Annotated in this window: 58 protein-coding genes, 3 tRNA genes and 1 pseudogene (2 of these 62 cut by a window edge); 33 read left to right on the top strand and 29 right to left on the bottom strand. The window is 41.3% G+C overall.

Annotated elements, in window-relative coordinates; all coding sequences use genetic code 11:
* Positions 1-946, bottom strand: partial view of an alpha/beta fold hydrolase gene (locus FTU98_RS03895; RefSeq protein ID WP_026438298.1) — the 5' portion only. Its footprint begins 116 nt before the window's first position; 946 of the gene's 1,062 nt are visible here — the first part of the coding sequence; its start codon is at positions 944-946; the stop codon falls past the left edge of the window.
* Positions 947-1,245: 299 nt separating this feature from the next.
* Here FTU98_RS03895 and FTU98_RS03890 point away from each other — a divergent pair, with 299 nt between their 5' ends.
* Positions 1,246-1,860 (top strand): carbonic anhydrase, encoded by a 615-nt coding sequence (locus tag FTU98_RS03890; RefSeq protein WP_004972031.1) that lies wholly within the window; start codon positions 1,246-1,248, stop codon positions 1,858-1,860.
* A gap of 39 nt (positions 1,861-1,899) precedes the next feature.
* Here the strand turns inward: FTU98_RS03890 and FTU98_RS03885 are convergent, their stop codons facing one another.
* Positions 1,900-2,529: an arylesterase gene (locus FTU98_RS03885; RefSeq protein WP_167845861.1), complete on the bottom strand. Its 630-nt coding sequence runs from the start codon at positions 2,527-2,529 to the stop codon at positions 1,900-1,902.
* 12 nt (positions 2,530-2,541) lie between these two features.
* Here FTU98_RS03885 and FTU98_RS03880 point away from each other — a divergent pair, with 12 nt between their 5' ends.
* Positions 2,542-3,291 (top strand): ABC transporter ATP-binding protein, encoded by a 750-nt coding sequence (locus FTU98_RS03880; RefSeq protein WP_167845862.1) that lies wholly within the window; start codon positions 2,542-2,544, stop codon positions 3,289-3,291.
* A gap of 1 nt (position 3,292) precedes the next feature.
* Positions 3,293-5,782 (top strand): ABC transporter permease, encoded by a 2,490-nt coding sequence (locus FTU98_RS03875; protein ID WP_179993569.1) that lies wholly within the window; start codon positions 3,293-3,295, stop codon positions 5,780-5,782.
* A 46-nt stretch (positions 5,783-5,828) separates the two neighbouring features.
* Here the strand turns inward: FTU98_RS03875 and FTU98_RS03870 are convergent, their stop codons facing one another.
* Entirely contained in the window at positions 5,829-6,644 is an 816-nt protein-coding gene (locus tag FTU98_RS03870) for a rhomboid family intramembrane serine protease (protein ID WP_179991130.1), read from the bottom strand.
* 76 nt (positions 6,645-6,720) lie between these two features.
* Between FTU98_RS03870 and mtgA the strand changes: the two genes are divergently transcribed.
* Together mtgA and ppk1 are read left to right on the top strand one after the other, a co-directional pair.
* Positions 6,721-7,395, top strand: coding sequence for a monofunctional biosynthetic peptidoglycan transglycosylase (mtgA, locus tag FTU98_RS03865; protein WP_004972019.1), 675 nt, complete (start codon positions 6,721-6,723; stop codon positions 7,393-7,395).
* Positions 7,396-7,528: 133 nt separating this feature from the next.
* Positions 7,529-9,610 (top strand): polyphosphate kinase 1, encoded by a 2,082-nt coding sequence (gene ppk1, locus FTU98_RS03860; RefSeq protein ID WP_179988962.1) that lies wholly within the window; start codon positions 7,529-7,531, stop codon positions 9,608-9,610.
* 110 nt (positions 9,611-9,720) lie between these two features.
* Here the strand turns inward: ppk1 and FTU98_RS03855 are convergent, their stop codons facing one another.
* The 5 genes from FTU98_RS03855 to rubA all read right to left on the bottom strand — a co-directional run bounded on the left by FTU98_RS03855 (position 9,721) and on the right by rubA (position 14,048).
* The gene (locus FTU98_RS03855; RefSeq protein ID WP_096900972.1) at positions 9,721-10,356 is read right to left on the bottom strand and encodes a LuxR C-terminal-related transcriptional regulator; all 636 of its coding nucleotides are present in this window, start codon (positions 10,354-10,356) and stop codon (positions 9,721-9,723) included.
* Positions 10,357-10,718: 362 nt separating this feature from the next.
* Positions 10,719-11,624: a LysR family transcriptional regulator OxyR gene (gene oxyR / locus FTU98_RS03850; protein ID WP_096900971.1), complete on the bottom strand. Its 906-nt coding sequence runs from the start codon at positions 11,622-11,624 to the stop codon at positions 10,719-10,721.
* Between the two features lie 13 nt (positions 11,625-11,637).
* Positions 11,638-12,576 carry an alpha/beta fold hydrolase gene (locus tag FTU98_RS03845; protein WP_131261612.1) on the bottom strand — a complete coding sequence of 313 codons (939 nt, stop codon included), beginning with the start codon at positions 12,574-12,576 and terminating at the stop codon, positions 11,638-11,640.
* A gap of 56 nt (positions 12,577-12,632) precedes the next feature.
* Positions 12,633-13,811: an FAD-dependent oxidoreductase gene (locus tag FTU98_RS03840; protein ID WP_179988960.1), complete on the bottom strand. Its 1,179-nt coding sequence runs from the start codon at positions 13,809-13,811 to the stop codon at positions 12,633-12,635.
* Between the two features lie 72 nt (positions 13,812-13,883).
* The gene (gene rubA, locus FTU98_RS03835; protein WP_004972007.1) at positions 13,884-14,048 is read right to left on the bottom strand and encodes a rubredoxin RubA; all 165 of its coding nucleotides are present in this window, start codon (positions 14,046-14,048) and stop codon (positions 13,884-13,886) included.
* A 484-nt stretch (positions 14,049-14,532) separates the two neighbouring features.
* Here rubA and FTU98_RS03830 point away from each other — a divergent pair, with 484 nt between their 5' ends.
* Complete coding sequence (locus FTU98_RS03830; protein ID WP_004972003.1) at positions 14,533-15,075, top strand: adenine phosphoribosyltransferase; 543 nt, start codon at positions 14,533-14,535, stop codon at positions 15,073-15,075.
* Between the two features lie 110 nt (positions 15,076-15,185).
* Here the strand turns inward: FTU98_RS03830 and FTU98_RS03825 are convergent, their stop codons facing one another.
* Positions 15,186-15,692 carry a YqiA/YcfP family alpha/beta fold hydrolase gene (locus FTU98_RS03825; RefSeq protein WP_026438299.1) on the bottom strand — a complete coding sequence of 169 codons (507 nt, stop codon included), beginning with the start codon at positions 15,690-15,692 and terminating at the stop codon, positions 15,186-15,188.
* A gap of 316 nt (positions 15,693-16,008) precedes the next feature.
* Between FTU98_RS03825 and lysS the strand changes: the two genes are divergently transcribed.
* Positions 16,009-17,535 carry a lysine--tRNA ligase gene (gene lysS, locus FTU98_RS03820; RefSeq protein WP_096900968.1) on the top strand — a complete coding sequence of 509 codons (1,527 nt, stop codon included), beginning with the start codon at positions 16,009-16,011 and terminating at the stop codon, positions 17,533-17,535.
* Positions 17,536-17,608: 73 nt separating this feature from the next.
* Here lysS and FTU98_RS03815 read toward each other — a convergent pair whose 3' ends face one another.
* The 3 genes from FTU98_RS03815 to FTU98_RS03805 form a co-directional block, all read right to left on the bottom strand.
* Positions 17,609-17,890 (bottom strand): HigA family addiction module antitoxin, encoded by a 282-nt coding sequence (locus FTU98_RS03815; protein WP_004971994.1) that lies wholly within the window; start codon positions 17,888-17,890, stop codon positions 17,609-17,611.
* A complete protein-coding gene (locus tag FTU98_RS03810) occupies positions 17,887-18,195 on the bottom strand; it encodes a type II toxin-antitoxin system RelE/ParE family toxin (protein ID WP_180050456.1) in 309 nt (102 codons plus the stop codon). The genes FTU98_RS03815 and FTU98_RS03810 overlap by 4 nt, the downstream gene beginning before the upstream one ends.
* Before the next feature lie 125 nt (positions 18,196-18,320).
* Positions 18,321-18,851 carry a hypothetical protein gene (locus tag FTU98_RS03805; RefSeq protein WP_180050454.1) on the bottom strand — a complete coding sequence of 177 codons (531 nt, stop codon included), beginning with the start codon at positions 18,849-18,851 and terminating at the stop codon, positions 18,321-18,323.
* Positions 18,852-19,203: 352 nt separating this feature from the next.
* On the opposite strand from FTU98_RS03805, the gene cysD reads away from it, so the two are divergent.
* Positions 19,204-20,112 carry a sulfate adenylyltransferase subunit CysD gene (gene cysD, locus FTU98_RS03800; RefSeq protein WP_171501131.1) on the top strand — a complete coding sequence of 303 codons (909 nt, stop codon included), beginning with the start codon at positions 19,204-19,206 and terminating at the stop codon, positions 20,110-20,112.
* Between the two features lie 144 nt (positions 20,113-20,256).
* The gene (cysN, locus tag FTU98_RS03795; RefSeq protein ID WP_154320938.1) at positions 20,257-21,873 is read left to right on the top strand and encodes a sulfate adenylyltransferase subunit CysN; all 1,617 of its coding nucleotides are present in this window, start codon (positions 20,257-20,259) and stop codon (positions 21,871-21,873) included.
* 101 nt (positions 21,874-21,974) lie between these two features.
* On the opposite strand, the pseudogene FTU98_RS13915 reads toward cysN, so the two are convergent.
* Together FTU98_RS13915 and FTU98_RS13910 are read right to left on the bottom strand one after the other, a co-directional pair.
* Positions 21,975-22,268 (bottom strand): annotated as a pseudogene (locus tag FTU98_RS13915) (GNAT family N-acetyltransferase); the annotation flags it as partial.
* Between the two features lie 15 nt (positions 22,269-22,283).
* Positions 22,284-22,442, bottom strand: coding sequence for a hypothetical protein (locus FTU98_RS13910; protein ID WP_257220009.1), 159 nt, complete (start codon positions 22,440-22,442; stop codon positions 22,284-22,286).
* Positions 22,443-22,723: 281 nt separating this feature from the next.
* Between FTU98_RS13910 and FTU98_RS03785 the strand changes: the two genes are divergently transcribed.
* The 5 genes from FTU98_RS03785 to FTU98_RS03765 all read left to right on the top strand — a co-directional run bounded on the left by FTU98_RS03785 (position 22,724) and on the right by FTU98_RS03765 (position 25,583).
* Positions 22,724-23,209 carry a hypothetical protein gene (locus FTU98_RS03785; protein WP_154320937.1) on the top strand — a complete coding sequence of 162 codons (486 nt, stop codon included), beginning with the start codon at positions 22,724-22,726 and terminating at the stop codon, positions 23,207-23,209.
* Between the two features lie 157 nt (positions 23,210-23,366).
* Positions 23,367-23,945: a nicotinamide riboside transporter PnuC gene (pnuC, locus tag FTU98_RS03780; RefSeq protein WP_154320936.1), complete on the top strand. Its 579-nt coding sequence runs from the start codon at positions 23,367-23,369 to the stop codon at positions 23,943-23,945.
* A 12-nt stretch (positions 23,946-23,957) separates the two neighbouring features.
* Positions 23,958-24,242: a hypothetical protein gene (locus FTU98_RS03775; RefSeq protein WP_096900962.1), complete on the top strand. Its 285-nt coding sequence runs from the start codon at positions 23,958-23,960 to the stop codon at positions 24,240-24,242.
* A 165-nt stretch (positions 24,243-24,407) separates the two neighbouring features.
* Positions 24,408-24,905, top strand: coding sequence for a DUF2505 family protein (locus FTU98_RS03770; RefSeq protein WP_004971978.1), 498 nt, complete (start codon positions 24,408-24,410; stop codon positions 24,903-24,905).
* A 258-nt stretch (positions 24,906-25,163) separates the two neighbouring features.
* The gene (locus FTU98_RS03765; protein WP_004971976.1) at positions 25,164-25,583 is read left to right on the top strand and encodes a DsrE family protein; all 420 of its coding nucleotides are present in this window, start codon (positions 25,164-25,166) and stop codon (positions 25,581-25,583) included.
* Positions 25,584-25,629: 46 nt separating this feature from the next.
* Here the strand turns inward: FTU98_RS03765 and mobR are convergent, their stop codons facing one another.
* Complete coding sequence (mobR, locus tag FTU98_RS03760) at positions 25,630-27,318, bottom strand: phenol degradation transcriptional regulator MobR (protein WP_179991127.1); 1,689 nt, start codon at positions 27,316-27,318, stop codon at positions 25,630-25,632.
* A gap of 417 nt (positions 27,319-27,735) precedes the next feature.
* Between mobR and FTU98_RS03755 the strand changes: the two genes are divergently transcribed.
* The 9 genes from FTU98_RS03755 to FTU98_RS03715 all read left to right on the top strand — a co-directional run bounded on the left by FTU98_RS03755 (position 27,736) and on the right by FTU98_RS03715 (position 35,994).
* Positions 27,736-28,029, top strand: a complete 294-nt coding sequence (locus tag FTU98_RS03755) for a phenol hydroxylase subunit (RefSeq protein ID WP_004971972.1) — start codon at positions 27,736-27,738, stop codon at positions 28,027-28,029.
* Between the two features lie 19 nt (positions 28,030-28,048).
* Complete coding sequence (locus FTU98_RS03750; RefSeq protein ID WP_180050451.1) at positions 28,049-29,053, top strand: aromatic/alkene monooxygenase hydroxylase subunit beta; 1,005 nt, start codon at positions 28,049-28,051, stop codon at positions 29,051-29,053.
* A gap of 11 nt (positions 29,054-29,064) precedes the next feature.
* Positions 29,065-29,331, top strand: coding sequence for an MmoB/DmpM family protein (locus tag FTU98_RS03745; RefSeq protein ID WP_004971969.1), 267 nt, complete (start codon positions 29,065-29,067; stop codon positions 29,329-29,331).
* A gap of 92 nt (positions 29,332-29,423) precedes the next feature.
* A complete protein-coding gene (locus FTU98_RS03740) occupies positions 29,424-30,950 on the top strand; it encodes an aromatic/alkene/methane monooxygenase hydroxylase/oxygenase subunit alpha (protein ID WP_004971966.1) in 1,527 nt (508 codons plus the stop codon).
* A gap of 117 nt (positions 30,951-31,067) precedes the next feature.
* Positions 31,068-31,430, top strand: coding sequence for a phenol hydroxylase subunit P4 (locus FTU98_RS03735; RefSeq protein WP_104853300.1), 363 nt, complete (start codon positions 31,068-31,070; stop codon positions 31,428-31,430).
* Positions 31,431-31,498: 68 nt separating this feature from the next.
* Positions 31,499-32,560 (top strand): NADH:ubiquinone reductase (Na(+)-transporting) subunit F, encoded by a 1,062-nt coding sequence (locus tag FTU98_RS03730; RefSeq protein ID WP_180050448.1) that lies wholly within the window; start codon positions 31,499-31,501, stop codon positions 32,558-32,560.
* A gap of 189 nt (positions 32,561-32,749) precedes the next feature.
* A complete protein-coding gene (catA, locus tag FTU98_RS03725; protein WP_180050445.1) occupies positions 32,750-33,670 on the top strand; it encodes a catechol 1,2-dioxygenase in 921 nt (306 codons plus the stop codon).
* A gap of 155 nt (positions 33,671-33,825) precedes the next feature.
* A complete protein-coding gene (locus tag FTU98_RS03720; protein ID WP_004971953.1) occupies positions 33,826-34,698 on the top strand; it encodes a transporter in 873 nt (290 codons plus the stop codon).
* Between the two features lie 240 nt (positions 34,699-34,938).
* Positions 34,939-35,994, top strand: a complete 1,056-nt coding sequence (locus FTU98_RS03715) for an ArsO family NAD(P)H-dependent flavin-containing monooxygenase (protein WP_373424807.1) — start codon at positions 34,939-34,941, stop codon at positions 35,992-35,994.
* A 138-nt stretch (positions 35,995-36,132) separates the two neighbouring features.
* Here the strand turns inward: FTU98_RS03715 and FTU98_RS03710 are convergent, their stop codons facing one another.
* Together FTU98_RS03710 and FTU98_RS03705 are read right to left on the bottom strand one after the other, a co-directional pair.
* On the bottom strand, positions 36,133-36,825 hold the full coding sequence (locus tag FTU98_RS03710; RefSeq protein WP_004971950.1) for a pirin family protein: 693 nt from the start codon (positions 36,823-36,825) through the stop codon (positions 36,133-36,135).
* Positions 36,826-37,027: 202 nt separating this feature from the next.
* Positions 37,028-38,272 (bottom strand): L,D-transpeptidase family protein, encoded by a 1,245-nt coding sequence (locus tag FTU98_RS03705; protein ID WP_004971948.1) that lies wholly within the window; start codon positions 38,270-38,272, stop codon positions 37,028-37,030.
* 271 nt (positions 38,273-38,543) lie between these two features.
* Between FTU98_RS03705 and hemE the strand changes: the two genes are divergently transcribed.
* The 5 genes from hemE (at position 38,544) to FTU98_RS03680 (ending at position 44,720) form a co-directional block, all read left to right on the top strand.
* Positions 38,544-39,614 (top strand): uroporphyrinogen decarboxylase, encoded by a 1,071-nt coding sequence (gene hemE, locus FTU98_RS03700; RefSeq protein WP_180050442.1) that lies wholly within the window; start codon positions 38,544-38,546, stop codon positions 39,612-39,614.
* A gap of 72 nt (positions 39,615-39,686) precedes the next feature.
* Positions 39,687-40,508 carry a DUF817 family protein gene (locus FTU98_RS03695; protein WP_179991124.1) on the top strand — a complete coding sequence of 274 codons (822 nt, stop codon included), beginning with the start codon at positions 39,687-39,689 and terminating at the stop codon, positions 40,506-40,508.
* 237 nt (positions 40,509-40,745) lie between these two features.
* Positions 40,746-41,216 (top strand): DUF3015 family protein, encoded by a 471-nt coding sequence (locus FTU98_RS03690; protein ID WP_104853198.1) that lies wholly within the window; start codon positions 40,746-40,748, stop codon positions 41,214-41,216.
* A gap of 93 nt (positions 41,217-41,309) precedes the next feature.
* A complete protein-coding gene (locus FTU98_RS03685) occupies positions 41,310-43,259 on the top strand; it encodes a DUF4105 domain-containing protein (protein ID WP_180050439.1) in 1,950 nt (649 codons plus the stop codon).
* 105 nt (positions 43,260-43,364) lie between these two features.
* Positions 43,365-44,720 carry a diguanylate cyclase gene (locus FTU98_RS03680; protein WP_180050436.1) on the top strand — a complete coding sequence of 452 codons (1,356 nt, stop codon included), beginning with the start codon at positions 43,365-43,367 and terminating at the stop codon, positions 44,718-44,720.
* A gap of 98 nt (positions 44,721-44,818) precedes the next feature.
* On the opposite strand, the gene folE is transcribed toward FTU98_RS03680, so the two are convergent.
* From folE to FTU98_RS03655, 5 genes are all read right to left on the bottom strand, one after another.
* A complete protein-coding gene (folE, locus tag FTU98_RS03675) occupies positions 44,819-45,367 on the bottom strand; it encodes a GTP cyclohydrolase I FolE (RefSeq protein ID WP_171062567.1) in 549 nt (182 codons plus the stop codon).
* A 93-nt stretch (positions 45,368-45,460) separates the two neighbouring features.
* Positions 45,461-46,150, bottom strand: a complete 690-nt coding sequence (locus FTU98_RS03670) for a Smr/MutS family protein (RefSeq protein ID WP_104853200.1) — start codon at positions 46,148-46,150, stop codon at positions 45,461-45,463.
* Positions 46,151-46,166: 16 nt separating this feature from the next.
* Positions 46,167-46,973, bottom strand: coding sequence for an indole-3-glycerol phosphate synthase TrpC (trpC, locus tag FTU98_RS03665; protein ID WP_104853201.1), 807 nt, complete (start codon positions 46,971-46,973; stop codon positions 46,167-46,169).
* Positions 46,974-46,994: 21 nt separating this feature from the next.
* Positions 46,995-48,041 (bottom strand): anthranilate phosphoribosyltransferase, encoded by a 1,047-nt coding sequence (trpD, locus tag FTU98_RS03660; RefSeq protein ID WP_004971918.1) that lies wholly within the window; start codon positions 48,039-48,041, stop codon positions 46,995-46,997.
* 17 nt (positions 48,042-48,058) lie between these two features.
* Entirely contained in the window at positions 48,059-48,643 is a 585-nt protein-coding gene (locus tag FTU98_RS03655) for an aminodeoxychorismate/anthranilate synthase component II (protein ID WP_218948264.1), read from the bottom strand.
* Positions 48,644-49,517: 874 nt separating this feature from the next.
* Between FTU98_RS03655 and glnA the strand changes: the two genes are divergently transcribed.
* The 4 genes from glnA to FTU98_RS03635 all read left to right on the top strand — a co-directional run bounded on the left by glnA (position 49,518) and on the right by FTU98_RS03635 (position 52,976).
* Complete coding sequence (gene glnA / locus FTU98_RS03650) at positions 49,518-50,933, top strand: type I glutamate--ammonia ligase (RefSeq protein WP_171287402.1); 1,416 nt, start codon at positions 49,518-49,520, stop codon at positions 50,931-50,933.
* Positions 50,934-51,140: 207 nt separating this feature from the next.
* Positions 51,141-51,629, top strand: coding sequence for a chorismate lyase (locus tag FTU98_RS03645; protein ID WP_004971911.1), 489 nt, complete (start codon positions 51,141-51,143; stop codon positions 51,627-51,629).
* Positions 51,630-51,643: 14 nt separating this feature from the next.
* Entirely contained in the window at positions 51,644-52,522 is an 879-nt protein-coding gene (gene ubiA / locus FTU98_RS03640) for a 4-hydroxybenzoate octaprenyltransferase (protein WP_178318581.1), read from the top strand.
* A gap of 196 nt (positions 52,523-52,718) precedes the next feature.
* Positions 52,719-52,976, top strand: coding sequence for a hypothetical protein (locus tag FTU98_RS03635; protein WP_004971904.1), 258 nt, complete (start codon positions 52,719-52,721; stop codon positions 52,974-52,976).
* 16 nt (positions 52,977-52,992) lie between these two features.
* On the opposite strand, the gene FTU98_RS03630 is transcribed toward FTU98_RS03635, so the two are convergent.
* From FTU98_RS03630 to FTU98_RS03600, 7 genes are all read right to left on the bottom strand, one after another.
* Positions 52,993-53,436: a DUF2726 domain-containing protein gene (locus tag FTU98_RS03630; RefSeq protein ID WP_004971902.1), complete on the bottom strand. Its 444-nt coding sequence runs from the start codon at positions 53,434-53,436 to the stop codon at positions 52,993-52,995.
* A 78-nt stretch (positions 53,437-53,514) separates the two neighbouring features.
* Positions 53,515-53,590: transfer RNA gene (locus FTU98_RS03625), tRNA-Asn, on the bottom strand.
* Positions 53,591-53,707: 117 nt separating this feature from the next.
* Entirely contained in the window at positions 53,708-54,010 is a 303-nt protein-coding gene (locus tag FTU98_RS03620) for a hypothetical protein (protein WP_004971899.1), read from the bottom strand.
* Between the two features lie 217 nt (positions 54,011-54,227).
* Positions 54,228-54,303 (bottom strand) — tRNA-Asn (locus FTU98_RS03615).
* A gap of 6 nt (positions 54,304-54,309) precedes the next feature.
* A tRNA-Asn gene (locus FTU98_RS03610) sits at positions 54,310-54,385 on the bottom strand.
* Positions 54,386-54,531: 146 nt separating this feature from the next.
* Positions 54,532-55,158 carry a superoxide dismutase gene (locus FTU98_RS03605; RefSeq protein ID WP_026438302.1) on the bottom strand — a complete coding sequence of 209 codons (627 nt, stop codon included), beginning with the start codon at positions 55,156-55,158 and terminating at the stop codon, positions 54,532-54,534.
* 181 nt (positions 55,159-55,339) lie between these two features.
* Positions 55,340-56,098 (bottom strand): Nif3-like dinuclear metal center hexameric protein, encoded by a 759-nt coding sequence (locus FTU98_RS03600; protein WP_004971895.1) that lies wholly within the window; start codon positions 56,096-56,098, stop codon positions 55,340-55,342.
* 167 nt (positions 56,099-56,265) lie between these two features.
* Here FTU98_RS03600 and FTU98_RS03595 point away from each other — a divergent pair, with 167 nt between their 5' ends.
* A protein-coding gene (locus FTU98_RS03595; RefSeq protein WP_179991123.1) for a trypsin-like peptidase domain-containing protein crosses the window boundary here: on the top strand, positions 56,266-56,632 show its beginning. The gene runs 812 nt beyond the window's last position; 367 of the gene's 1,179 nt are visible here — the first part of the coding sequence; its start codon is at positions 56,266-56,268; the stop codon falls past the right edge of the window.

The raw sequence follows: 56,632 nt of genomic DNA, 5'->3' as shown, positions 1-56,632 counted from the left end.
CAACATTATTAAGAATCACAGGTGTTTCGGCGCGTTTGAGTAAAGATTGTAATTCCTTCGCCACTTCAACATTAATAATGCGATCTTGCTTACCCCATAAAATCAGGGTCGGTGCTTCAATTGATCCTGCTAAACGTGCAAATGAGTCTGGAGTATAAATACGGTTGAGTTTGACAATTTGCTCAATTGCTTTACGGGTTTGTTCTGAGCGAGAAATCAGGACTTCTTCTTGCGCATGTTGAATTTGTGAGGTCATGGCAGGCGGGCTTTGCATGATTTGTTTGGCGACGTCGGCTAAATCGCCATGTTTGCTCACAATTAAGTCATTTAAAGATAATGGATTTTTGGTGTAAGGCGTATTAGCAAGTTTATAAATGCCTGCACTATTGAGTAAAAATAAACTTTGCGTATCAAAAGGATATTGCGAGGCATACACGGTTGCAATTGAGCCGCCTAAAGAATGTCCTGCCACGTGTAAGTTTTCTTCACAGTCAATTGCTTCAATAAATTGACGCAGTTGTGAAGTTACATTCGGAACTGAATTATCAAAATTGCTTGGAGTTTTGGTGTCACCGCTATTGGGTAAATCTGGAATAATCACATGATAATGTGGGGTTAAAAATTGCGCGACACGGTTCCAATTATCACGTGTGCCTGCCAAACCATGAATCAATAAAATTGTGGGTTTGCTGTGCGAGCCACCTTCGTTATAGCTCCAGACGACATCTCCAACACGAATGCTTTTAGAGCTTAGTCCTGCTTGTTTGCGCTGTTGCTGAAAATGATTTTGTAATAGTTTAAGTTCAGTTGCGTTGCTGTTACTGGCGTTATTGTTTTTTGTGAAGGTATATGGATTGGGCGCAGCGCTTTGCACAAGGCAAGATGTACTTAGTCCCAAAGCCAATAAAGTCGTATGTAGATAACGTGATCGAATAAATTTCATCATGAAAACGTCTTCCCCTGACGAACCCAAAACAGGCTCCAATAATGATAGGCACTAGCTCTTAGGTCTAATTGCACAAGTGTATTCTGTCTATTGTAGGCGTTTAAAAATGAAAGTCATCCCTTGCTTTTTTGATCAAAGCTTTGAAATTGGTAGAAAATGTGACCTATCTCAATAAAAAGTGAAAAAATTTATAACAAAAATGAATAAAGAAAAGCGCAGCTGCATATTTTTTTGCAAGTGACATTCATAAAAACTGGCTTTAGAATATCGCAACTTCAAAGATCGGTGGTAAATCAAGAATGCTAACAGCTCAAGAAGCTTTAGAACGTCTTAAACAAGGAAACCAACGTTTTGTTTCTGGTGATACCAGACATCCGAAGCAATTGTCGCACCAACAGCGTGCAGAAATGGCAGAAGACCAAAATCCATTTGCCATTATTTTAGGATGTTCAGATTCACGTGTTCCTGCAGAAATGGTATTTGACCAAGGATTGGGTGATCTTTTTGTAATTCGTGTTGCGGGCAACGTGGTTGCGCCATCACAGGTAGGTAGTGTTGAATTTGCGGCAGAGCGTTATGACTGTGCTGTGGTTGTTGTCTTAGGACACAGTCACTGTGGTGCAATTCAAGCGACAATTGATACTTTAATGTGCCCAGACTGTCCACCATCGGCAAATTTAATGTCGATTGTGAACCGTGTTCGCCCTTCAGTTGAAACCTTAATGCAGACTGAACTGAAAAATGATTTGGCGAAATTGTCTAAGCATGCAGTACGTTCCAATGTATTTGCATCGGTAAATCAATTGCGTCATGGTTCAGCAGTTTTAGAAAACCTGATTGAACAAGGTCAGTTGAAAGTAGTCGGTGCAGAATATTCACTGGAAACAGGTGAAGTGGTTTTTTTTGATTTTTAATCCGAACCGCACAGCAATTAGATTTTCCTCAAAGGCGCTTTATAAAGCGCCTTTGATATATGGATAAGCATTATTTAGCAAAATAGGCTGAGCTTTGGCATTTGGATGAATTAAATCTTTTTGCATCAATTGCTTATTGCCCGCAATACCTTCCATAAAAAATGGCAGTAATTTGACTTTATATTGCTGACTCACCACTTTATAGTTATTTTCAAATGCTTTGCTATACGCCGAGCCGTAATTTGGCGGCATTTTCATCCCAAAAATCACCACTTTCGCTTTGGCTTTTTGGCTATGCTGAATTAAGTTCGCTAAATTTTTTTGAATCATTTGTGGTGGTTGTCCACGTAAGCCATCATTCCCGCCTAACTCAATGACTACAACGTCTGGGCGATGGGTCTGCAGCAATTTAGGCAGACGCGCCAAAGCGCCGCTGGTAGTTTCGCCACTGACACTTGCATTGACCACTTTATGCTGTTTCGGATACTGTTGTTCTAAACGTTTTTGCAATAAGTGAACCCAACCTTGTTGTGGTTGTATGCCGTAACCTGCACTCAAGCTGTCACCTACAATCATAATGGTTTTTGCAGATACCACGAATGGGCTGAAACATAGTCCAAGCAGCAACACACACGGAAAGACACGACTAGTTAGATTGCGATTTTGCATAATGGGAAACGTATGACTCAAAACACTAAAGAATCTAATATCATGCCACAAACGATTATTTCTGCCCAAAATTTGACACAAAAGATACAACTTGCACAAAAACAATTGACCATTTTTGAGAATTTAAACTTCGATATTCAGGCAGGCGAACAAGTTGCCATTACAGGTCGTTCGGGTTCGGGAAAATCGACCTTATTGGGTATTTTGGCAACGTTAGATCAAGCCGGTAGTGGAAAATTGGTGGTATGTGGTGAGTCAATTGCAGAATTAAACGAAGAACAACGTGCAGAAGTTCGTTTAAAGCATATTGGTTTTGTGTTCCAGTCATTTCAGTTATTGCCGCATTTGACGGCACTGGAAAATGTGATGTTGCCACTACGTTTGCAGGAAAAATTTAAATATGCAGAAGCTGAACAAAAAGCGCTGAATTTGCTGAAACGTGTCGGTTTAGAGCGTCAGGCACAGCAAACGCCGAAAGTGCTTTCGGGAGGCGAGCAACAACGTGTCGCCATTGCACGTGCTTTAATTCGTGAACCTAAAATTATTTTTGCCGATGAGCCGACAGGAAATTTGGATGGTGAAACTGCAACTGAAATTGAGCAATTGCTATTTGAGTTGAACCGCGAGTTGGGCACAACTTTGGTGTTAGTCACGCATGACCCGAAACTGGCGGCACAATGTCAGCGTCACTATGCCTTAATTGATGGGCAATTGGTTGAGCAATTTGCAGCTAAGCCAACTGCTGCCATAACAGGAGGATGAAATGAACGCATTATTTCATCCGCTGTTAAAGCAGAGTTTTAAAAGCAGTGGTGTATATTTACTGATTATTGCGCTGACTTTAGCGATTAGTGCGACCACGGCCTTAAAGTTTAGCAATGAACAAATTCAAAATGCGGTAGCGTTGCAAGCGGCAGAAATGTTGGCGGGTGATTTAGTCCTGAGCGACAATGAACCCATTGCACAAGACTGGCAGGATCAGGCGACTGCACATCAGTTACAACAGTCGCATGTGACTGTATTTAGTTCGATGGCACATACTCAAGCACAATTTGTGATGGTGAATGTCAAAGCGATTGAGCACAATTTTCCGTTACGTGGTGAATTGAGGGTGAGTCCTGCAGCGGACAAGATTCAATCTGGTGAAATTTGGCTCAGCCAACGTGCCATGGATTTGCTTCACGTTAAACTTGGTGAAACGGTGAATATTGCCGATGCAGCATTTACCGTGACTGCCAAAATTGAACATGATTCTAATCAGGAACTCGGTTTTTCAGGTTTTTCGCCGACAGTAATTATTTCACAGGCCGATGTGGCACGTACCCACGCGATTCAAGTGGGTAGCCGCATAGATTACCGTTTGTTGTTGGCAGGCAGCGCCAAAGATACACAAAATTTTGAGCAGTATTTTAAAACACATACACAACAGCCTGCACAGGCACAGCAAACGGCCAGCCCTGAACAAAACTTTGAAGAACAAAGTAGTTTAAGACTACGCAATGCCAGTGAAGGCAATACTCGCTTAATGCGCCCAATTGCCAATTTAGACACCTTTTTACAGTTAGCGAATATCCTGACCATTTTATTGTGTGGGATTGCGATTGGTTTGACCAGTCAGCGCTATGTGCAACAAAATCAGGATCATATCGCCTTATTACGTTGTATTGGTGCAAGTAAACGACAAATTTTAGCCGCTTATTTGGCTTTGCTTGCTTTGGTCTTAATTATCGCTATGGGCATTGGCAGTATTTTGGGCGTGACGTTGGGCTATGCTTTGTTGCAAATCATGCTGCAACTGATTCCGCACCTGGAAATTCAATTTTCAGCCATGGCAATGTTGCTTGGGCCATTGCCAATCGCCATGCTCACCAGTGCTGTGGTGTTGTTGGGTTTTGTGCTGCCTAATTTATTGCAATTGCTGAATACCGCACCGATTCGCGTGATTCGCCAACAAGACAAAAGCATGCGCGCTTGGTGGTGGATGTTGCTTACAGGGACGCTAAGTCTAATCGTATTTTGTGTGGTCTTGACCGAAAGTTTAGTGCTTAGTACATGGGTGATTGGTGCGATTATTGCGCTGTGCGTATTGCTGTATGGAGTGGTGTGGAGTTTATTAAAATTATTGCGTCATTCTAAAGGCAGACTCGCAGCGTATATTCGTGCGCCTGCTGTCACGGCATTTCAAATTACTGCATTGGCTTTAGGATTAAGTTTAATTACGGTACTTGCAGTGTTGCGTACCGACCTGCTAGATCGTTGGCAGCAGCAATTGCCCGAAGGAACACCCAATCAGTTTGTTTACGGCTTGCCACCGTTTGATATGCCTGAGTTTCAACAACAATTAACGCAGCAGCAGTGGCACAGCACGCCACTTTATCCAAATATACGCGGGCGTTTGGTCGCCAAAAATGATCAACCTTTTGCCGACGCCTTAATTCAGCAAAGCAATACGTTAAGACGCGAACTCAACCTGACACAGTCTGACCGTTATCCTGCCGATAATATCATTGTAAATGGGCAAGCCAATTTCAGTGCAGTGGGACAAGTGTCAGTAGAAGCAGATACGGCTGCCGAGTTGGGCATTCAAATTGGTGATCGACTCAGTTTTAGTTTGCCTGAAGGCATACTTGAAGCCGAAGTGATTAATCTGCGTACGGTGGAGTGGGAAAGCTTTAGTCCAAATTTTTTCTTTATTTTTTCACCGCACACTATGGATGAAAATGCAGGCAGTTATTTGGGCAGTTTCTATGTGCCTGAAGCAGATAAACCGAAACTAATTCAATTGATTCAGCAATTTGCCAACACAGTGTTTATTGATGTCAGCCTAATTTTGGATGAAATTAAACGCATTGTGAATGTGTTGGTGCAGATCATCACCATTTTAGCCATTTTGGTGAGTGTGTCTGGGCTGTTGGTATTAATCGCGTGTTTAAACTTGCTGATGGATGAGCGCAAACGCGAAGTCGCATTACTGCGTTCTTTTGGTAGTTCTAAACAAAAACTCAAACGTATGTTGAGTCTGGAAATCGGTTTTATGGGCTTTATAGCGGGAATGGTGGCGTGTTTATTTGCCGAAGTCATTAGTGCTGTTGCCAGTTACCGCATGGATTTAATGCTGCAACCACATTGGGAAATCTGGCTGATTTTGCCTGTATTTATGACCGTGCTGTGTGCCTTGATTGGACGTTATCGTTTAAGTTATTTATGCGATATTCCGCCACTGCAAAGTTTAAGGGAGATGAATCAGTCCTGATTCATCTCTAGTTGATGTTGTTTTACTTGTTGTAAAGGTTGATTGTTTAACCCAGACTGCGTTGCATCATGCTAAGCAGTTCTTGCCAAAGGGGTTGAATTGGGGCAAGCAGTTGATGGCAATACCAGTAAAATGCAGCACAGCCCAATGGTGCAAGGAGCATCGCAAAACCGTTCACTAAGTTACTGTGTTTGCTGCGTTGTCCAATATACCAAATGAGTGTCATGGCTGCGCCCATGAGCATGCCGCCAATATGTGCAGCATTATTAATGCCACTGATCATAAAGCCCATACCTAAGTTTAGTGCCATTACCATCACTAAGGTTTTACCATCCAAGAGAAATTTTTGGCGAGGTAATTGGGGCAATAACGCCAATACCGTCAGTGCAGCTCCAAGTCCCATCACCGCACCTGAAGCACCTGCACCCACGCTAGGTAACAGCTTTGGATTAGCGACACCTTGTTCGAGCAGGGTATAGCTGTCCTGAATGCTGACATAGCCACTGAGCAGGCTACCCATCAAACCCGCGCAAACATATAACACTATAAAATAGACACGCCCAAACAATTGTTCATTGACGCTGCCAAAAATATACAAGGCCCACATATTTAACATTAAATGTACTAAACCAAAATGAAAAAACATGCTGCTGAACAGGCGAATGGGTTCCGCCAAAAAGGTTAAAGGTGCATAATCAGCACCCCAGCGTATTGCATCTTGCGGGCTAGGATTGCTAATGTTCATGCCGTTGAGCACTTGCCATGCAAACAAAGCCACATTGATTGCAATCAGGGCTGCGGTAATCCACCACAGGTGAATTTCAACTTTATTGTTGCGCAGGTTTGGGGGATGTTGGGACATATATTTAAATATTGTGTCGTAGTGATCAATCTAAGCTTAACACGAAAAAATAACGCTTCAGGAGCCATGCACCAAGATGAAAGCTTTTTTTATACGAACTTTGTTAATTCTTGTTAGTGTGGTGCTTTTGGTTCAATTATGGATTTTTAGCAGCTTGGTGTGGTGGCGTACGCAGCCTGTGCAATCGACCATGATGATGCGTTTGGATTATTGGGCTGAACCGAGCAAGCCTATTCAACACCAATGGCGCGACTATGACCAACTCAGTGACAACTTAAAACGTGCTGTAGTGACTGCCGAAGATGGCAAATTTATGCAGCATCATGGTTTTGACTGGGAAGGTATTCAAACTGCGCTGGAACGGAACAAAGATGAAGGCAAGGTTGTTGCAGGTGGTTCTACAATTTCTCAGCAGCTCGCCAAGAATTTGTTTTTATACAATAAGCGTTCTTTTTTGCGTAAAGGCCAAGAAGTTGTGGCGACATGGATGATGGAACGCATGTGGTCAAAGCAGCGTATTTTAGAGGTCTATCTCAACTCGGTAGAATTTGGCGATAATATTTATGGTGCCGAAGCTGCGGCACAGCATTATTTTGGCAAAAGTGCAAAAAGTTTAAGCCGTGATCAAGCAATTTTCTTGGCTGCGATTTTAACCAATCCAAAATATTTTCAGGAACATCGTAATGCGGGGGCATTAAAAGCCCGTAAACAGATGGTGCAGCGCTATATGCGTTATGCGGAAATTCCCTAAATTGAGCGAAAACAAACTATAAAATGTGAAAATATCCACAAAGCCTAATTTTTTAGGCTTTTTTTATGAAAATGTCACAAAATTGAAGCATACTTGTAGCAGTGCCAAACATTTTAAAAAAGCATAGGTGGGTATGAATACGGCAACAGGCGCGACTCCTGCGCAAACAGAATATACATATAATGATCGCTACATTAACCGCGAACTGTCTATTTTAGATTTCCATTTGCGCGTGCTTGAGCAAGCTGTCGATCCGTTGCATCCTTTGTTGGAACGCATGAACTTCCTGCTGATTTTTTCACGTAACTTGGATGAGTTTTTTGAAATTCGTGTTGCGGGCATGATGGAACAATTGGACTTGGGCAATGAAAGCCGTAGTCCAGATGGTTTAACCCCTAAGCAGGTGTTAGATCAAATTTCTAAAACAGCACATGCTGCTATTGAACGCCAGTACCGTATTTTAAATCAGGAAATTTTGCCAAAATTACGTGAAGAAGACATTTGTTTCTTACGTCGTGGTGAATTAACCCCTGCACAATCGGCATGGGTGAAAAAATATTTCCAAGAGCAAGTTGCCCCTGTATTAACCCCAATTAGCCTAGACCCTGCACATCCATTTCCACGTTTGGTCAATAAAAGTCTGAATTTTATTGTGACTTTAGAAGGGAAAGATGCTTTTGGTCGTCAAATTGATTTGGCGGTTGTTCCTGCACCACGTTCATTACCACGTGTAGTTCGTTTACCCGATGAACTTACAGGCGGTAAAGAGCACCACGTCATGCTTTCAGCAATTATTCATGAGCATGTGTCTGACTTATTCCCGGGCATGACTGCGACTGGATGCTATCAATTCCGTGTGACCCGTAATGCAGATTTGGCGTTAAATGAAGATGTAGAAGACTTGGCCAAAGCCCTAAAAGGCGAATTAAACTCACGCCGTTTTGGTCGTGCGGTACGTTTAGAAGTAACGCACAACTGCCCGAAAGCCATTTATGATTATTTGCTAGATGAGTTCGATCTTGAAGAAGAACAACTTTATAAAGTAGATGGCCCAGTGAACTTGGCGCGTTTATTGTCTAATTTTAAACGTCCACATTTACGTTATGATTCACATACACCCGCCATTCCAAAGGTGTTAAAAAAGTCTGAAAATATTTTTTCAGCGATGCAAAAGCAAGACATTTTATTACACCATCCGTTTGAATCTTTTGCACCCGTGATTAACTTGCTGCGTGAAGCTGCACGTGATCCACAAGTCTTGGCAATCAAACAAACTTTATATCGTAGTGGCGCAGATTCTGAAATTGTACAAGTGCTTGCAGAGGCTGCACGAAACGGTAAAGAAGTGACTGCGGTGATTGAACTGCGTGCACGTTTTGATGAAGAATCTAACATTGCTGTGGCTAACGTGTTGCAAGAAGCGGGCGCTGTGGTTGTGTACGGTATTGTGGGGTATAAAACCCACGCCAAAATGATTTTGGTGGTGCGCCGTGAAAATAATAAATTGGTGCGTTATGTACATTTAGGCACAGGTAACTACCACGCAGGCAATGCGCGTATTTATACCGACTATGGTTTACTGACCACAGACAAAGAGCTGTGTGAAGATGTGCATCGTATTTTCCAAGAGCTAACAGGCATGGGTAAAATGGCAAAACTGAAAAAGTTGTTGCATGCACCATTTACCCTGCACGTACAGTTGGTGAATTATATTGATGAAGAAATTGCCAATGCTAAAGCAGGTAAGCCCGCACAAATTATTGTGAAAGTGAATGCACTGACTGAAATGCAATTGATCAATAAATTGTACGAGGCGTCTCAGGCGGGTGTGCAAATTGATCTCATCATCCGTTCAATTTGCTGCTTGCGCCCAGGTTTGCCGGGCTTATCGGAAAATATCCGTGTGCGTTCGATTGTCGGACGTTTCCTTGAACATACCCGTGTCTATTATTTCTCTAATAATGGCAATCCACGTATTTATTGTTCAAGTGCTGACTGGATGGATCGTAACTTATTTAACCGTGTTGAAGCGTGTTTCCCAATTGAAGATCCTGCCTTGAAAAAGCGTATTTATGAGCAAGGTTTATTGACCTACATGCAAGACAATCAACAGGCGTGGTTGTTGCAGGGTGATGGAACTTGGGTGCGTGTAAAAGCAGCTGAGGGTGAAGAGCCACACAATGCGCAGCGTATACTGACCGATAGTATTGTTTAGTTTCAAACATTTATAACAGGTAAAAAGAGCGATGCCAGACATCGCTCTTTTTTTGTTTCTAATATTTATTTAAGACTTATATTTTTGATTGATATTTATTGATCAATAATTTAAGAAAAACAGCACATCGCATCATCCGCATTCATAATTTTCCGATAAATACTTTTCACATAACCATGCACCAGTTGTTCTGAAGCATTCAGGTTGGCAGCAACTTGTTGTGAAGGTAAACCTTGTCCTGAAAGCGCCAATATTTCATGTTCAGTTTTAGAGAGTGCCAAAGAATGACCATGTGCGACAATGGATTGTTCGCAGGCTAAGATTTCATTGGCTAAGTTGCCGTCTAGCGGTGAGCCGCCACGTAAAATGGTGCGAATCTGGTTTTGCATGCCTGTTGCAGATTGGTCGCTAAAGACATAGGCTGAAATGCCTAAATGAATAGCTTGTAGCAATTGTTTGGGCATACTTGAAGGCAGCACCGCCACAATTAAGGTATCTTTACGGAAAAGTTTGAGATTTTGGATAAAATCAATTTGAGCTTTTGACCAAGACTGTAAATTGATAAATACCAAATTAGGCAAATGTTGCTGCACCATCAGCACTGCATTTGCGAGCGATGGGCTGCAAAGTAGAACCTCTTTAGGGTAGCCAAAATTTTGTAAAATGTGGCTTAAATTTTGTGATGCTTCTACCTGATCATCAATCAGCAGAACAGGCACAGGTAAAACGAGATCTCTGTGAATCATGACAAATACTCCTGTGCTGTTCTATAAATAATTTTGATAAATAGATTGTGCGTGATATTGCTGTAACTGAATATCCTTAAATATAGTGATTTTTATATAAAAATGGTAAATATAAGTAATTGTTGCTGAATATTTTTTTTGAAATGTGTTGAAAACGTGAGTAATGTAACTCGATACCGTTCTTTCGTTCAGTTGTAAGAGTGAATTGTTGAATTTGTGATGAATCTCACATTTTAAACTTATTCATATTTATAAGTCACTTAAATCATAGTGAACTGCAAAAACAATACGCATTTTTGAACGAAAAATAAAAAAGGAGCCATGTTGGCTCCTTAATGAAATGTTGGATCGTGTGTCTAAATTTAGACTGCGTTTTGAGTGATTTTCTGTAAAATCTGCAGCAAAACGTCAAATTCACTTTGTAATGGCGTGCTTTTACGCGTCACTAAAGCCAAAGTACGGCTTGGTGCAGCCTCAATACTTTTGATCTGTAAATCTGGATTCGATTTGATCATGGCATTATGAATTGCAATTTCAGGCAATAGGGTAAAGCCTAAATTTGCAGACACCATTTCAACCAAGGTCGGCAAAGAGCTGGCTTTTAAACGATGATCGTTTTTGCGTTCACCAATCGGGCAAGCACTTAAAGTGTGATCACGTAAGCAATGACCTTCTTCAAGCAGCATTAAACGCGATAAATCCAAATCATCTAAAGAATTGGCCTGCGCCGATTTTTGATCGCCCTTGTGATAAACCAAGAACAAATCTTCTTTAGAAATTTCAGCCACTTTCAAACCACGCGTATCGAATGGCAGGGCTAACACCACCATATCTAAATTGCCGTGTTCCAGTTTTTCGACAATTTTTTCACTTTGCGCTTCGTGTAAATGCAATTGAATTTTAGGTAGCTGCTTATGCACTTCATCTAACAGTTGCGCCAAAATAAATGGGGCAATGGTTGGAATCACGCCTAAGTGTAAATCACCTGTGAGAGGCTCACTCATTTCACGGCTTAAACGCATTAAGTCCTGTGCATCTGCTAACAGAACACGGGCGCGTGCTACGACTTGTTCACCCAATGGGGTTAAACGTACATTCTGTCGATCACGTTCTACCAGTACGCCGCCAAGCAGGCGCTCCAGTTCCATGATCCCGCCAGACAAAGTCGACTGAGTTACAAAAGAACGGCGAGCCGCTTCTGTAAAATGTAACGTTTCAGACAGTGTAACGAGGTATGACAGCTGTCTTAAAGATGGTAATGCAGCCATAGTGTCCTAATGATTATGATTTAAAGTGGTGAGCAAACAGTTCGCTAAGATGAGGAATAAAGTGTGGAGGAATATCATGCCCCATTCCTTTGATTAATTCAAACTTAGCGCCCGGAATCGCTTTCGCAACAGCCTTACCATGCCCTGGTGGGAGCAAACGATCTTGCGAACCATGTACCACAAGGGTAGGTTGCTGAATTTGTTTGTCCAGTTGTAGCAACGAGCCTGTACATAATATTGCTAAAAACTGTTGAAGTACACCCGCAGGGTAATAACTTCGCTGATATAATTTGCGTGCAGTTTGCATCGTTTCGAGTTGATTCACATAGCCAGGTGAGCCTATCACCTTAAATAGTTTTAAACTATGATCAACAATGCCATTTTCATCTTGTGATTTTGGTCTTTCTAGCAAGCTGAACAGTTGTTTCGGAAATGGTGGTGGTAAAAAAGGCTGGTTATTACTGGTAAATAATAAGCCTAAATTATTCACGCGATCTGCATATTTGGCTGCCAAAATTTGTGCAATCATGCCGCCCATAGAAGCACCAATCACCTCGGTCTTTTCAATGCCTAAGCGCTCTAATAGCAATGCAGCATCATCCGCCATATCAAATAAGTTATAAGGCGCACCGTGGTTTTGCAGACCTAAGCTAAAACGCCCCATCATTTTATAGGTGTTCAGACGCGGGCCTTTGTGGCGAATTTTGGATGACAAACCAATATCGCGGTTGTCATAGCGAATGACACGATAGCCCTGATCAATCAGTGATTTACAAAAGAAATCGGGCCAGTACAACATTTGTGCGCCTAAACCCATAATCAGCAAAATAGGTGGATCTTCAGTTTTGCCGCCCACTTCGACATGCAGCTGAATTCCGTTGCCTAAATCGACTTTGGTTTCGTGCATAAATGCCGTATAGGGCGATGTGGTGAACTGAAGTGCACTATTCATGTTGTGATCCTCATGTCAGGCAAGGGCGAAATCAATCGCCCTTTATTGTTTTTATTTTATTCCGATACAGGCAATAAGTCTGGCACTAATTTGGTCAAACTCAAGCGTTGTTTGGCCGCTGTTGCGCCTAATAGGACAAAGCCACGTAAGGTATCGGTTTGGTCATAGGCTCTGGCAATCATGCCATCGTCAAATTCTTCGGTATGCCAGTTGACATCTACCCCTAGTGGCGCAGGTAAAACGGTCAGTGGTGCAGCAGGTGTTTTCACTGCAACAGGCATGGCAGGGTAGTGTACCTGAGTAGTTTCACCATTTAAGGTTTTGGCTAAGGCACGTGCTTGCTGCATGATTGGCATCACATACGGCAATAAAATACCATTCACTTCCGCACAGTCACCTACTGCATAGATATCAGCTTGGCTGGTTTCAAGTTGCGCATTGGTTAAGACCCCACGACTGGTTTCGATGCCTGCTGTTTTAGCCAAAGCAATGTTTGGTTGTAAACCAATGGCAGACAGTACCACATCGGCAATTAAAGACTGACCACTGGTAATGGTCACTAAATAGTCGTCATTTTTAATTTTCGAAACTTTTTCAACGGTTGTACCCAATACAAAATGGATACCCGTTTCTTCTAGGTTTTGTTTAAAAGCATTGGCTACATAATCCGGCAATAAACGACCTAGTGGTTGTGGTGCAAGGTCAATCACCGTGACTTGGTGTCCTGTTTGCTGCAAGTCATTGGCAAATTCACAACCAATTAAACCTGCACCTAAAATCACCACACGTTTGTCTTGACGTTGTTCAAGCTGTTGGCGAAATGCGGTGTAATCACTTAAATTATTTACCACATGAATGTCATCACTGCCATCGCCCGCAATGGCTAAACGTACAGGATTCGCACCCACTGCCAAAACCAATTTAGAATAAGGTTGTTGGCTGCTTACACCCTCTTTTTCTAATTCAAGTACATGTGCTTCTGCATCAATTGCTTTAACCCAAGTGTGGGTTTCAATACGCATATTGAGTTGGCTTGCCATTTTAGCTGCATCGCCCAATGCAATTTGAGCAGGGGCTTTATTGCCCGCCAATGCGTTAGATAAAGTTGGTTTGGCATAATTGGCAGCATCATCTGCACAAATCATGACTAACTCTTGTTCTGCATTTAGCTTACGAAACTCGCGTGCAACAGTATAACCTGCCATGCCTGAACCAATAATAACGATAGGATGCATAAGGTGTACTCCAAATGAGGGCATAGAAATTGGCGTTAAAAAAAGACCATCGGACATGGTCTTTTCGTGGTCTTAAACTTCAATCATTTCAAAATCAGCTTTTGAAACGCCGCAGTCTGGGCAAGTCCAGTCATCAGGAATATCTTCCCATAATGTACCTGCCACAATACCATCTTGAGGCCAGCCTTCTGCTTCGTCATAAATCCATCCACAAACGATGCATTGATACTTTTTCATTCAATTCTCCATAAACCGATCTTTAAATTTCCAGATCAGCAAAAAACTTATCTACGACTAGTTGTATGATATATCTATTTGATTAAATTTTTACGCAGTTATACGGCTAAAGTAAAGTAAATAAGCGATTTTAATCTGTGCTTTTATAGAATGAATAGCTGCATGGGACATAACCGCGCAGAAAAGACCTCTTTTGATATAGATACGGCATTGTAATGAGAGAATGGCTGCAGGAAAAATCACGTTTTTATGCGTTTAAATGCCATTTAAGACCTTGGTCGTACAGTAAAAGTCTTATATTTTTGCTATTTTATTATGGAATAAATATATATTAATATTTTTAAGTATATTAAAGTTTATAAAAATCAAAACCTTGTAGTGTTTTGATGCGTGATTGATGGCAGTCTTGCCGATTCGATCACTAGCCTTATGTGAAAATAAACGGTAAAATTCAACCATTCTTTAGTCACATTTCTGATCTTCCATGAGCAATTTGTCTACTTTTTTGTGGTCGCATATTCGTACAGTTCCTCATTTTCCAAAACCAGGCGTAGATTTTTATGATTTAACGCCTTTGTTTATGAATAATTTGGATTCATTAACAGATGCTTTAATTGCCAGCATTCCTGCAGAAAAATTAGCTGAAGTTGAAAGCTTTATTGCAGTAGAAGCACGTGGTTTTGTATTGGCGAGCCTTTTGGCACAGCGTACAGGCAAAGGTTTGGTACTTGTGCGTAAAGCAGGTAAATTGCCACCACCAGTTGTGGGTGTGGGTTATAGCTTAGAATACGGTTTAGACCGTTTAGAAATGGCTGCCGATGTGCAAGCGCAAAAAGTCATTATTGTAGATGATGTATTGGCGACAGGTGGCACTTTAAAAGCAGTGAAACAATTGGCTGAAAAATGTAATCATCAAGTTTTAGGTGCAAGCATTTTCCTAGACTTACCAGATTTACACAAAAATTTAGGTTTAGATATTTGGTCCGTATTGGACAATAAATCTAAACCAGAACAAGCAGTGGCTTAATCCTTTTAAGTTATTGTAACTGCTGTAAAAAAGCCTGATCTCCATAGTTGTGATCAGGCTTTTTTAATGGGTGATGTTTAATTGATTATTTTTAATGGATAGCTTTGACTTTATTTGGCAAGATAAGCTTGTTCGATTTGCTGAATACAAGAATTAATATTTTCTGGATGCAATAAGCGATGATGCCCAGACTCAAAAGTAGAGGTCTGCATATAGTTTTCTAAAAATGCTTGCGCGGCATGCATATCCAAAATTTCATCGCCCAATTCTAAATAAGCCAATTGTGGAATATCGTGCTGCAAGTCATCATCTGAAATTGCAGGATAGTCATTGCGAAACGTGGGAGCTAAACTTGGATTTGCCACCACACACGGAATATGGTGCGACAAAGACATTTTGAGTGCCCAATAGCCGCCTAGACTATGTCCCACCAAAATTTCAGGCTTAATTTTTTGAATGATATTGTGATAAAAATCGGCAACAGTTTGATAATTTAAGTTGCGATAATCGACATTGATACAAAATTTTTGTTTTGCATCTATGGCATGGAATTTAGTCGACTCCCGCGAGGAATCTAATCCATGTAAAAACAAGACTTTTAAAGCACATGTATTCATTGCCAGATTCACAAAGTTAAACATCTTGAGTCAAACTGAGCCTAAAGATAAAGTGGATAGAAAATAAAATATTTAGACTGATACATCAGCAGGTTTAAAAACAGCAAAATACGGTCTTTTTCATCTATTTTCTGAACAATATTGTAGTGCGCTTAGCCTGAGAAAGAAGTTAGCTTTTGGTCTAAGTCTACAAAAAATCACAAAAGCAAGTGGCAATTTAAAAAATAAATTGCTCGAGTCAGAGAAGGCATACGAAATCGTGTCTAAATCTGCTATTCTATTGAACTTCTTTTTTTAGTAATTATTCGAGGCAGAGATGACGCAACATAACGCTCAATCGACTTCTGAACCCACTATTTCCGAAAACGATTTAATTGCGCAGCGTCATGCCAAGTTAAAGCAAATTCAAGAACAAGCGCAGGCGAAGGGAACTAGCCCTTGGCCAAATACGTTTAAGCGTGAAAACTACGCAGAAGATTTGCAGGCACAATTCGCAGAAGTTTCTAAAGAAGAAATTGAAGCAGGCGAAAAAGTGTATGTGTCTGTAGCAGGTCGTGTGATGTTGAACCGCGGTTCATTCATCGTAATTCAAGACATGACAGGTCGTATTCAGTTGTATGTGGCGCGTAAAGAACTTAGTGCTGAAACATTAGAGACGATCAAGAGCCTAGATTTGGGCGATATTATCGCAGTGAAAGGCTATATTGGTCGTTCAGGCAAAGGCGATTTATATGTTCATATTCAACATTTTGAATTGTTGACCAAATCTTTACGTCCATTACCAGACAAATATCATGGTTTAAGCGATACCGAAGCGAAATATCGTAAGCGTTATTTAGACTTAATCGTAAATGAAGACACCCGTAAAACCTTTGAAATTCGTGCCAAAGTGGTTTCGGGTATTCGTGCATTTTTAACTGAACAGCGTTTTATGGAAGTTGAAACGCCAATGATGCATGTGATTCCTGGCGGTGCATCGGCACGTCCATTTGAAACGCATCATAATGCTTTAGATATGCCGTTATTCTTGCGTATTGCGCCTGAATTATATTTAAAGCGTTTAGTGGTTGGCGGTTTTGAACGTGTGTTTGAAATTAACCGTAACTTCCGTAATGAAGGGGTGTCTACACGTCATAACCCTGAATTTACCATGATCGAATTCTACCAAGCTTATGCCGACTATAAAGATTTGATGGCATTGACTGAGCAAATGCTAGAAAAACTGGCTTTGGATATTTTGGGTACTACCGATGTGCCGTATGGCGATGAAGTGTATAGCTTCAAAGGCCCATTCAAGAAAATTTCTATGTTTGATGCCATTCTTGAGCATAATCCACAATTCACGCCAGAAAATGTTAATGACCGTGATTTCTTGGCTAAATTTGTGCAGGAAGAATTGAAAGAACAGGTGAAGCCTGGTTTTGGTTTGGGCAAACTACAAACCATCGTGTTTGAAGAAACCGTAGAAACTCAATTACGTCAGCCGACTTTCATTACAGAATATCCTGCAGAAACGTCGCCTTTGGCACGTCGTAATGACGATAACCCACACATTACTGACCGTTTTGAGTTCTTTATTGGTGGTCGTGAATTGGCGAATGGTTTCTCAGAATTAAATGACCCGATTGACCAAGCTGAGCGTTTCCAAGCACAGGTTGCAGAAAAAGACGCAGGCGATGATGAAGCGATGCATTACGATGCAGACTTTGTTGAAGCTTTGGAATACGGCTTACCACCAACTGCAGGTGAGGGCATCGGGATTGACCGTTTGGTAATGTTGTTTGCCAACGCTGCGAGTATCCGTGATGTGATTTTATTCCCACACATGCGTCATAAAAACTAAGTTTTAGCGCATCGTTGACGACATAAAAAACAACCTGCAGAAATGCAGGTTGTTTTTTTGTTGTAACTTAAAGTTAAACACTTGCCACCAATTTTTTGATCATAGGTCGCTGGCGTTGACTGGCAAGCCATAAATCATGCTGCATTTGTAAATTCAACCAAAACTCTGGTGAGGTTTCTAAGGCTTCACTCAAACGAATCGCCATATCTGCAGAAATTCCAGTATGACCATTCAAAATGCGAGATAGGTTTGCACGTGTCACTCCAAGAGCTTGAGCCACTTCAGTCACAGAAGTTTCACCAATATATTCGCGCAACATTTCGCCCGGATGAGGTGCATTAAACATCATATTCATCTTTGTACTCCTGCGCTAGAAGCTATGTGATAATCCAAATAATCTACAATGTAGACATCACCATCTTCAAATTTAAAAATTACACGCCAATTACCATTTACTGTTAGTGACCATTGATCTTGTAGATTTCCACTCAATTTATGTAAACGCCAATTGGGTGGAGTTCGCAAATCATTCACCGTAGATGCAGCATGTAGTGCTGCAAGTATTAAACGTAATTTTGTAGAATACGCTGCTTGAATACCTGCTGTTGAACCAGTTTGGAAAAAAGCCTGAAGACCTTTATGTTTAAAACTCTTAATCAAGCCTTAGTATCCAAGTGTATTGTGTATATGCATAGTATACGTTAATTCCGAGTTTAATCAACCAACCTGTTCAGGGCGGTCTTGGTGTACTGTGAGTGATGTGCAGAATTTTAAAGTGAAGAGGCTTATAATAGTGCCGTCTGAATCCGTACTTTCATGTCTAAAGCTTGCTGTAAAATATGCGCTTTCATCCAAGTTACTTGTGTACCTATGGGGTTGGTTTTAATAGCAGTGTTTAAGAAATCCAGTTTTTCTTGCGAAAATAATTGCGTTTCAATCGCTTGATGCAGTTCTGCCGTGGTTGCATTTAAAGGCACATCTACCAAATAAAAACCTTTAGGATAATTATAAAATGCATACATTAAGTTAAAGGCTTTTTGTTCGGCCTTTAAATTGCCCGCACCAATTTCATAGCTGCGGTCTTGATTGCTATGCGTCACGCCTATTAAAAAGGAGAGTTGTTGATCACGGCAACGCAAACCAAATTGCAGCCCAATCTGATCTGCACTGAGTTCGTGTTGCACAAACACGTTGAGCATGGAGCCATCATCATTCAGTGGTTCTTGAAAAACCAAAAGCTCTGGGCTGTGCTGATAGAAAAAACCAGCCAATTTTGCCTGTTCAAGTTTGGATTTAATGGGTTCAATATGCGGCATGGGAGAATCTTAAAACTAAAAATATGGCTTTACTTTAAGCATTTTTTTAGCGGGGTAGAAGCGTTAGATTAGATGAATAATCTATTAACTTATTGGAAAAAGTGAGGCTAAAAAGTATAAAATTGACTGTGTTAATTCATTTCATTGGCATTAAAATTTGTGGCCATAAAAGAATAAATTACTGATTAAATAAAACTTATACTGCTTATTGGTTTTCTTTTATATGAGCTTTTTGCATATAAATATAATAAAACAAGCAATAGTTAGCATAACTAAATCACTATAATCAAGATCAAATTTTATCTGTGTTATTTGGACACAAGTTTAAGTATATCCGGTGTGATCAATGTCAATAAATCAGGAACGACTTACTCATCTTAAACAGCTTGAAGCTGAGAGTATTCATATTATCCGTGAGGTTGCAGCTGAATTTGAAAATCCAGTCATGCTGTATTCGATTGGTAAAGATTCTGCGGTAATGCTGCATTTGGCTTTAAAAGCATTCTACCCTGCAAAACTCCCATTTCCACTGTTGCATGTCGATACAGGCTGGAAATTCAAAGACATGATCACTTTCCGTGACAACATGGCAAAACAGCACGGTTTTGATTTAATTGTCCATCAAAACCAAGAAGGGGTAGATGCCAACATCAACCCATTCGATCATGGCAGTTCTAAATATACCGACATTATGAAAACCCAAGGCTTAAAACAGGCATTGGATAAATATGGTTTCGATGCCGCTTTTGGTGGTGCGCGTCGTGATGAAGAAAAATCACGTGCCAAAGAGCGTGTTTATTCATTCCGTGATGCCAAACACCGTTGGGACCCTAAAAACCAGCGTCCTGAGCTATGGAATTTGTATAACGGTAAAGTCAACAAAGGCGAGAGCATTCGTGTGTTCCCATTGTCTAACTGGACTGAATTAGACATCTGGCAATACATTTACCTAGAAAGCATTCCTTTAGTGCCATTGTACTTGGCTGCAGAACGCCCTGTGGTTGAGCGTAGTGGTACTTTAATTATGGTTGATGACGAACGCATGCCGTTGCTAGAAGGTGAAGTTCCACAAATGAAATCGGTACGCTTCCGTACTTTAGGTTGTTATCCACTTACGGGTGCAGTCGAATCAGAAGCGAATACCTTGCCTGAAATTATTCAGGAAATGCTATTGGCAACCAGTTCAGAGCGTCAGGGTCGTATGATTGACCACGATGAAGCTGGCTCGATGGAAAAGAAAAAGCAAGAAGGTTACTTCTAATCTCTCCTGAAAAATCTCCCCAAACCCCTCTTTATAAAGAGGGACTTATAAAAAGCGGAGCAAAGCCTCCCTTTATAAAAGGGAGATTTAGAGGGATTAAAGATTAAAAAACCGATTTCTAAAAAATATGTGGAGCTTTGAGTAATGTCTCATCAATCGAATTTAATTAGCCAAGATATTTTGGCGTATTTAAAACAGCACGAAAACAAAGATCTACTGCGCTTTTTAACTTGCGGTAACGTAGACGATGGTAAATCGACATTAATTGGTCGTTTGTTGTATGACTCAAAATTGATTTATGAAGATCAATTACAAGCCGTGACTCGTGACTCGAAAAAAGTCGGCACTACGGGCGATGCACCTGATTTAGCTTTATTGGTCGATGGTTTGCAAGCCGAGCGTGAGCAGGGCATTACCATTGATGTGGCTTATCGTTATTTTTCTACTGAAAAGCGTAAGTTCATCATTGCCGATACACCTGGGCATGAGCAATATACACGTAACATGGCAACAGGTGCATCGACTTGTGACTTGGCGATTATTTTGATTGATGCGCGTTATGGCGTACAAACTCAGACCCGTCGTCATACTTTTATTTCTAGTTTATTGGGCATTAACAATATTGTGGTTGCCATCAATAAAATGGATTTGGTGGATTATTCAGAAGCACGATTTAACGAAATTCAGACGGAATATGCGAACTTTGTGAATCAACTGGGTGATCGTAAACCATCGAATATTATTTTCACGCCAATTTCTGCCTTAAATGGCGATAACGTGGTGAACAAGTCTGAGCATACCCCTTGGTACACAGGCGATACTTTAATGGGAACATTGGAGTCGGTAGAAATTAACCGTAACTCGGCTCAAAATGATTTCCGTTTCCCTGTGCAGTATGTCAACCGTCCAAACCTTGACTTCCGTGGTTTCTGCGGCACGATTGCTTTGGGCGATATTCATGTGGGTGACCGCATTGTGGCATTGCCATCGGGCAAAAGCTCGACAGTAAAAGAGATTGTGACTTTTGATGGCAATCTTGAACATGCAATTGCAGGTCAAGCAGTTACCCTAACACTGAACGATGAAATTGATATTTCACGTGGTAATGTGTTGGTGCGTGAAGATCAAGTGCGTCCTGAAATTTCACGTGCTGTAAATGCCACTGTGGTGTGGATGGCTGATCAGCCACTATCTATTGGCAAGCTGTATAACTTAAAAGTGGGTACACAAACTGTGCCTGCAAAAGTCACAGCCATTCATTACCGTACCAATGTGAATACTTTGGAACAGGTGCAGGTTGAACAGCTTGAACTGAATGCAATTGCCAATGTCACCATCGAATTTGATGCGCCTGTGGTATTTGACCGTTATCAAGACAGTCGTTATACGGGTTCGTTTATTTTCATTGATCGTTTAAATAACGTGACCATTGGCGCAGGTATGGTTGAAGCTTGCGTAGAATGGACTGCACACAGTACACCTGTAACAGCCGAAGACCGTGCTGCACGTTTGGGTCAAAAACCTGCAGCGGTATGTGTACCAAGCCAAGCACTTGAACAGTCACAAGCACTTGAAAGCTTGCTGATTCAGCAGGGTATTGTTGCCATTGCCAAAGCAGGTTTAGATGCTGCGCAGGTTGCATTACTCCGCGAAACGGGCATTGTGGTCATTAGTGATGTAAACAGTGGTGCAGATGCAGAGTTGACTGCGACAGCTACAGAAGAACTGGCAGAAAAAATTATTGCCCTAGTTCGCTTATAAAATTAGATTCGTTTATAAAATCGAATCCACATCCCCAAAAAACCGCTTTCACCTGAAAGCGGTTTTTTTATGTGCGTTCACTATATTGGAAAGTTTGTTTTTTAAGTGTGCTCTAAGGGTTCGCCATTGAGATGTTTGAGCATGGGTGTGAAGTGCCCATAGCTAATTTTTTGAGGTTGTATTTCAAAGCCATTTTTTTCATAAAAACTTAAAGCAGTCTGTGTGCTAAATACACTCATGTGCGATACATTTTTGCGCTTTAAATCGCTTATTGCTTCAAATAACAAGGCTTGACCAATACCGCGTTGTTGTACTTCGGGGGCAATGGCATGTTGTAAAATTTGCCCGCGATCACTCATCATAATAAAGCCAACCACCACATGCTGTAAGACATAGACCCAACAATTGTTTTAATGCAGCAGCATTAAAATATTTTCATAGCTTTTATTTTCTAGCCATGCCTGAATTTTGGCTTCATTGCGTTGATGATCTTGAATACAAGAGCGAATACTGGCGTGTAATACCGCAACCAAATTGGCGACATCTTGAATTTGTGCAGCTCTAATCATCTAGGCTTAGGGTGATAGATAAAAACAAGGCTCTATTGGAAGCGAAAAGTGTTTAAAGAAATAGCAGAAAATTGTTGTGTTTTACTGCGTTATACTGCAGCACAAGTCCTATTTTTAAGGCAATCGGTATCATTGTGTAATTGAGCATTGCACTTTTTAGCGATGCATGGATGGAATCATCTGTTAAAGCATAAGCGTTGAAGCGTGCAGCAGCGAATAGACGCTAAGCCCTGAAATGGTTATACTTTATTGAAACGCCTGAAATAAGAGCGAAGACCAAGATGGCAAAACTATTGTTATGGATTTTGTTGTTGATTGCCGTATATGCAGTCTGGAAAGTCTGGTTCAAAATAAAAATTAATCGTACTTTTCAGCAAAGCTGTCAAGATATTGCCAATATTGCCAATATTGTCCAAGACCCGATTACCCACAAAGCACCGCGCCCTGTAGAAGAGGTGGTGGAAGAAGTTGCCGAATACGAACAGCAATTATTTGATGATATCGCAGAAATATTTTTAAGCTTAAAAGTATCTAGTCGTGACCCTGAAGATGCCGAAACTATTCAACAAGAAGTGCTGAATAAAATGCCTGCCAAAGCACATACGCAAATTCGTCAGTTAGACTTGGGGGAGTGGTCAATTTACTGGAGTTTTTACGAGCAATCCCTTGAATATTTTGTCGGCAAATACGGAGTTTTTATTACCCATGTAGACCGCTTTGGGCAAGAGCATAAATACAATAATTCAGAGCAGTTTCAAACAGATTGATTTTCATGTCTGATTTTATGTTTATGATTTTACAGAGGTTTCTTGAAAATTAATTGCAGCATCTTCTTGTCAGTTAAGTGTTTGGTTAAATGTTGAGTTTTGCGCTATTTTCCCGAAAAGAGGTATCATGCCTTTTTCTTTTACATAGGCAGCATCAATGTCAGTTTTAGAAATCATTGCTGTGTTGATTAGTGTTTTAGGCGTGACCTTAACCATTAAGCGACATATAGCTTGCTGGGTGGTGAATTTTATTGCCTGTTTGCTGTATGCCTATTTGTTCTTTGAATATCAATTGTATGGCGAAACGGTATTACAAACCCTATTTATGGGCATGGCTGTTTATGGTTTTTTCCAGTGGAAAACTGCACAGCAGCAAAAACAACATATCATCATTCAAAGCTTGCCACTCTCTAAAATGTGGCTGCAAATTGCACTGAGTAGCATACTGGGTTTACTGTTTGGGCTAAGTTTAAAGTGGTGGACGCAGGCTTCACTGCCTTTATTGGATGCACAACTGGCAGTTATGAGTCTATTGGCAACCTATTGGACCAGTCGTAAATACTTGGCTACATGGGTGTTATGGATTGTGGTCGATCTGGTGTATATCGGCATGTTTATTTACAAAGAGTTGCTGTTAACGGCTGTGTTATATGCAGGTTTTGTGGTTCTTGCTTATTTGGGCTGGCGTGAATGGCATAAAATCCGACAACAACATGCGGCACATTCTGCGGTGTGATGGCGTGTAGCGATGAGCAATTTAATTGATTTTAAACAGGCGCAGCTTAAACAATTTGATTTATTGGCATTGGATATTTTAGCGTATCCTGAGCGTTATTTACAGTTTGATTCGATTGCAGATTTTTACCAAGCCCAGTGGTTAGATGATTTCCCCAAAGGGACGACATGGTGTTCCACAGGACTAGATGATGGCGCAGAACATTTTTATGCCAAAATTGAATTTTATGGGCATTATTTAACTATTTATAGCCATGAAACCTATGCCGCTGAATTTGGCATCATTCACACAGAATAGACAAAATAGAGTCAATGACAGCAGGCGGAAAAAACATTTTAATAGCCTGAAAATAAAGTTGTATTTAGGATATAAAACAGCTTATACCCGTTGAGCATCAGCCAAATTATATTGCACGATGATGCTAGACCTACTCCATCAATAAACAAAATAAAAGGAACTCAAATGGCTCATCAATTTACTGTAAACGCCACCATTCATGGCGTTTCAATTGACGAATTTAAGCGTTTAGTGGCAGATGTTGCTTTGCATGAAGCAGTCTGCAAGCGTATTCCTGGTGAAAATTTGGAAATTTTAGAATCTAAAAAGAACGGTGATATTTACACTTTACGCCGTGCTTATAATTTAGATGTGAATATTCCAGATATGGCTAAAAAATTATTAAAAGATGCATTTCGTTTAAAACGCAATGATGTGACCCATTTAACGGCGCTTACTTCTACCGTGGAGCTTGGTGCAAACTTGCCTTTAGAAGCTAAAGGCGAGCGTAGTGTGACAGGCAACCATGAAAAAATTGATATTCAATTAAACTGGACAATTAAGGTTAAAGTGCCATTGATTGGCGGCATGTTGGAAAAACATGCAGAAGGGGAAATCCGTCGTTTCAGTGAGTTGGAAATTGGTATTGTAGAAGATGAACTCAAGAAAAATTTAGCGGCTTAACCCTTCATTTCTACTAGAAAAGATTGCTCTTAAATACATGCTTGGCGCTGCCGTTTTCGGTGGCGCTTTGTTTTTTGGACGTATTGAATTGTGATTGTTGATGCTGGGGTCATTTTACAGTGATCAATTTTTGATTTTTGAAAAAGTTTAGTGCTTGGCTTTATTGCATACAGACTATCGTCTTAATTTATTATTTAAATATAGTATATTTATTATGCTAATATTTTGACCAGATTTAAATTGAGTGTGAGTTCTGCCATGAAATTGATTCAGTTGTTATGTTTATCGGTTTTGCTGACCTTTGCCAGTCTATCTCCAGCAATGGCAGAGAGCAAAAAAGATCCACTTTTTGTCTTGCTTACCAGCAGTGATGCGCACCGCACCAAAATGGCAATTGGCATGAGCAATAACCAATTTGGCAAAGGTCATCCACTGACGATTTATTTGGTCGATCAAGGCGTAATGTTGGCATCTAACCGCTTTGAACATAAATATGCAGAGCATCAGAACATGCTGAAAAGTATTATCGCCAAAGGTGGTGATGTGTATATCTGCAAAATGTGTATGGAGCAGTACGGTGTTGTTGAAGGTGACTTAATGAAAGGTCTGAAATATGCCAATCCAGATGCTATGGGTGAAGCAATTTTCCGTCCAGGCACTCAGACACTGAGCTGGTAATTCGGCTGCTTGAAATGCAAAAGCCTTGTTGAAAAACAGGGCTTTTTTATTGCGGAATTTCTAGCGCATGGCGTATTTTTTTTAAACGATAATCCAGTGCAGCGCGGGAAATTCCCAATAAGCGTGCCGCTTCAGATACATTGTGTTTGGCTTTTTGCATCGCGGTGATAATCAGTTGTTGCTCATGCTGTTCTAAATCAAAACCTTCGGTTAAAAGCGTGTCTAAATCTACGCTGTCTTGCTCATCTACAGTATGGTCGCTGTGCATTTGCGGAAACAGGGCATTCAGTTTAATCAGTTGTTGATCTTCCGTCAGTAGTACCGCACGTTCGAGCAGGTTTTCCAGTTCACGAATATTGCCAGGCCACGCATAGCTTTGCATAAAGTTAGTGGCTTTTTCACTGACGCCTTGAATTTGTTTGTCATACATTTTTTCAAAGCGTTTTAAGAAATGTGCAACCAATAATGGTAAATCTTCACGGCGTTCACGCAGCGGTGGAATCTGCACAGGAAAAATGTTTAAACGGTAATATAAATCGGCACGGAAACGACCTGCTTTAACCGCTTGTTCTAAATCTTCATTGGTTGCAGCAATCACGCGAACATCAATATGACGGGTTTGCGAATCTCCAACGCGTTCCACTTCACCTTCTTGTAGCACACGCAGCAAAGCCGCTTGAGCGCGTGGCGAAAGTTCAATCACTTCATCTAAAAAAATAGTACCGCCATGGGCGCGTTCAAATTTACCTAAGCGTGATTGATGTGCACCTGTAAATGCACCTTTTTCAACACCAAACAGTTCAGATTCAATCAGTTCAGGTGGAATTGCCGCGCAGTTGACCGCAACAAAAGCATGTTCTTTACGCTGACTCAGTTCATGCACACCACGGGCAAAGGCTTCTTTTCCGACCCCTGTTTCACCTTGCAGCAAAATCGACACTTTGGCACCTGCGGCTTTTTTGAGTAAGTCACACACCCGCTGATAAGCCGCCGATTGTCCGACTGAGCTGAACATGCTGTAGTCATTTTTACTGGTGGCATAAATCGACTTTTTCAGTTCATACAATTCGGCTTGCAGTGCAATGAGTTCCTGTTCCATCGGTTCAGGCGACATGAACTGAATCAGCTCATCGGCATTTTCCCATTCACTGAGTTGTTTACCAATAATACGGCAATGCTCACGCCCGCAGGCTTTACATTCCACTTCCTGATAAATAATGGTCATGCCTGTGGCAAAACTGCTGTAACCGCAAGCATAGCCCAGCAGCATCCAGCAGGAAGGTTCGTGACTCAGTCCAAATTGCTCAACATGCACATCGGCTTCAAAAGAGTTATGCCAGTTTAAGTCTGCATAAAACTGTTTTTTCTTTTGATTTAAAATCAATTGATTGGCAGAAACTTGCACCATGCCACGAATACCGTGCATTTGCGGCCCTGCCATAAAAGCCTGTTCTTCATTTAAACCTGGGCGCATTTTAGTAGTGACTTCTGCATCTTTCAGACCTGCCTGATAGCCCAAACGAATAAAAAAGCGTTTGGTGCGTTCCATCCCAATCATATTGGCAAGGTCTTTACGCAAATAGCCCATGATGCTGGTATGCATCAGCAACATGCGATATTCATCAAACCAGATTTGTCCACGCTCAGTGTCAAAATGTAGTTTGGAAAGCAGGTCGTGAATTTCCTGAGGATGACCTGCATATTTGCCGCTGCTGTCGTATTTTACTCGTACCATGCGCCGTGTTTAATCCATTAAATTCGAGGCTGTTTAGCCATCTTATGCAAATTCGTGAAAATTCAATAATACCTAAACAGCATCATGCCAAACCTTAAAGGTATTTAGTTGTATCTATATGTTTTTGTTGTTTTTATTCCGTCTTTATCATAAGCGAATTGCATAAAGCCTAAGGGTAAATTTTTGTATCTGTACGGGCTGTATTTCATCAAATCATGAAATCTTAAATTTTTTAAACATCAAAATTCATCAAATCATGAAATCCAAATTCTTATAAAAACACTCAGATTTTTTAAGTTGCTGTTTTTCAATGTTTTTATAAAGTTGGCACGCTTGTTGTAATAGTAAAAGTAAGCAACAGATGCATGAAGCAACTGAAGCAAGTTCTGAATGAATCAGATCTTGTAGGAGAACAATATGAAGGATGCAACAGGCGCATTGCCCTTAACCAAATATATTCGGGTAACGGGCGATATTAATGCCGCATTTGTCGAGTTCGACTTTGCCATTCACGATCCCACTTTATATGTGGAGTTGGTGTTACCGCAGCAAGCATTCCGCGAGTTCTGCGCAACCAATCAAGTGGTGGAAATGAGCGAACAACAGCAAGCCGTGAATGATGCTGAAGAAGACAAATGGCGTTACGGCATTGAACACGACACTTTAGTCGGTGCACAGCGATACAACATTGATCATGAAGATCAACACTGAATGCTTAAGGAGATAAGCGATGACTTTAGAAATTAAAACAGCGGGTATTGAGCCAATTCGTCAAAACTATGCCTATATTGAGCGCCGTTTTGGCAACAAGCCAGCCACCCGTTATCAGGAAGTCAGTTTTGATATTCAGGCGGAAACCAACTTTCACTATCGTCCGCTGTGGAAACCTGAAAAAACCTTAAATGATAAAACCCATACTGCAATTGAAATGCAGGATTGGTATGCATTTAAAGACCCGCGTCAGTTTTATTACGGAACTTATGTGCAGCATCGTGCGCGTTTGCAGGACATTGCCGAAAGTAACTTTAGCTTTTTTGAAAAGCGTCAGTTGGCAGAGCATATTTCTGAAGATGTCAAAGCCAAAGTGATTGCCTTGTGTTTGCCGTTTCGTCATATCGAACAGACTGCCAATTTACACATGATGTCGGGCAGTGCTTATGGTTATGGCACGGTGCTGACCCAAGCCTGTATTTATGCTGCGATGGATCGTTTAGGGATGGCGCAGTACATCTCACGGGTTGGTTTGGCACTCGATGGCAACACGGGCGAATCTTTAATTCCAGCCAAACAAGCATGGATGCAGGATGAAGCATGGCAAGGACTGCGCAAGTTGTGTGAAACCAGTTTGATCGAGCAGGACTATTTCAAACTGTTTTTATTACAAAACTTGGTGATTGACAGCTTTATGAGCGAATTGGTTTACACCCAATTTGATCAATGGCTGGCACAGCATCAAGCACGTGACTTGGCGATGCTGATGGAATTTATGCAGGAAGCCATGGCAGATTTACGCAAATGGTCAGACAGCGTATTTAAAACCGCAGCTGCAGAATCTGCACATAACAAACAATTGTTGAGCCAGTGGTTAGCCGAATATTTACCTGAAGTGAAAGCGGCATTTGCAGCGTGGGCAGCTGAGGCGTTGTCTGCAGATGCAGTCGACATTGCAGAACAAAAACTGCTGGAACGCAGTAAAAAAATTGGCATCGAACTCGAACAAATTTTGCAGGCTTAAGGAGAAGCAGCATGTCTAAGGTTTATCTCGCATTACAGGACAATGACACGTCGCGCTACATCATTGAAGCGATTGAAGAAGACAACCCAGATGCCACGATTCAATATCTGCCAGCCATGATTCGGGTAGAAAGCGAAACAGGTCTGATTGTTAAAGCAGAAACGGTATCTGAAAAACTTGGACAAGATTGGGATATTCAGTCTTTACAACTCAACATGATTACGTTGGGCGGCAACGTCGAAGAAGATGATGACAGTTTCCGTTTGCACTGGAACTAGGAATAAGGATGTGCACTGAGCCAATTTGAGTACAGTGCCGCCAGAACATATTGCTGCATAGATTGCCGCTAAAAAATTTAAGGATGATGAGCATGAATTCACAAGTTAAAACCCCAGCAAAAAAACTGAATGCCAAAGACCGTTATCGCGCACTTACTCGTGACTTGGATTGGGACTTTTCTTATGCAGACCGCAAAGAAGCCTTTCCATACGAAGAATTTGAAGGCATTAAAATTACAGACTGGTCTAAATGGGAAGATCCATTCCGTTTAACCATGGATGCTTACTGGAAGTATCAGGCAGAAAAAGAGAAAAAACTTTACGCCATTTTTGATGCTTTTGCACAAAACAACGGTCAAATGAACGTGACCAATGAGCGTTATTTGAATGCCATCAAACTGTTTTTAACTGCGGTAACTCCGCTTGAATATCAGGCATTCCAAGGTTATGCACATGTAGGGCGTCAGTTCAGTGGTGTAGGCGCACGTATCGCATCACAAATGCAGTCGATTGATGAATTACGTCACGTGCAGACGCAAATTCATGCCATGAGCCATTACAACAAATTCTTTGATGGTTTTCAGGATTGGTCGCACATGCATGACCGCGTTTGGTACTTGTCTGTACCAAAATCTTTCTTTGAAGATGCGCGTTCAGCAGGGCCGTTTGAGTTCTTGTTAGCCATTAGCTTTGCCTTTGAATATGTATTGACCAACTTGTTGTTCGTACCGTTCATGTCAGGTGCAGCACACAATGGCGATATGGCAACGGTCACCTTTGGTTTTAGTGCACAGTCCGATGAAGCACGTCACATGACTTTAGGTCTAGAAATCGTGAAATTCTTGTTAGAACAACACGAAGATAACGTGCCAATCGTACAGGAATGGATTGATAAGTGGTTCTGGCGTGGGACTCGTCTGTTATCTATAGTTGGCATGATGATGGACTACATGCTGCCAAACAAAGTGATGTCGTGGAAAGAAGCGTGGGAAACCTACTTTGAAGAAGCGGGCGGTGCGTTATTTAAAGACTTGAGCCGTTACGGTATTCGTATGCCGAAATATTCAGAAGTAATTACCAAAGAAAAAGAACACGTGTCGCATCAAGCGTGGTGGATTTTCTATAACTTCGGTCATGCAGCAGGTTTCCATACTTGGATTCCAACCGATCAGGAAATGGATTGGTTATCTGAAAAATATCCAGACACCTTTGACAAATACTACCGTCCAAAGTGGGAGTTAGCACGCAAGATGGAAGCAGAAGGCAAGCGTTTCTACAGCGCAGGCTTACCGCAATTGTGCCAAATTTGCCAAGTGCCAATGACTTTCACCGAAATGGATGGCGATCCGACCATGTTTACGTATCGTGAGTCTGTTTATAAAGGCGAGCGTTACCACACCTGTTCAGATGGTTGTCACGATATTTTTGAACGTGAACCTGAAAAATATGTGCAGGCATGGTTGCCAGTGAACCAAATTCTACAAGGCAACTGTGGTGGCTTAGATTTGGAAAACATGCTGCGCGAATATTATCGCTTCAATGTCGGTGCAGATAACTTGGATATTGAAGGTTCACCAGACCAGCAACGCTGGAAAAAATGGAAAGGTGATGCGGCTTAACACGCATTCACTATCTAAAGTAAATATCTAAAATTTAAGTTATTTCAAGATTCAAATTTAAAAGGATTTCGGTTTGAGTCATTTGCGGCTCAAACCACCCCAATACGGAGAATGACCATGTCAGTACGCGCTATTCGCCCAGATTACGACTTTGAACCACGCGACCTACAAAAACACTATGGCGACAACATTTTGGTGTATGTGGGTTGGGATCATCACACTTTATATTGTTCTGCACACGCCATGTTGGTTTCGCCGCAGCAAACCTTTCAGGAATTTTTGGATCAGCAAATGCAGGCGGGTTTCCATCAACATCCTGACTTTGAAAACATTAAATGGGATGAAGTGCAATTTACTTTAAACAAACAGGTAATTCAGCCACGCCCTGAACAGACCTTGGCAGAAATTGGCTTCGATCAAAAATCACTACTGCGTTTTGTGACCCCAGGACTGAATGGGTACAAGGGCGCACACGTTTAAAACAGTAAGATCACAACAAAATAAAGACAGCAAAGCACAGTCAGTAAGTACAAGACAGGAGGTCGCAGATGAGCTATCAAGTCACAATTGAGCCAATTGGCGCAACCATTGAGGTTGAAGAAGATCAAACCATTTTAGATGCCGCGTTACGTCAAGGCGTGTGGTTGCCATTTGCTTGTGGGCATGGCACTTGCGGCACTTGTAAAGTCCAAGTCACCGATGGTTATTATGATGTCGGCGAAGCGTCACCTTTCGCGCTGATGGATTTGGAACGTGAAGAACACAAAGTGTTGGCGTGCTGCTGTAAGCCTGAATCAGACATGACCATTGAAGCCGATGTTGATGAAGACCCAGATTTCTTGGGATATTTGGTTCAGGATTATCAGGCCAAAGTCCTTGAGGTAAAGGACTTATCTCCAACCATTAAAGGTGTGCGCTTGCAGTTAAACCGCCCGATGGAGTTTCAGGCAGGGCAATACATTAACGTGCAATTCCCGGGTATTGAAGGCACTCGTGCCTTCTCAATTGCCAATGCACCAAGCGAACTAGGCATTATTGAATTGCATATTCGTCATGTTGTGGGCGGCAGTGCTACGACCTATGTGCATGAGCAGCTTGCGGCAGGCGACGCACTGGAAATTTCAGGGCCATACGGACAATTCTTTGTACGTAAATCGGATGATCAGGATGCGATTTTTATTGCAGGTGGTTCAGGTTTATCTAGCCCGCAATCTATGATTTTAGACTTACTAGAGTCGGGTGATACCCGCACCATTTACCTATTCCAAGGTGCGCGTGATGTTGCGGAATTATATAACCGAGAACTGTTTGAGCAGTTAGTCAAAGACTATCCAAACTTCCGCTACATTCCTGCATTAAATGCACCTAAAGCAGAAGACCATTGGACAGGATTTACAGGCTATGTGCATGAAGCGGTTGCCGATTATTTTGAGCAGCGTTGCGGTGGACACAAAGCCTATTTATGCGGCCCACCAGTCATGATTGATGCAGCAATTTCGACCTTAATGCAAAGCCGTTTGTTTGAACGTGATATTCACACTGAACGCTTCTTGAGTGCTGCCGATGGTGCAAGTGGTCAGTCACGTTCAGCATTGTTTAAACATATTTAAAAGTGGATAGGTGCTGCAATATTGTACTGAGCCTATCGAATTGCAATAGATAAAAAGTTTCCAAGGAAGTCGGTCAGTGTTGAGGCATTTAGCTCAGCACTGACACCATCATCAACACAGTAAGGCAGTGTCAAAAGCCAAAATAGCAATGCGACAACCAGCAAAGCCAAAATAGCCAAGGAGAGTTACATGGACCGTCAACAAATTGATACTTTAGTGAAGGAAATGAACGTAGACACCGCTACACGCCCTGTCGATCAGCGTGTGCAGCAAATAGTGGTGCGTTTAGTGGCAGATTTATTTCAAGCCATTGAAGATTTAGACATTCAGCCTTCAGAAGTGTGGAAAGGTCTGGAATATATTACCGATGCAGGCAAAGCCAATGAACTTGGTTTACTTGCAGCAGGTTTGGGTTTAGAACATTATCTAGATTTACGTGCCGATGAAGCCGATGCCAAAGCAGGCGTAACAGGCTGTACACCACGTACCATTGAAGGGCCACTTTATGTTGCAGGTGCGCCTGAATCAGTCGGTTTTGCGCGTATGGATGATGGTTCAGAATCAGACCATTTAGATACGTTAATTATTGAAGGTACAGTCACTGACACCAATGGCAATATCATTGAAAATGCCAAAGTCGAAGTTTGGCATGCCAACGGTTTAGGTAACTATTCATTCTTTGATAAATCTCAGTCTGACTTTAACTTACGCCGTACTATTTTCAGTGATGCCAATGGTAAATATGTGGCGCAAACGACCATGCCAGTCGGTTATGGCTGCCCACCAGACGGCACGACTCAAGCTTTATTAAACAAACTAGGTCGTCATGGCAACCGTCCATCTCACGTGCATTACTTCATTTCTGCACCAGGTTACCGCAAACTCACTACGCAATTTAACATTGAAGGTGATCAATACCTGTGGGATGACTTCGCATTTGCGACCCGTGAAGGTCTGGTTGCAACAGCGGTAGATGTGACCGATGCTGCAGAAATTCAGCGCCGTGGTTTAGACAAACCATTTAAGCACATCACCTTTAACTTTGAATTAGTCAAAGACACTGCAAATGCACCATCGACTGAAGTTGAACGTCGTCGTGCAAGTGCTTAATCCCACACCTTAAAACACAAAGTTTTAACACGTTCGCCAATACAGCATCAGCAAGTTCTTTGTTGATGCTGCCCTTAAAAGTCGGCTGTTCGCGCATGAATGATTCAGGCGCAGCAGGCAGACTTCATCAAAATTTCTATTGAATAGGATGTTCTATGAATAACAAAATTTGGGCACTCATGCTTTTGGGTGTCATGGCGACACACGTCAATGCAACAGAAAACGGTTTAGATACATTTGGATTAGGCGCAGAAGGCATTGCAGCAGGGGCTTTACCACCAGCTGGGGTATACTTACTCAACTACTATCAGAACTATCATGCCAGTGAGTTTAAAGACGGCCCAGACAATTTCCATGCCGATGTGAATGTCTATATTCCACGTTTGGTATGGATGACCCCCCAACACATTGCAGGCGGTCAGTTGGGTTTATATGCTGCACAGCCTTTGGTCGATTTGCGTTTAAATGTGATGGGCATGTCAGACTCTAACAGTGGTTTGGGCGATTTGATTATTGGCAGCATGTTGGGTTGGCATAAAGGCAATCATCACAGTGTAGCTGCTTTAGAAGGTGTGCTCGCAACAGGCGATTATGAAGATGCCAATCCACAACGTCCTGTAGTTGCCAACTTAGGTAAGAACTACAACACCATTCGTCCTATCTTTGCGTATTCTTATTTGCAGCCGCAAGGTTGGGAGTTTTCCACCAAAATGTCTTATAGCTTCAACAGTGAAAATGACGACACAAATTATCAGTCGGGGGATTATTTCGCTGGAGATTATGCAATCGGTTATCAATTGAATGATCAAGTCAAATTGGCACTCGAAGGTTATGTATTTAAACAAACCACAGATGATGAAGTGAATGGTGTCAGTATTGGCAATAAAGGACAGGCTCTATCTTTTGGTCCCGCGATTCAATACAAACGTGATAATTGGTCTTTGGAAGCAAAGTTTTTGAAAGAAACCGAAGTGGAACATCGTCCTGAAGGACACTCTTCGACTTTGAAATTGGTTTGGGCTTTTTAAAGCCCGAACCTGATTCTGCAGTGTTGCACATCAAGCTATCTTACAAAACAAAGTCAAGTTGAAAGACTTGTCTTTTTTGCAGCATCATTTTTCAAGATGGCTTGCTTCTAATTACGTGCTTCCATAAGTTGAGTTTGGTGGACTGAATTTTTAATCTCTCACGTGTTGCACTTATGCGCTAAGATTAGGCATAGCAACAGGGTGCGTATTGCGAGCAGGAGAGCCATTTTGAATCAAATAATGGATGCCGATGTAATTATTATTGGTGGCGGACAAGCAGCATTGGCCACGGCTTACTTTTTAAAACGGCAAAAAATCAATTTTCTGATCTTGGATAATCAAACGCAGTCGGGCGGTGCGTGGCAACATGCGTGGGATTCTTTACAGCTGTTCTCTCCAAATACATGGAGTTCTTTGTCCGGCTGGTTAATGCCAAAAACCGAACAGGAATATCCGAAACGATTAGAAGTGATTGACTATTTAACAGCGTATGAAACACGCTATCAATTTCCTGTGCTGCGTCCTGTGCAGGTCGAAAAAGTCCTGAAGGAAGGCAATGATTTAATTGTGTGTTCGGCACAGCAAAGCTGGCGAGCCAAAGCCGCTGTGAGTGCTACTGGAACGTGGAGTCAGCCTTTTATTCCTGCTTATACAGGACGCGAACGCTTTTTAGGCACACAAATTCATTCGGCTCATTACCGCAATGCCAATGCTTTTCAGGGCAAAAGAGTCATGATTGTCGGCGGGGGTAACTCAGGCGCACAAATTTTGGCAGAAGTGTCTAAAGTGGCCGAAACTTTTTGGGTTACACAGCAACCGCCAAGTTTTTTAGCCGATGATGTAGATGGACGGGTTTTATTTTTACGTGCCACGGAGCGCTTAAAAGCCCAGCAGGAAGGTCGCAGTATTGAACAACCGATCGGTGGTTTGGGCGATATTGTGATGATTCCAAGTGTCAAAGAAGCACGGCAACGTGATGTATTACATGGTCTGCCGCCATTTGACTATTTAACCGAACATAGTGCAGTTTGGGCAGATGGGCGCGAACAGGAAATTGATGCCATTATTTGGTGCACAGGTTTTAAGGCAGCATTGTCGCATTTACAAAGTTTGAATGTGGTTAATGCACAAGGCACAGTCGATGTGTTAGAAAATCGAGCGTTACAACAGCAAAATTTATGGTTGGTTGGTTATGGCGATTGGACAGGCGCAGCCTCGGCAACTTTAATTGGTGTTTCCCGAACCGCACGGAATGTGGCAGAGCAAATTGCTGCGTATTTGCAGACAACAGCGTAAAGTCATTAACGTGACAAAAACTGTGTTTAAAAAATGAATCATGCAATTTCAGCCATAAAAAAGCCCTCTGTAGAAGAGGGCAAGAGGGTAACTCAAAAAATTAAAGATGCTCAATCATAATAAGGTGACAGTCAGGACTTACTGTTTTGGTAAATCAAACCAAATGAACTGGCTGTCTTCTTTTGCTTCAATCACAGCATTATCAGCAAATAACAAAGCATCGCCCGCTTTAACTGTTTGCTCGCCAATGGTGATTTCACCACGAATTACATGCACATAGTTTACCGCTTGTGTTGCTGTAACTTCTAAACGATGTCCAGTTTCTAAAACAGCTGCTTTTACTTCTGCCTGTTGACGAATGTGCATTGGGGCATTGTCATTCGGGCCGACAATTAAATGCCACTGGTTGGGTGCTGTATTTGGGTCACGTTGAATTTGCTGATACGTCGGCTCTGCATCGCGTACATTCGGCTGAATCCAAATTTGCAGCATGTGTACTTCTTCATCACCATTGTTAATTTCGCTGTGCTGAACGCCTGTACCTGCGCTCATTAACTGCCATTCACCTGCAGTAATATGGCGTTCATTGCCCATGCTGTCGCGGTGGGAAATCGTACCACTTAATACACAAGTCAAAATTTCCATGTTGTCGTGTGGGTGAGTACCAAAACCATTATGTGCGGCAATACGGTCATCGTTAATGACACGTAAGGCACTAACACCCATATATTTCGGGTTATACCAATTACCAAAAGAGAAACTATGTTTGGTGTCTAACCACCCCATTTTCACATGACCACGATCTTCACTACGGTGTAAATAAGCATTCATGATAATGCTCCTATCATTTTTTTAACTTGAACTAATCTTAATCTTTTCACCGCAGCCGACCTAGAGGCGAACTGCAACATGCCGTTCTAAAATTGCAACATGTGTAGATTTTTTGCAGAACCTAGACATTTTAGAGTTTTATCGCGGCATTAAAAAACCCACGTAAAAACGTGGGTCTTTTGCGGTTTAAAGCGATCACTGATTATTCAAGGAATTTTACAGTCACGCCAGAACGTACTTTACGACCTAAATCGTTTGCATCCCAGTTGGTTAAACGGATACAACCATGCGACGCCGTTTTTGAAATGGTCGATGGGTTTGGTGTGCCGTGAATACCGAATGATTTTTTACTTAAACCAATCCAGATATTCCCCACAGGGCCGTTAGGGCCTGGTGGTAAAGACAGCGGTTTTAAGTTTTTGCCCTGAATAAAGTTACTTGGTGAATAGCTGTACCATGGGTTTGGTGCAACACCTGTCACTTTATAAGTACCTGTTGGCGATGGAGTATCTGCACTGCCAATGGTTGCTGGGAATGAGCCGACCATTTGGTTTTGTTTGTTGAACAAATACAGTTGTTTTGCACCTTTGTGCGCCACAATCAGGTGAATGTCTTCAGGTAAGTCATTGCGAACGTTGGTCACCAATAACTTTTCACCCACTTTATTAAATGTTGCATTCGGATTTAATTTCTTTAAGAAATTTTCATCCATGTGGAATTTTTCACCTAACATTTCACTTACGCGGGTGTAGTACAAGCCTTTCATTTTGGCTTGTTCTGCATAGTCATGCGGAATAGATTTCGCATAAGGACCTTTTAAGTCCGCTTCAGTAACCGTGTATTCTACAAATGCAGGACGTGAACCTTGACGTGCAACCAACGCATCCCAAGTTTCTTTGGTTAAAATACCCGTTGGGCTAATGCCATTCATTTGCTGGAATGATGCAATTGCTTTTAGGGTGTTCTTACCACTAGTGCCATCAATTGCACCTGGAGAAGCATGTGAATTGTTCAGCATCACGTGTGCACGTGCATACACAGGGAACTGACCTTTACCAATATTTTCATACCAAGTGGCATTATTTAAACCATCTAAAGTCCATGAAGCTTTTGGTGCTGCTGTGTTGGATGTAGCAGTTTGGCTTGCAGAGCTTTTTGTTGGTGCAGTGCCTACATCGGCAGTGGTATCTTCAGTTTTGTGTAGATCATCTAAGGTTTTTGAAGCCTTATTTAAATCATTTTGTTCTTGTTGCGTAATAGCAGTGTCTGTTGCATTTAGATTATTTTGTGCAGCCGATGCTTCTGTCGCTAAAGGATCAATCGGATCTTCAATAGCGGTATTGCTAATCACTTGTGGATTTAACGGTTGTTCAGCAGTAGATGCAGCAAAAGTAGTCCCTGCAAAAATGCAACTTAAACTCATTGCGAGTATTGTGCGAACCAACATGTAATTCAACCTTGAGAATTATTCATTTACATAGATAAAAACTAGCCAAGTATTGCAGAAAAACTAAGGAGATGCAGTAGTTGTTTTGTGTAAATATGCAAGATAACCCCAATTTTACAGTGACTTTTGTTTGTGTGATGTATTTCACATAAACGTAAGCTGAATTTGAACACTTAGAATAGGCTGAAAAGACGAGCAAGAAATGAAGTTATTAAAACTTCAACCTTTTTGATATGATGGCTGCAAGATTGAAAATGAGTTGGGAAAGTAAATGACGACCTTAAAAAATGATCGTTTTCTTCGTGCCTTATTACGTGAGCCAGTAGATTGCACGCCCGTATGGATGATGCGTCAGGCAGGACGTTATTTACCAGAATATCGTGCTACACGTGCGCAGGCAGGAGATTTTCTTTCTCTATGCAAAAATACTGAATTTGCCTGTGAAGTGACTTTACAGCCTTTGCGTCGTTATGAATTAGATGCTGCGATTTTATTTTCAGATATTTTAACTGTACCCGATGCATTAGGCTTAGGTCTGTATTTTGAAGTAGGCGAAGGGCCAAAGTTTCATAAAACGGTGCGTACCGAGCAAGACGTTGCCAATTTACCTAAATTTAATGCCAAGTCAGACTTAGACTATGTCATGAATGCAGTATCGACCATTCGTTCTGCTTTGGGCGGACAAGTGCCTTTAATTGGTTTTTCAGGTAGTCCATGGACTTTGGCAACGTATATGGTTGAAGGTGGTTCAAGCAAAGATTTCCGTTTCACCAAAAACATGATGTACGCACAGCCTGAAGTTTTACATGCACTATTAGACCGTTTGGCCGATGCAGTGACCGAATACTTAAATGCACAAATTGGTGCAGGCGCACAGGCAGTCCAAATTTTTGACAGTTGGGGCGGTGCATTGGCCCATCGTGAATATCTTGAATTTTCACTCCACTATATGCAGAAAATTGTGTCAGGTCTGCAACGTGAAAAAGATGGACGTAAAATCCCTGTTATTTTATTTACCAAAGGTGGCGGTCAATGGCTGGAGCCAATGATTGCAACAGGTGCAGATGCTTTTGGTCTGGACTGGACAACACCGTTAAATGTCGCACGTCAAACGGTGAGTGGTCGTGCCGCATTGCAAGGTAACTTAGACCCAGCCACTTTGTACGGTTCACCTGAAGCAATTGCCAAAGCAACACGTGCGATGCTAGATGATGCCTATGCCAATGGTGAAAAAACAGGTTATGTAGCCAACTTAGGGCATGGTATTACCCAGTGGGTAGACCCTGAACGTCCTAAAGTATTTATCGACACGGTTCATGAATACAGTGCCAAATATCTATAATCGCACAATGATATAGATGGATCATTTGTAGATGTATCGGTGTAATCTCAGCTTCAGTCAGGTTGTCACATCATGTGGATAACATGGCTAAAGTCAGGACTTGAGTTTTCGACTAAGGCAGCTTCGGCTGCCTTATTTGGAATTTTATTGCTGATTGCATTTGCCCTGACTGCTTCAATGGGCAGTCAGGAATATTTCGGATTTTTCCGTTACGACTATTTATTATTCTATGCCTTAATTATTCAAGTTTGTCTTTTATATTTAAAACTGGAATCTTGGGCAGAAGCCAAAGTCATCGCTTTGTTTCATATTTTAGCGATGATCATGGAAATTTTTTTAACTCATCCACAAATTGCATCGTGGCAATATCCTCAACCTGCTGTCTTTAAAATTATGACCGTACCGCTTTTTGCAGGCTTTATGTATTCTGCAGTTGGCAGTTTCTTTGCGCGTTCTTTGCGTTTGTATCGGGTATCTTTACGGAATTTGCCGACTTTTAGCAATATGATGGCCTTGGCAGTGTTGTCGTACATCAACTTCATGAGCAAGTTTTTTATCCCCGATATTCGTTATGGCTTGTTTGCGTGGAGCGTTGTGATTTTCTGGAAAACCAAAATTCGTTTTCAATTACAACGGTCTCAATTACAACTGCCCATGTTGCCTGTATTGATGCTTTTGGCTTTTATTATTTGGGTCGCAGAAAACATTAGCACCTTTTATCAAATATGGTTGTATCCAAGTCAGGTCGATGCGTGGCACATGGTCGGCTGGGGCAAACTCGGTTCTTGGTATTTATTGCTGTTACTGAGTCTGGTTCTGGTCATGAAAATTTTGGGTTATCGCGATGCAGAAGGGCAGTGGACACTGAAAACTGAGGATCAACAGCAGCTGTAAATCTAAATGCTATCTTCAACACTAAAATCTATTTTCAAATTTAAGACCAATCTTTAAGCTAAAAACCAATCGACGCTACAAAAATGCACAAAAATAATGCCTGATTTTGTGATAAATGTTTTGCCTTCTGAGTGACATCTCGCTATCTTAAAATAGTGTAATAAAAATTACACATAGCAATAAAGAATAACGATTCGAAGCATAATTTTTCGAATAATAAATCTCTGGAGTAAGGCGATGATTAAAAAATTAGCATTGGCTGCTGTCTTGGCAGTGGGTTCTACAGCAGCATTTGCAGACCGTGATGCAGGTTGTGGTATCGGTTCTCAAGTTTGGGCAGGTCAGTCTGGCAAAGTTGCAAAAATTTTAGCAGCAACTACAAACGGTATTTTTGCAAACCAATTGTTTGGTATCACATTTGGTACTTTAGGTTGTAGCGGTACAGGTACAGTAACTGCACAAGTTGTGACATTTACCAATGAAAATGCTGAAACATTGGCACGCGATATGGCAGTTGGTGAAGGCGAAAGCTTGAACGTATTGGCTGAATTATTAAGCATTAAAGCAGAAGATAAAGCACATTTCTTTGCGGTTTCTAAGCAAAACTTTGCATCTATTTATTCTGCAGAAAACCAGACTTCTTTAGAAGTATTGGCATCTTTACAGAGCGTGATGGCGAATGATGACGTTTTAAAAGCATACGTTTAAGTTTGAATAAAGCCCTGCATTATTCGCAGGGCTTTTTTATAGCACAAGAATACGTTTAAGCCTGAATATGTATATAAAATTTATAAAATGTCCATGAAATCCATTATTTTAAGTAGTTTAGTTTTTTTATCTCCTACGGTTTTTGCGTTATCTCCTGAAATATCTCCAATACAGATTCAGCCACTTACAGCCACTTCTACAGTACAAAATACAAATAAATTAGCAATATCTTCCGCACATTATGTGCAAAAAGCCAAAGACCTACACTTGGCAGAACAGGTGACTTGGCAGCGTTTAATGTATGCGCAGCAAGGCAAAAGTGAAGTGCAATATGCAGGCTATTTTGTGTCGGAACAAGGCGGAAGCAATTTAAACCAAGAGTTACTTCGCAATGTGCAGGCATTATTTGAAATAGCGCCTGCCAATCAATCGGTGCAGTGTAAATTTCCTGCACGTAGCCGCTGGTTAATTGAACAATTACAAATTCCTCAACAAGATTTGGCACAGGTGCAATGTCCTGAATTGGACGAATGGATTGGACAAATTAAACCTTATAAAGCAGTGCTGATTTATGCCACAGACTTTATGGGCAATCCAAGTTCTATGTTTGGGCATACTTTATTGCGCTTAGACCCAAAAGATCAAAAACAACTGAATTTAATTTCTTATGCTGTCAATTATGCAGCAACGGTAACGGGCAGCGAAGGTTGGTCTTATGCATGGAAAGGACTTACAGGGCAATATCCGGGTGAATATTCACTGATGCCGTATTACCGCAAAGTAAAAGAATATGGCGATTTAGAAAGCCGAGATTTGTGGGAATATGAACTGGCACTGAATGAGCAGGAAACCACATTTTTAGTGCAGCACATTTGGGAAATGAAGCATGTGCAATTTCCGTATTATTTTATCAGTGATAATTGTGCCTATCGCTTATTGGGTTTAATGGATTTGGTGCGCCCTGAGCTGAATTTACAGCAGCAGTTTAGAGTCGCATCTATTCCAATTGAAACACTAAAAGCTGTAGAGCAGGAAAATTTAGTGGCAGATGTTGTCTATCGTCCTGCTTTGGAAACTCAGTTATTGGCGCAAGCTAGACAACATGGCACAGCGTTGGCAAAAACTGCCCATCAAGTGGCCGAAGCAGAACCTGAAAATGTGGCGGCAGTTTTGCAAAATCACAGCCAAATCGATCAAGCTAAAATTCTGGAAATGGCTTATGACGATTTGTATCTGAAACTGATTGGACGCAAAATTGAAGCCAAAATTGCACAACCGCGACTGAGACAAATTTTAAGTTTAAGAAGTCAGATCAATTTAGAAAAACAACGTCAGGATGTCGCACGCCCTCAGGTCGATCCTGTGCAGGGGCATCATGCACGAAGCTTTGCTGTGCGTACTGGCGAGGTGCAAGGCGAGCATTTTGTAGAGTTGAGTCATCGACAGGCTTACCATGACTTACTTGATCCGCAAGGTGGTTTTCGTACAGGGACGCAACTCAACTTTTTAGAAGCTTCTGTGCAATATCGTGAAGACCGCTTAAAACTGAATCAGTTAGATTTACTCTCGGTGAACTCTTATAACCCAATGACCGCATTTAAAACACCACTTAGTTGGGGCTTTAATTTGGGTTGGCAGCAAGAAGCCCTGAATTCGCACGGGGCTTTTAGCGAAACGGAACAGCATGGTGTTTTAAGTTTAAAAACACAGTTTGGTTATAGCGTGGCTAATCAAGCGCGTGAACATTTGTGTTATGTGCAAATTCAAAATCATGTGCAAGCGGGTAAGGCTTTAGACAAAGGCTGGCGTGTTGGAATTGGCCCAACACTGGGTTGTCAAAATATCTGGTCAGCACGCATGAATAGTTTGGTTCAGCTTGAATTACCGTATTGGGAAGATCGTCACCAATGGCAATTTAAGCTGAACAGCCAGTTGCAATATGTACTCAACCCGCAGCATGTGTTGCGATTGGGTTGGGAATATCAACAACAGGACAAACAGGACTGGAACAAGACCAGTTTAGGCTATGTGCATTTTTTTTAAAGAGCTGTTGAATTTATACTGAATTGTAAAAAACCAGCTAAACAAGTTGAGTTGCTGGTGAAACCCGTTAAAATTTAGCAGTTTCTTTTGGCTGGGTTGTTGTGGATGTATCAAGAGTGTACGCATGAGCTTGCAGAGCAATGGAAGTCAATTTGCGAGCAATTTAAGCCAGAAGATTTGCAAGCGACATTCCAGTTTATTCAAGCACATGCAGAAGATTTTGTGATCGAGTTCTATCAGCAAATGTTGCTTGAAGAACATGCGACAGAATTTTTGTCTGCAGAGATGGTGAAGAATCGCTTAAAAAACTCTTTATATCAGTGGCTAATTTCCAGTTTTGAAGTTCCGTTTCAACACAATTATAACGAGATTGTAGAAAAGCAATTTAAAGTGGGCGATGTGCATGCACGTGTACAAATTCCATCTTGGCTGATTATTCGTGGTGTGCGCGTTATTATAAAAAAGGCTTTTGAGTTTTTTGCAACAGAAGCCAATAGCAACTTAAATCAGTTTAATTATTTAAGCCAAATTTTATGCTTTGCCACAGAAATTATGTGCCGATCTTATGAAATGAAGGTCGAAGTACATAATGATATGAAACATACCTATCGCTTATTTTCTGCCATGCAAGATGTTGCCGTGCACAAAGATCGACAACGCGGAACTTTGCTGGATTGGGAAAATGAACTGATGTTTCAGGTGGTGTCCGATCACACCAAAATGACGCAACCGATTTTATCTAAAACAGAATTTGGTTTATGGTTTATTCATAAAGCGGCTTATGCATTTTCAAGTTCGGAACAAGTACAAACTATTACTGAATTTATTTTTCAGGTGGATGAATTAATTCAGAAAATTGGTCAATGTGAAAGTCAGGCACAGGCAATTGAAATGATTCAATCCATTCGTGCCAAGAATCGTGAAATTTTGCATTTAGTCGATCAAATTTTTCAGGTGTCTGAATATATCAATTCAGGCAATGATGCCTTAACTCAACTGCTCAACCGCCGTTATTTAAATACCATCGTGTCCCGTGAAATTAATTTTTCACGAAAAAATAATTCGCCTTTAACATTGTTGGCGATAGATGCCGATCATTTTAAATCAATCAATGACCGTTATGGACATGCAGCAGGAGATGATGCATTACAGTTTTTAGCTGATGTGATTTTGCAATATGCAAAAGGCAGTGACTATGCCTTCAGAATTGGCGGCGAAGAATTTTTACTGTTACAGATTGATACCACCATTGATCGTGCCTTGGTAGTCGCTGAAAATATTCGTAAACGTGTCGAAAAAGCCACATTAAAAACATCAACAGGTGAAGAATTTAACTTTACCATTAGTATAGGTGTGCATGAATATGATGGGCATCCAGACTATCAACGTTTTTTTGAAGAAGTGGATAAAGCCTTGTATATGGCAAAAAATAATGGACGCAACAATGTGTCTGTAGGTTGAATCTGAAGATGTATCAAGCTAATTTTTTAATCTAAAACCCAAAAATCCCGAACATAAATTTCGGGATTTTTTATTTGATTGAGGAACTTAGCCACAATTTAAAAACTCTCAGGCACCGCACTTAAAAATTCACGACGGGCTTCTTTATCTGTTTTAAAGTCACCTACAAAAGATACGGTACGTGTGGTCGATTCCTGTTTGCCTACACCGCGCATCATCATGCACATATGGGCTGAATCAATCACCACAGCAACACCGCGTGCTTTGGTCACTTCAGCCACAGCTTCCGCAATTTGCTGAGTCAGATTTTCCTGAATTTGCAAACGACGTGCAAACATTTCGGTAATACGGGCAAATTTAGACAAGCCTAAAACATTACCTTCAGGTAAATAGGCGATATGCACGCGACCATAAAATGGCAATAAATGATGTTCACACAGTGAGTAGAACTCAATATTTTTCACCAAGACCATTTCACGGTTGTCGGATGGAAATACGGCATTATTGGTCACTTCGGCTAAGGTTTGGCTATAGCCCGAAGTTAAATACGAAAAAGCTTTAGCAGCACGCATCGGCGTATCTTTTAGACCTGGACGATTAAGATCTTCACCAACGGCGGTTAGGATGTTTGCGTAGGATTGCTGCATAGACATAAGACGTGTTCACTTACACTGATATTGAACAAGGTCGGCATTGTAACAGAAAACTATTGCAATGCCTTGTTTAAAAGATGAAACCGATTACTGTTTAAACTTTGGGTTCTTTTCGCTGCGTTTAAGCAACACTAAAACTGCACCAGTGCCACCTTGTTTTTCAGGCGCACTCACAAAAGCCAAAACATCACGATGCTGACGCAGCCAGCCATTTACATAAGTTTTTAAAATGGCTTCAGGGCCTTTGCCATGCACAATTTTAATCACGTTCTGGTTTTCATCTTTAGCCATTTGAATGATTTGCAAAACGGCTACCCGCGCTTCTTCTACCGTACAACCGTGCAAATCAACAGCTTCAAACCAGCGTAAGTTGCCTGCTTTTAAATCTTCAAAGACTTTATGTTGCAAAGTTGCAATGCGATAGCTCAGCGAAGCTTGGCTGCCCACAGGGTTAAGCATGGCTTGCGTATCGGACAGCAAGGTATCATCGGTTTCCATAGGGCCTATGGCTGCTGCACGTTTGGCCAGCGTTTGGGCATCTGGTTTTTTCTTGGCAGTGTGTTCGATTTTTGCAATATTGCCTGCGTCCATTTTTTGAACGCCTTGCATTTGCTGACGAAACAATGCGAGATCATCTTCCTGTTGTTGCTCAGGCGTCTGAACTTTGGGTTCAGACGGCTTGGCAATGCTTGAAGTATGAGGCTGAGTGATTTGCTTTTTAAAAGATTTTAGTAAATTGTACTGTTCTTTAGAAAGCGAAGAATCATGTTTACTCATGGTATTTCAAATTGGATTATAGATTTTCAGGCTGACCAAACAGTGCCGTAAAGGCATGGTCAGGACGTGCTTGTTTCATAAAACTTTCACCGACCAAGAAACTGTGAATCTCATGGTCTTGCATCATGCGGACATCTTCTGGTGTGGCGATACCACTTTCAGTGACCAATAAACGCGCAGGCGGCAACAAGTTTTTTAAACGCAATGAGGTGTTTAAATCGACTTCAAAGGTTTTTAAATTTCGGTTATTGACCCCTAAAATACAACGCTCTGAAAGATTCAAAGCACGTTCCAATTCATTTTCATCATGCACTTCAACCAACACATCTAAGTGATGTTCAAAAGCCGTTTCCGACATTTCTTCCAACTGTTGGTCAGATAGGCAAGACACAATCAATAACACACAGTCTGCGTGTAAGGCACGTGCTTCTACCACACCATACGGATCAATCAAGAAATCTTTACGCAGAGCAGGCAAGTTACAGTGTGAACGGGCAATCTGAATATTTTCATCTGCACCCTGAAAGAAATCGACATCAGTCAGCACAGATAAACAGGCTGCGCCTGCGGCTTCATATTGCTGTGCAATTTCGGCAGGGTCAAAGTTTTCACGAATAATGCCTTTAGATGGTGATGCTTTTTTAATTTCCGCAATCACCGCTGGGCGTTTGTTATGCAAGGCTTGTGCAAAGCCACGTGCAGGTGTTGCTGCACGTGCCAATTGTTCTAGGTCTGCATAACTGCGTTGTTTTAAACGCTCGGCAAACTCTTCTTTTTTACGTTCTACAATTTTACCTAAAATGGTATTGCTAATATCCACCATGATGCACCTTCCTGATTTGCTTTATGCTTCGTACTGTTTGAGCGTTTTGGTAAATTCAGACAACACGCCCATTTTTTCCAAAGCTTGTCCACCATAAATAATGTCATGTGCCAAAGCGACACCTTGTTTGTAGCTTGTAGTTAGACCCGAAACATAGATACCCGCACCCGCATTGAGTGCAATCATATTGGCCGCTTTTTCGCCTTTATCTGATTTGTTTTTGCCTAAAGCATCTTTAATCAAACTCAAGCTTTCAGCAGAGTTTTCTACAATCAGTCCTGTTAAAGTTTGAGATTCAATTCCCACGCTTTCAGGGGTAAGTTCCCATTCGGTAATTTCACCATCTTTGAGTTCTGCAACATAAGTGCTCGAAGCAAGGCTAATTTCATCTAAACCATCTTTAGAATGCACCACCATGACATGCTCAGCACCGAGCTGTTTCATCACTTCTGCAATCGGGCGGCATAATTCATTGCTAAACACCCCAATGACAAAACGCTTTACACCCGCAGGGTTAGTCAATGGCCCAAGCAAGTTGAAAATACTGCGAATACCCAACTCTTTACGCGGGGTAACCGCATATTTCATGGCTTTGTGATGATTCGGTGCAAACAAGAAACCTACGCCCATTTCACGAATACAGCGTTCAGTTTGTTGCATGTTTAAATCAAGATTAATGCCTGCTTGCTCAAGTAAGTCAGATGAGCCTGATTTGGTTGAAACCCCACGGTTACCGTGTTTGGCAATGGTTGCACCTGCAGCTGCAATGACAAAGGAAGAGGCGGTAGATACGTTAAATAGGTTTTGACCATCGCCACCTGTACCAACAATATCTACGAGGTAAGGAATATCGCTGACATCAATTTTGATGGCAAATTCACGCATTACACGTGCAGCAGCAGTAATTTCATCAATGCTTTCGCCTTTTAAGCGTAAGCCCATCATCAATGCACCAATTTGAGCGTCTGTTGCTTCGCCCGACATAATCGCGCGCATCACATCTTCCATTTGAGGCTGAGTCAGGTGAATTTGTTTTGTAATATGGTTGAGTGCTTGTTGAATATTCATGTGATTTGACTCGCTCATTATGCGTAAATTTCCAAAAAGTTTTTAAAGATTTGATGACCGTGTTGGCTCAGGATCGATTCGGGGTGAAATTGCACGCCTTCAACAGGCAAAGTTTTGTGCTTCACGCCCATAATTTCTTCCATCGAACCATCTGCTTCTTTGGTCCAGCATGTCACTTCCAGACAATCTGGCAAGGTTGCTTGATCAATCACCAAAGAGTGGTAACGGGTTGCAGAAAATGGTGAAGGCAGATTGCTAAAAATACCTGTGTTGCTGTGGTACATATCCGATAAACGACCATGCATCACGGTTTTAGCGCGCACAATGTTTCCACCAAAGGCTTGTCCGATACTTTGGTGTCCTAAACACACACCCAGTAACGGAATTTTGCCTGCAAAATGCTGAATTGCAGGAATAGAAATCCCTGCTTCAGATGGAGAACAAGGGCCTGGGCCAATCACCAAATACTTGGGTTGCCATCGCTCAATATCTTCTAATGTCACGGCATCATTACGAACGACTTTTACATCCTGATTTAACTCGCCAAAATACTGGACGATGTTGTAGGTAAAAGAGTCATAGTTGTCGATCATTAAAAGCATGAGCTAACCTATTGAAAATTGAACACTTTAAGTGCTAAAGAGTCTGAGATAATTTGCTTTATTCCTGCGCCTATAACGAGAAAGGACTTTATTTTTCTTGTCGAAAAGAAGGTGGAATAAGGAAGCGCTTATCATCATAGCAAAAAATAAGCATTTTCTGCGGACTATTTATATGATAATCCCTGTTAAAGCTTATCAGCGCATTCACCAATTTATAGATTTTCAAAGCTTGCTGCGCAATGTTCAGGTTTGATCTGAAAGAAATGAACACATGATCAAACAGGGTCATTCACCAGTCATATTTTAGCTTCACACTTAAGACAGCATAAAAAATGCGCTAAAAAGTAGCATCATGGCGCATGTTATTAGCGGTTCACGTCAGGTAGTTTGAGTGCAGCGTTTCGATAGAAAATACAAATCTGCAGTATAGATATTTTCAATCAGCTTGATCGAAAATAATACAGGTTTAGGATTTTTAAACGATCTTATTATTTTTGCTCAATAAAAAATAAAGTGTTGTTTAAGATTGGTCGGACAATTTGCATTGCTCAATGCAAGCTTGGCACAGCAAAATGCTTGCATAGATACAGTTTGAGCTATTTTTTGATCTACAATTCAACAGAAATAAAACATAAATGCACTAAAATGGTGCTATGTTTTGCAGTTTTAAATCAAATCAAATGAACAGTGTTTGAATATGGTGCAAATCGTATTTCTGACAGTATAATAGAGACAAAGTAATTTTTTTAAATGATGTATTCTCATACGGAATTCATGGTTTTAGCTTTGCTTTTAAAAGTTGGTACGCTAATTGCTTAATAACTGCCAACTACTAACACGCACTTTCGGGTGCAACAAAAAACATCGGAGCAAAATGAGCATGGCGAACAAGGTCCTTCAACTCATCCAAGAAAGTGGTGCAAAATGGGTCGATTTCCGCTTTACAGATACTAAGGGTAAAGAGCAGCACGTAACTTATCCTGCAGACAGTATCGATGAAGATACCTTTGAAGACGGTAAAATGTTTGATGGTTCTTCAATTGAAGGCTGGAAAGGAATCGAAGCATCAGACATGATCTTACGCCCAGATGCCAACACAGGTTTTATTGACCCGTTCTTTGCAGAACCAACAGTGGTTGTAACGTGTGATGTTATCGAACCATCGACAGGTCAAGGCTATGACCGCGATCCACGCTCTATTGCTCGCCGTGCTGAAGAATATTTAAAATCGACAGGTATTGGTGATACTGCTTTCTTTGGCCCAGAACCAGAATTCTTTGTATTTGACGAAGTAAAATGGGACATCGATATGTCTGGCGCGCGCCACACATTAATCGCTGAAGAAGCTGCATGGTCTACAGGTAAAGACTACGAAGCTGGTAACTCAGGTCACCGTCCACGTGTGAAAGGCGGTTATTTCCCAGTACCACCAGTAGATTCTTCTCAAGATATGCGTGCAGATATGTGTGCAAAAATTGAAGAAATCATGGGGCCTGGTCGTGTAGAAGTACATCACCATGAAGTTGCATCTTGCCAGTTAGAAATTGGTGTGAGCTTCAATACTATGGTGCGTAAGGCTGACGAAGTGCAACAGTTCAAATATGCAGTTTGGAACGTTGCGCATCAATATGCAAAAACTGCAACCTTTATGCCTAAACCAATGGTAGGCGATAACGGTTCAGGTATGCACGTACACATGTCTATCTCTAAAGATGGCAAAAACTTATTCGCAGGCGATGAATACGCAGGTTTGTCAGAAATGGCGTTGTACTTCATTGGCGGTATTATCAAACATGCCCGCTCTTTGAACGCGTTGACTAACCCATCGACCAACTCATATAAGCGTTTAGTACCGCACTTTGAAGCACCAATTATGTTGGCTTACTCAGCGCGTAACCGTTCTGCATCTATTCGTATTCCTTACGTGTCTAGCCCGAAAGGCAAACGTATTGAAGCGCGTTTCCCTGATCCAATGATGAACCCGTACTTAGGTTTTGCGGCATTGTTGATGGCGGGTCTTGACGGTATTCAAAACAAGATTCACCCAGGTGAAGCTGCAGATAAAAACTTGTATGACCTTCCGCCTGAAGAAGAAGCAAAAATCCCAACTGTGGCACACAACCTAGAAATGGCGCTTGATGCTTTGAAAGAAGATCACGACTATTTATTAAAAGGTGGTGTATTCACCAAAGACATGCTTGATGCTTATATCGAATTGAAAACTGAAGATGTACGTCGTTTGAACACGACGACTCACCCAGTTGAATTTGATATGTACTACAGCTTGTAATACATCAAAAATCTTAAATTTGAAAAACCCGCTTCGGCGGGTTTTTTGTTTTAGATGGTGCAATCATGGTTTTGAATTGGCATGGATTTTATCAAAATATAAGAATTCGCTTAATTTTTTTGGATAATTGCAGGGAATTGCGCCATCGGTCACAAAACTTTGCCTAAATTTGGGCTACACTAGGCTATCTTGTTAAGGTGGCGGAACATGCGAACACAGCCTATTTTTCCCAAGCAGGCAAATCTGCCTTCTGAATTAAAAACATGGCTATATGCAGCAGGTTCTTTGACCCAACAACTGACTCAGCTCGCAGGCGGACAATTTAAAGTTGAACCACTGCAGCAATCTTTTCAGCGTTTAAATTTACAAGATGCCCAGTGGATGCAAATGCCACATTGGCACACTTCATGGGTGCGTGAAAGCTATTTATATGGGTGTGATGAACAGCCATGGGTCAAAGCCAAAAGTATTTTTCCGATTCTAAGTTTGCAAAGCAAAGCCCGTTTATTTCAGCATATTGGCAATAAACCCATTGGCTGGTTTTTATTTCAGCGTACCAATCCGTTGTGTCAAAGGCGTGTGGTTTTGCTCGATGAAGGCTGGACACGACAGAGTTGCTATACTTGGCATGGCTGTAAATTTATTGTGCAAGAAACTTTTTTACCGCGTTTTGAGCAATTTATTCAACAACATTAAGATACGAGATTGGTATGGCATTGGCACAGCAGATCACGTGGCGTGAGCGTTTAGAAGCATATTATTATTTGTGTCGTTTCGATAAACCGATTGGCACAGAACTGGTGTTTTGGCCAACCATGTGGGCCTTGTGGATTGCTAATCAGGGCATGCCGTCTATCGGGATATTAATCCCTATGATTCTGGGCACAATTTTTATGCGCGCTGCAGGCTGTGCCATTAATGACTTTGCTGACCGTAAGGTGGATGGTCATGTGGAGCGTACCAAAACACGTCCTTTAGCCACGGGTGTGATTAGTGCCAAAGAAGCCATTTATGTATTCTTGGGTTTGGTTGCACTTAGCGCAGCCATGTTGTTGTTCTTACCGATTGAAACTTTTTATTGGTCATTTGGGGCATTATTTTTAGCGTTTATTTATCCATTTATGAAACGCTACACTCATTTACCGCAAGTGTTCTTGGGAGCGGCATTTTCATGGTCTATCCCTATGGCTTATACCGCTGTAGGTGCAACGCCTGATCTTACTTGTTGGTTATTGTATTTTGGCAATTTGGCGTGGACTGTGGCTTATGACACTCAATATGCAATTACAGACCGTGAATATGATTTGAAAATTGGGGTGAAATCTACCGCAATTTTATTTGGTCGCTATGACATTCAAATTATTTCATTGTTGCAAGCGGGCAGTGTACTTTTGATTGGTACGGCATTGTGGTTAGAAAATTTACTGATTCCGTTTGGTTTAGCGGCATTACTGGTTGTGGTTGCAGACTTTATATACCAATGGAGTAAAACCAAAGATAAAGACCCGCAACGCTGTTTTTGGGCATTTCGTCATAACCGTTGGGTAGGGCTGATTATTTTTGTGGGAATTGTATTGGCTTTAATGTAAATATTTCTGTGCGATAAAAAACTGAGCAAAGCATCTGATGGTAGTTTGGTCAGGTGCTTTTTTATTCGATCGCTGATCAATTTTTGCTGTTAAAAATTAAACTGAGCATTAGAACGTGCGTACTTATGCACAAAGCACAATCAGCATTATTCTGATATATTGAGCCTCATTTTGAAGTTTGAATTAGGAATAGATGATGTCACAGTCTGAACAGCAAGCACCTGCAAAAAAGCCAAGCCTAAAAAAGATGATTTTCTTGGCAAGCTTAGGTTTGTTGATTCCTATTTTCTTGGTTAGCATGGCATTTTTAGCAGTTAATAGTGATGCTAAAAATCAGGAAAAATATAAACAACAGCAGGCAGAAATTATTGCGCGTATTGAAGCGCGTGAAGCTGCAGAACAACAAGCGAAGCAGGCCAGTCAGATACAAGCCGCTTCAGAAGCTACACCTTAATATCGAGTTGATGATTTCAGCTCAAATCTGATTGCAATTGTCTGATACTCGGAATTTCGGTGTATCGGACAACGCGATAACCTGCCTCGTGAAACATTGCATCCCGTTCTGCATCTTCCTGTTCTTTGCCAATATGTGAGGGGTCATCTAACTCTATAATTGCAATGACCTGCATTTCTGCATTTAAGATCACAAAATCAGTCACTTTACGATTAAACAGCGCACGAATTTTATAGTGGTTGTTGGTGATTAATGCGCTAAACGCCACTTGTGCCAAGATGTGATGCTCAGGAAAAGCTTGTTTTAAACGCATAAACATTCTGCGTTCAAAAGCAGTCATCATCGGTTTAGGATAAAAGTTTTTCTTGGGGAAAAATAATTGCTTAAAAATTAAGATAAACAGGGCAAGGCTAGCCAAGCTGCCAATAAGCAAGAAAGTCGATTGACTGGATTCAAACATAGATGATGCGGTGTCGTTAGACCCTAAACAGCAGGAATAAAAAACCCACGTCATAATGCGTGGGTTTTTTAAGAATTTTGGCTCTCCCACCTGGGCTCGAACCAGGGACCTGCGGATTAACAGTCCGTCGCTCTACCGACTGAGCTATGGGAGAATCTGACACGCATTCTATGTGGGTATCTGTTTTTGGTCAAGCTGGAATTGAAAAAAAACCGTAATTATAGATTAACTGCTTTAAAAATAATCATCTAGCTTTGTTTCAACGCAGTTTTTAGAGTGCTTGAATGGCTTTTATATAATCTTCGCGTGTCTGTGGTGGGTTGGTTTTACGACATAAGTTAATTAATTGCAGCATCTCTTGCTGAGTCATTTCTGTTTTCACTTGGCTTTGAATTTGTTTTAAGGTGGCTTGTTGTTGTGCGTTCAGATCACGACTGCATTGATACAGACGTTCATACATGAGTGTCGCAGCAGTTTTATTGCTTTCAGATTTTTGCGTACATTGAAAAATTGCAAAAATCACCACAATCAGAATTGTCCAAAAAATCAGGGATTTTAACCAAGGCGCTTGCATGGGCTTTCAAGTTTTATTGTTGTTGATGAACCTAAGTTAGCGAAAAAATAGAGTCATCACAAGAGGGGATAGCCCGATCTTCACTGTATGGTTTTAATTTTGATTTAAGGGGAGAGTGAGGCCTGTTCCATTCGTTTAGAACATCATATCCACTATAAAAACAATAAAAATTGCAAAAAAAAATCCCACGTCATACTGCGTGGGATTTTTAGAATCTTGGCTCTCCCACCTGGGCTCGAACCAGGGACCTGCGGATTAACAGTCCGTCGCTCTACCGACTGAGCTATGGGAGAATAGATTGGCTCTCCAACCTGGGCTCGAACCAGGGACCTGCGGATTAACAGTCCGTCGCTCTACCGACTGAGCTATTGGAGAATCTGTGGGGCATTTTAGGGATGAAAGTTTAAGTCGTCAACACGTTCATCATCAGAAATGTATTGTTTGCTTTATAAATATTCATTTCATCTGCAAAAATAAAAAAACTGCCCATAAAGAGCAGTTTTTCTACAGAAAAATAGAAATTATTTTTCTACACCAGCATCTTGACCTGCGTATTTCGCATTTGCGTAATCCCAGTTTACAAGGCTTTCTAAGAAAGTTTTGATGTAAACAGGACGTGCATTACGGAAGTCGATGTAGTAAGCGTGTTCCCAAACGTCAATCGTCAATACTGCAACTTTGCCGTGCGCCATTGGTGTGTCAGCATTTGAAGTTTTCATAATAGAAAGTTTGCCATTCACTTCGTCAGCTACTAACCAAGCCCAACCTGAACCGAATTGAGTTGTTGCAGCAGCAGCAAATTCTTCAGCAAATTTTTCGTAAGAACCGAAAGCTTCATCAATTTTAGCAGCCAAAGCACCAGTAGCTTTACCACCACCGTTTTTCGCCATACAGTTCCAGTAGAACGTGTGGTTCCAAACTTGCGCTGCGTTGTTGAATACACCAGCTTTAGCTGCATCGCCTGCAGTTGCTTTGATGATTTCGTCTAAAGTTTTACCTTCAAGCTCCGTACCCGCGATCAAGTTGTTCAGGTTCACAACATAAGTGTTGTGGTGTTTGTCGTGGTGGAATTCTAAAGTTTCTTTGCTGATGTGTGGAGCAAGATCTTCGTAACCGTATGGTAAAGCCGGTAAAGTAATGGTTGTCATGTTTTCAATTCCTTGCATTTTGCTGGGTTTTAACATTAAGTGGCTCTATTGTAATAGATTTCGAGATCAAATTGCGCATTAGGTATAAATAACCATACAGAATAAGACTCGAATGTATACATCTAAAGACTATGTTAAACACAGATGTCATTTGAGTGAAATCGTTGGGTGAAACGGTGTATTAAATTGGGTTATTTAATTCAAAATAACTATACTCAATATTAAACTGTTCTGAAATAGCTTTTGCGAGTCGTTGTACACCATAGCGCTCAGTCGCGTGATGTCCGCAGGCATAATAATGCACGCCTAGTTCTTTGGCTTCATAATAGGTGCGTTCACTGACTTCGCCCGAAATAAAGGCATCACAACCTTGTTCTGCCGCTTTGCCAATAAAATCTTGTGCTGCACCCGTGCAGAACCCTACTTTTTGAATCTGACTTTTTTCGGCAGGAAGATGAATGGTTTTAAAGCCTAAACGCGCTGTGAGATAGTCACGAAATTCGGTTGCGCTCATGGCTTGCTTTAAAAAACCAATATTACCAATAGGATGACGTTCACTCGGGTCTAGGGCTTGCAAATTTTCTAATGCCAAACATTCAGCAATGGCAGCATTATTGCCTAGACTTGGGTGTGAATCGAGCGGTAAGTGATAACCCACCAAAGAAATATCATGCTGGATTAAACTTTTGATGCGTTTACCGCGCATGCCTGTAATTGGGTAAGGTTCGCCTTTCCAAAAATAGCCATGATGTACCAACAGTAAGTCTGCATTTTGGGCAATAGCAGCATCAATAGCCTCTTGAGAGGCAGTCACTGCACATAAAATTTTTTGAACTTCAGACTTACCTTCAATTTGTAAACCGTTGGGCGCGTAATCTTTAAATTCATGTGTATTTAAAGTTTGATCACACCATTGAATAATTTCTTTTAATTGCGCCATAACTCTCTCAAATTGCACATATTTAGCCAATATCAAAACATATTTTGTATTGTAACTAAAGCAAGACAAAACTCTTGGGCTTTTTTATGTTTCTATTTGTGTTTCGTTTTACAATAGCTCATTCAATGACTTAATCATCAAAAAAAATTTACTTAGAGGTACAAAACGTGCGCCGGACCTTTACCTGGTTACCTTGGGTGTTACTCATTCTGGTTATTATTGGCTTTGTGACTTGGCAACAACTGCAAAAACCGAAAGCGCCTGTGGCTGCCGATGGGGTCAAAATGCCTGCCGAGAAAGTTGAACCATTAATTGATACAACACGGACAGGTGGGGTGGTGTCGTATAGCGCTGCGGTTAAAGTGGCAGCGCCTGCGGTGGTAAATATTTTTACCACACAAAAAGTGAAACAAATGGATCATCCATTGTTAAATGACCCTGCATTTCGTGAATTTTTTGGCAATCAGTTACCCGATCAATTTAAGCAAGGCCCAAATGAAAACAGTTTGGGGTCTGGGGTCATTGTTCGTCCAG

Origin of the sequence: Acinetobacter sp. YH12211 (assembly GCF_013418015.1) — a bacterium.
Classification (GTDB): domain Bacteria; phylum Pseudomonadota; class Gammaproteobacteria; order Pseudomonadales; family Moraxellaceae; genus Acinetobacter; species Acinetobacter towneri.
The sequence above is the reverse complement of the archived record's forward strand: the minus strand, read 5'-3'. Positions and strand labels throughout refer to the sequence as shown.

What these genes read in the sequence shown, in the direction of transcription:
- FTU98_RS03890 (WP_004972031.1), top strand. Translation starts at nt 1,246, where the DNA reads ATGCTAACAGCTCAAGAAGCTTTAGAACGTCTTAAACAAGGAAACCAA.
- FTU98_RS03885 (WP_167845861.1), bottom strand. Translation starts at nt 2,529, where the DNA reads ATGCAAAATCGCAATCTAACTAGTCGTGTCTTTCCGTGTGTGTTGCTG.
- FTU98_RS03880 (WP_167845862.1), top strand. Translation starts at nt 2,542, where the DNA reads ATGACTCAAAACACTAAAGAATCTAATATCATGCCACAAACGATTATT.
- FTU98_RS03875 (WP_179993569.1), top strand. Translation starts at nt 3,293, where the DNA reads ATGAACGCATTATTTCATCCGCTGTTAAAGCAGAGTTTTAAAAGCAGT.
- FTU98_RS03870 (WP_179991130.1), bottom strand. Translation starts at nt 6,644, where the DNA reads ATGTCCCAACATCCCCCAAACCTGCGCAACAATAAAGTTGAAATTCAC.
- mtgA (WP_004972019.1), top strand. Translation starts at nt 6,721, where the DNA reads ATGAAAGCTTTTTTTATACGAACTTTGTTAATTCTTGTTAGTGTGGTG.
- ppk1 (WP_179988962.1), top strand. Translation starts at nt 7,529, where the DNA reads ATGAATACGGCAACAGGCGCGACTCCTGCGCAAACAGAATATACATAT.
- FTU98_RS03855 (WP_096900972.1), bottom strand. Translation starts at nt 10,356, where the DNA reads ATGATTCACAGAGATCTCGTTTTACCTGTGCCTGTTCTGCTGATTGAT.
- oxyR (WP_096900971.1), bottom strand. Translation starts at nt 11,624, where the DNA reads ATGGCTGCATTACCATCTTTAAGACAGCTGTCATACCTCGTTACACTG.
- FTU98_RS03845 (WP_131261612.1), bottom strand. Translation starts at nt 12,576, where the DNA reads ATGAATAGTGCACTTCAGTTCACCACATCGCCCTATACGGCATTTATG.
- FTU98_RS03840 (WP_179988960.1), bottom strand. Translation starts at nt 13,811, where the DNA reads ATGCATCCTATCGTTATTATTGGTTCAGGCATGGCAGGTTATACTGTT.
- rubA (WP_004972007.1), bottom strand. Translation starts at nt 14,048, where the DNA reads ATGAAAAAGTATCAATGCATCGTTTGTGGATGGATTTATGACGAAGCA.
- FTU98_RS03830 (WP_004972003.1), top strand. Translation starts at nt 14,533, where the DNA reads ATGAGCAATTTGTCTACTTTTTTGTGGTCGCATATTCGTACAGTTCCT.
- FTU98_RS03825 (WP_026438299.1), bottom strand. Translation starts at nt 15,692, where the DNA reads ATGAATACATGTGCTTTAAAAGTCTTGTTTTTACATGGATTAGATTCC.
- lysS (WP_096900968.1), top strand. Translation starts at nt 16,009, where the DNA reads ATGACGCAACATAACGCTCAATCGACTTCTGAACCCACTATTTCCGAA.
- FTU98_RS03815 (WP_004971994.1), bottom strand. Translation starts at nt 17,890, where the DNA reads ATGAATATGATGTTTAATGCACCTCATCCGGGCGAAATGTTGCGCGAA.
- FTU98_RS03805 (WP_180050454.1), bottom strand. Translation starts at nt 18,851, where the DNA reads ATGCCGCATATTGAACCCATTAAATCCAAACTTGAACAGGCAAAATTG.
- cysN (WP_154320938.1), top strand. Translation starts at nt 20,257, where the DNA reads ATGTCTCATCAATCGAATTTAATTAGCCAAGATATTTTGGCGTATTTA.
- FTU98_RS13910 (WP_257220009.1), bottom strand. Translation starts at nt 22,442, where the DNA reads ATGATTAGAGCTGCACAAATTCAAGATGTCGCCAATTTGGTTGCGGTA.
- FTU98_RS03785 (WP_154320937.1), top strand. Translation starts at nt 22,724, where the DNA reads ATGGCAAAACTATTGTTATGGATTTTGTTGTTGATTGCCGTATATGCA.
- pnuC (WP_154320936.1), top strand. Translation starts at nt 23,367, where the DNA reads ATGTCAGTTTTAGAAATCATTGCTGTGTTGATTAGTGTTTTAGGCGTG.
- FTU98_RS03775 (WP_096900962.1), top strand. Translation starts at nt 23,958, where the DNA reads ATGAGCAATTTAATTGATTTTAAACAGGCGCAGCTTAAACAATTTGAT.
- FTU98_RS03770 (WP_004971978.1), top strand. Translation starts at nt 24,408, where the DNA reads ATGGCTCATCAATTTACTGTAAACGCCACCATTCATGGCGTTTCAATT.
- FTU98_RS03765 (WP_004971976.1), top strand. Translation starts at nt 25,164, where the DNA reads ATGAAATTGATTCAGTTGTTATGTTTATCGGTTTTGCTGACCTTTGCC.
- mobR (WP_179991127.1), bottom strand. Translation starts at nt 27,318, where the DNA reads ATGGTACGAGTAAAATACGACAGCAGCGGCAAATATGCAGGTCATCCT.
- FTU98_RS03755 (WP_004971972.1), top strand. Translation starts at nt 27,736, where the DNA reads ATGAAGGATGCAACAGGCGCATTGCCCTTAACCAAATATATTCGGGTA.
- FTU98_RS03750 (WP_180050451.1), top strand. Translation starts at nt 28,049, where the DNA reads ATGACTTTAGAAATTAAAACAGCGGGTATTGAGCCAATTCGTCAAAAC.
- FTU98_RS03745 (WP_004971969.1), top strand. Translation starts at nt 29,065, where the DNA reads ATGTCTAAGGTTTATCTCGCATTACAGGACAATGACACGTCGCGCTAC.
- FTU98_RS03740 (WP_004971966.1), top strand. Translation starts at nt 29,424, where the DNA reads ATGAATTCACAAGTTAAAACCCCAGCAAAAAAACTGAATGCCAAAGAC.
- FTU98_RS03735 (WP_104853300.1), top strand. Translation starts at nt 31,068, where the DNA reads ATGTCAGTACGCGCTATTCGCCCAGATTACGACTTTGAACCACGCGAC.
- FTU98_RS03730 (WP_180050448.1), top strand. Translation starts at nt 31,499, where the DNA reads ATGAGCTATCAAGTCACAATTGAGCCAATTGGCGCAACCATTGAGGTT.
- catA (WP_180050445.1), top strand. Translation starts at nt 32,750, where the DNA reads ATGGACCGTCAACAAATTGATACTTTAGTGAAGGAAATGAACGTAGAC.
- FTU98_RS03720 (WP_004971953.1), top strand. Translation starts at nt 33,826, where the DNA reads ATGAATAACAAAATTTGGGCACTCATGCTTTTGGGTGTCATGGCGACA.
- FTU98_RS03715 (WP_373424807.1), top strand. Translation starts at nt 34,939, where the DNA reads ATGGATGCCGATGTAATTATTATTGGTGGCGGACAAGCAGCATTGGCC.
- FTU98_RS03710 (WP_004971950.1), bottom strand. Translation starts at nt 36,825, where the DNA reads ATGAATGCTTATTTACACCGTAGTGAAGATCGTGGTCATGTGAAAATG.
- FTU98_RS03705 (WP_004971948.1), bottom strand. Translation starts at nt 38,272, where the DNA reads ATGTTGGTTCGCACAATACTCGCAATGAGTTTAAGTTGCATTTTTGCA.
- hemE (WP_180050442.1), top strand. Translation starts at nt 38,544, where the DNA reads ATGACGACCTTAAAAAATGATCGTTTTCTTCGTGCCTTATTACGTGAG.
- FTU98_RS03695 (WP_179991124.1), top strand. Translation starts at nt 39,687, where the DNA reads ATGTGGATAACATGGCTAAAGTCAGGACTTGAGTTTTCGACTAAGGCA.
- FTU98_RS03690 (WP_104853198.1), top strand. Translation starts at nt 40,746, where the DNA reads ATGATTAAAAAATTAGCATTGGCTGCTGTCTTGGCAGTGGGTTCTACA.
- FTU98_RS03685 (WP_180050439.1), top strand. Translation starts at nt 41,310, where the DNA reads ATGAAATCCATTATTTTAAGTAGTTTAGTTTTTTTATCTCCTACGGTT.
- FTU98_RS03680 (WP_180050436.1), top strand. Translation starts at nt 43,365, where the DNA reads ATGTATCAAGAGTGTACGCATGAGCTTGCAGAGCAATGGAAGTCAATT.
- folE (WP_171062567.1), bottom strand. Translation starts at nt 45,367, where the DNA reads ATGCAGCAATCCTACGCAAACATCCTAACCGCCGTTGGTGAAGATCTT.
- FTU98_RS03670 (WP_104853200.1), bottom strand. Translation starts at nt 46,150, where the DNA reads ATGAGTAAACATGATTCTTCGCTTTCTAAAGAACAGTACAATTTACTA.
- trpC (WP_104853201.1), bottom strand. Translation starts at nt 46,973, where the DNA reads ATGGTGGATATTAGCAATACCATTTTAGGTAAAATTGTAGAACGTAAA.
- trpD (WP_004971918.1), bottom strand. Translation starts at nt 48,041, where the DNA reads ATGAATATTCAACAAGCACTCAACCATATTACAAAACAAATTCACCTG.
- FTU98_RS03655 (WP_218948264.1), bottom strand. Translation starts at nt 48,643, where the DNA reads ATGCTTTTAATGATCGACAACTATGACTCTTTTACCTACAACATCGTC.
- glnA (WP_171287402.1), top strand. Translation starts at nt 49,518, where the DNA reads ATGAGCATGGCGAACAAGGTCCTTCAACTCATCCAAGAAAGTGGTGCA.
- FTU98_RS03645 (WP_004971911.1), top strand. Translation starts at nt 51,141, where the DNA reads ATGCGAACACAGCCTATTTTTCCCAAGCAGGCAAATCTGCCTTCTGAA.
- ubiA (WP_178318581.1), top strand. Translation starts at nt 51,644, where the DNA reads ATGGCATTGGCACAGCAGATCACGTGGCGTGAGCGTTTAGAAGCATAT.
- FTU98_RS03635 (WP_004971904.1), top strand. Translation starts at nt 52,719, where the DNA reads ATGTCACAGTCTGAACAGCAAGCACCTGCAAAAAAGCCAAGCCTAAAA.
- FTU98_RS03630 (WP_004971902.1), bottom strand. Translation starts at nt 53,436, where the DNA reads ATGTTTGAATCCAGTCAATCGACTTTCTTGCTTATTGGCAGCTTGGCT.
- FTU98_RS03620 (WP_004971899.1), bottom strand. Translation starts at nt 54,010, where the DNA reads ATGCAAGCGCCTTGGTTAAAATCCCTGATTTTTTGGACAATTCTGATT.
- FTU98_RS03605 (WP_026438302.1), bottom strand. Translation starts at nt 55,158, where the DNA reads ATGACAACCATTACTTTACCGGCTTTACCATACGGTTACGAAGATCTT.
- FTU98_RS03600 (WP_004971895.1), bottom strand. Translation starts at nt 56,098, where the DNA reads ATGGCGCAATTAAAAGAAATTATTCAATGGTGTGATCAAACTTTAAAT.